The following is a 57671-nucleotide window of genomic DNA, read 5'->3' as shown; positions in this document are numbered from 1 at the left end:
CAGCGCCGAGGAGGTATGCCTTGCAAGCCACCCGCTCGGGGCAGGGTTACGCCAGATCGACCTCAGCGTACCCGACGTCCACTGTGGCGGCTGCATATTGACCCTCGAAAAAGCGCTGTCGGCGCTTGCGTTCGTCAGGAAAGCCCGGGTCAATCTCACCGCCCGGCGTGTCACCTGCGTCTATCAGGAAGAGATCGAGGCGAAGGCGACCGATCCCTCCGAAATCCTCGCCGCGATCACCTTGGCCGGATACCGCGCCCATCTCATCACGTCGACAGCACCCGAAACCGACAGGATCCGGAACCAGCTACTGCTGGCGATTGGAGTTTCCGGCTTTGCGGCCGCCAACATCATGATGCTCTCGGTGTCGGTATGGTCGGGCGCCGATGCGGCCACGCGCGACATGTTTCACTGGATCTCGGCGATGATCGCGGCGCCGGCGCTGGTTTATGGTGGACGCTTCTTCTTCAAATCGGCCTGGAGCGGGCTCAAGCGTAGGCGCACCAACATGGATGTTCCGATCTCGCTTGCAGTGACGCTGTCCTATGCGGTCTCCCTATGGGAAACCATGCACCATGGCGAACATGCCTGGTTCGACGCGTCGGTGTCTCTGCTGTTCTTCCTGCTGATCGGCAGAACCCTCGATCATGTGATGCGGGAAAAAGCCCGCGCCGCGATCAACGGGCTTGCCAGACTGGCGCCGCGCGGGGCGCAGCTGATGATGCCGGACGGGTCGCGGCACTACATCCCGGTCGAAGAGATCGCCGTCGGGGATAACATCGCGATTGCCGCCGGCCAACGCATTCCCGTCGATGGCATGATCGTCAGCGGCGAGAGCGATGTTGACCTCTCCATCGTCACCGGTGAAAGCAGCACGGTCGCCGTCGCCGCAGGCAGCGCGCTGAATTCGGGTGCGATGAACCTGACCGGTTCGCTCGTCCTGCGGGCGACCAAAGTGGCAAGGGATTCGCTTCTTTCCGAGATCATCGGCCTGATGGAAGCGGCCGAGGGCGGCAGGGCTCGTTATCGCCGGGTCGCCGATCGCGCCGCAGCACTTTATTCTCCCGCCGTGCACCTGTTGGCGCTGGCCTCCTTTCTCGCCTGGGGCTTGCTTGGGGGCGATTGGAAACAGGCCATGCTGGTCGCGGTCGCGGTGCTGATCATCACATGCCCCTGCGCATTGGGCCTTGCTGTACCGGTGGTCCAGGTGGTCGCCGCCGGCGAACTTTTCCGCAGGGGCATCGTGGTGAAGGACGGTTCGGCGCTCGAAAGACTGGCCGACGCGGACATCGTGGCCTTCGACAAGACCGGCACCCTGACGATGGGCCGGCCCCGCCTCGTCCGAATCGACTCGATCGCGGGCAATAGAGCCATCGTTTGCGCAATGGCGGCGCATTCACGGCATCCGCTTTCCCAGGGTCTGGTGCGGGACATAGACATCTCTTACCCCTTCGCCTTCGACAGGGTCACGGAAATCGCCGGCGGGGGGCTGGAAGCCTGGCAAGGAGCGGACTTCTATCGGCTCGGCAACCGGGCCTTTGCCTGCGGAACCGGGCTCACGCCCGCGGGCGATACTCCGTTTTCGGAGGTGGTCCTGTCGAAAAACGGCGTCGATCTCGCCCGTTTCCTGTTTGACGACACGCTTCGTCCGGGCGCCGCGGAGACTTTCCGCCAGCTCGCTGCAGCCGGTATCGAAACGTTGATAGTATCCGGCGACAGGCAGGCCGTCGTCGACAACACAGCGCGGGCTCTCGGTATCGGCAAAGCTCTGGGCGACCTGGGGCCGAAACAGAAGGTCGAGGAACTCCAGAGGCTGGGCGCCGAGGGCTATCGCGTGCTCATGGTCGGCGACGGGATCAACGACGCACCGGCGCTGGCCGCCGCGCAGGTCTCGATGGCGCCTGCAACCGCATCCGACGTCGGCAGGCAAGCCGCCGACCTTATCTTCTTCAACGATCGTCTCGATGCCGTTCCTGAGGCAATCGCCGTTGCACGAAGATCCGCCAGCCTCATTCGCCAGAACTTTGCTCTCGCCATCGGTTACAACGTGCTTGCGGTACCGATCGCAATCGCCGGCCTGGCAACGCCGCTGATAGCGGCGGTGGCCATGTCGACTTCGTCGATCATCGTCGTGACGAATGCGCTGCGATTAAATGCCTTCGGCCTACGGAGCGAGCCGCTTGCCGGCGGACGTGCGGAAGTTGAAACCGCATGAACATGCTGATCTATCTGATGCCGATCGCACTGCTGATGGGGGGAATGGGTCTCCTGGCGTTCCTCTGGTCGCTGACGAGCCGCCAGTACGAGGACCTTGAAGGAGCAGCTTGGCGAATCCTCGTCGAGGACGAAACCGATTGCAAAAGACCTTGAACCGCTCACGGCCGAAACGAAAGGAAGATCGATGCTATCGAGACATCCCATACTTTTGCGATCTGACCTGTTTCACGGCCTGGACAAAGCAAGGATAGAAGAACTGGCCGACACGGCTCAGTTCCAGATCTTCGCACCGGACGAGCGGATCATCGCCGAGGGCCAGCAGGCGTCGTTCGTCTATTGCGTGATGCGCGGCTTCGTGCGACTTTCGAAGTCGGAATCCGCGGGGCGCCAGGCAGATATCTGCATCTGCGAACCGGGTGAGACGTTCGGTGAATATCTCCTGTCGGCAGGCGGCTCCTACACCTACAGCGCATGGTCCGCCGACGGCGCAGAGGTCGCGTTGTTCGACCTTGTGGAGTTGCGGGCGCTTGCCGACCGGGACCCCGTCATGCGTCGCAACGTCATGCGCATCATGGCCCGGCATCTGCTCGGTGCCATGGATTGCATAGCGGGAGACCGGCTGCACACGGCTGCACAGCGTGTTGCGAATTACCTCGTCAGCCGCTGCCCGGCCTCAGCATCGCAGGCCACCTTTCGCCTGCCTTACCGGAAAAGAATTCTGGCCGGCAAACTCGGGGTTGCGCCCGAAGCCCTTTCGCGGGCTTTCGCTGCCCTCGGTCCTGCAGGGGTCGAAGTCAGAGGCAGGGTCGTCGTGGTTGACAGCGTCGATCTGCTGCGGAAGGCGTGCTGACCTCGGGGCAGGGCGATAACCGCGCCGGAATTCGACAACCGTCAATATGGCGATCGCTTGCTCCGTTATGGCCAGGCGCAAAAAAGCACCAGGACGGATTGTTTTTGTGATCTCGACTGTCTTCATCGCTTGCTTCAGGCCTTGTCCGCATCAACGGTGGCGCTGACGACACATGCGGATACCGTCGGACTGGCGGGCTTAATAGGGAAGTGCAGACGAACGGGCGCAACGAGCACCAACATGCGACGGAGAGCGTCCGGCGCTATTCTTCGAGGGGCCGTCGCGAGATAACCCATGCTGATGGTGCTTGCGAAGAGGTAGATGAACAGGCCCTTCGCGAGATAATTCTCAAGCGTGCCTGCCGCGGCAAATCCATTTTGCCAAACGAAGAAGCCCACGGCGGATCCAATTGCGAACCCCGTCGCCAAACGCGTGAGTATGAACCTGATCATGCGAGGCATGGCACCACCTCAGACTTAATCATTACAAATGGCCGGGCAACGGAAATGCTGGCTGGCCAATTGAGTTTTGTCAACGACTGGCGCAAGCCGTCATGCAAGCAGCGGCGGGAGCCGGAGACTACAACAGTGCATCTTCTGTCTTTCGCAGCCGGCGTTATCACGCCTGCGAATGCGTCGAGGCTGAGTGAGTTGCGAGTTGCAAGGACGATGGGCGCTAAGGACCTAGCGCGGCGGCGGCTTCTGTGGTCGCGCGGTTTGCCAGACGTGTCGGGATGCGGGAATAAAGAACGGCACCGGCCACGCCCACGACCGCATAGAGCACGAAATCAGCTTGATGGCGATCTGTCGACCAAGCCCGACGAACGCCCTCGCATCAGGCAGGGCGTCGGCTAAGGCGCCGACGAGGCTGTGGCGCGCGAACGTCCTCATCCCATCGGAATCGCCGACGTGCGAGCTTGCTATGCCAATGGTGCGGGTCGAGCGCACGGTGCCGTTTCCATTCACCGAAGGCGCCCAATAGCTACCCTTCACAACAATGATCCGGCAAGCCTTTGGACGCGCGAGACGCTAGGAGAAGATGCGCCCCGGCCTTGTCTCGTCGGGTGCTGCGCCCACATCGCGATCCAGTGAACACCTCTCCTCAATCCTGCGAGGGCGCCGAGAATTTGTTCAGCGGAGTGCCGGTTCATCAAGCCGGCTCATGCTCGGACGATTCATCAGTCAAGATCAAGCGAGTCGGATTTTTCAAGTCGAACTCAATAACACGTGGCACGAAGAGACGGGCATAGCGCGTAAAGGCGCTGGTCGGCGGAAAGCGAATTACCGTATCGCATCGGGCGAGAAGGTACATCTCTGTAAGAGCAGAGATACCACCGTCCACTCCCAGCGATGCACTGTGTAATGGCCCGGCCTGGGCCGCCTGGAAGCATTTCGGGATAGTGATTAGATCGGGGAACACACCGAGTAAATGGTCCCGTACCTGCGCGCTGTCCGTACACAAGAAAACCATCACAGGGCGTCGATGCGGTAGCGCTTTGGCCTTCTCGATGGCAGTGCACACCTGGCGTAAGGCCAACTCCGGATCGGCCCAGTAGGGCGTATGGTCCATTATATCTTCGCCATTGCCATGCCGTACGTGCACACCGATGATACTGCGCCCCTTGAAGTGCTCCTGATAGATGGCGTGAATACGAGCCTGAATTTCAGGTCTAAGGTTGAGGCTCTGAAATATCTGGCGTTCGGCAGCTTGGTCGCACCGCCACATTAAACAGGCATCACAGACTACCGTGTTGGCATCAGTATCGTCCTGGGCTTGAAGAAGCTCGGTCAGTTCGTCACGTTCCCGGAAAATTTGCTCATCGGGGCGGTAAACGCTCTCGATTGAGGGCTTGTTCCACCATGATGGGAAGAACGGTCCCGGAAATGAGAACTGGTTGATCTGGTCATCGCAAATAACCCGTACGCCAGCAATATCTTGAATCGGCTCGAAGAACACCGTAAAAGCGTTCGTGAAGGGTTGATTGAGATAGCAGGAGCCACGCCAATCGATGGCCAGCGTCCGCCCCGTTCGCTGTGCATAGCGCCAAGCTGCCGCCAGCGACCAGAGACAATCACCGAAACCAGTCCGCCGTCGAGAAACAACATACCGATCCCTCTTCAGGTCGCCAGCGAGCATGTTCGTTGCCTTGTTCTGGAAAAGCGCATCGGCTTAAATCCTGCTGAAATTTTGCATATCAATTCCCGGACCTGCATCAACGCTCGTGATTCCCGCCAATTTTATGCATGACCCTTCGTCGCACAGATTTACCATTTTACGCCAGACTGGAAGTTGCGGCGCCATACGCCTTTTCAGTCCGGGCATTGAAGCCGCCGCATAGCCCTCCGTCATCGTTCAGTCGTTTATCTCGCACCCGATCCAACCCATCGGCATCGCACTTGGCTCGGAGCGAGAGGCCGGAGCTTACGTTGCGGTACGGCTCATGTTGGCGCGCTTCGCCGATTCATCGAGGGTGGCGCCGATCTAGCCAATTCCCGTCCTTTCCCGCTACCTGATCTCTATTTCATGCGTCTTCTGGAGCATCCTGGGGAATCCGTAAAATCGATTGTTTGGATAATCTCCATCCGCTTGATGGATAAGTGTGGCCACCATTGCGTCACGGCTGCCACCGTGGCGGCGATGCTGGCGAGTCTCACAACTGCGGCTCGCTGGACAAGCAGTCGATGATCGTGCCGCGGCCCAGGTTGTTGATTCAGACGAGCTCGGTTACCTCCACTTGGAGGCCCATCGCGCCCGTTTGTTTTCCAAATGTGTTCCGCGCTACGACAACAGCTCGATCCATAGTCGCGTGGTCGTCACAGCATTATTGGACCGCCTGCTTTCACCTCTCGACGGTGGTCACCATCCGGGCGACAGTTATCGGCTTAGCCAAAAGCGACGCTCCGACCGTCTGCGGAAGATTGGGGCCAGTGCTCGGATCTAACGAAACGCAAACCGATGGGGTCCGTTCTTCAATTCGGCAAGTGGGACTAGTTCCTCGAGTCGTTTGACAGCCATAGCCGATCAATTCTATCCGGCGCTTTCAGGCTTCCGGAAGGTTTCAATCTGCTCCGGAGCTTTACCCAGAGTAGGTTAGAAAGCCGCCAATGCCGAGCCATGATAAGTTCGTCAAGGGAGCGACGACGGAAATCCGGCGTCAGCCACGACAACAGGCTCGGTCCGTTAGCAGGAACTGTGGCTCGAATTTTATCTATGGCGTGGATGGGTATCATCCAAACAATCGATTTTACGAATTGAATGGCATGATCCATTAGACGAGCATCTTGACGGAAATCAAGTCGTCGATGGCGCGCCAGTGGTGTAGAGGGGTCAAATGTGTGGCTTTGGAATGTAATGCTAGCATAAGCGTTCGATCAGCCCATTGCATCATCTTGCAATCGTCGATAGGTCGGGGTTCGCGACCAATCGTCACTTTGATCGCAAGATCGATCGTTTTGGCAAATCGGCAAAGATTATGAGGCCTTTGCATGCGATTTACGTGCGTTGGGAACCGTTGCGGAAAAGGAATCGCAACTCCGACCATGTCGAGGGAATTTACATTCGCACTCGGTACAGTCCGCAACGAGCCGCGTATTGACAGATTCAAACGAGGCGGTCTGGTGACCGCTATTTTGGGAAACGGCGTACGCTACACGCTGCCACACGCGCGTTTCGACCTGCGTCCACGCGCGGCGTCATCATCCTACCTTTGGGCGGCCGGTCTCCGAATGGCCACCAGGATAATTTACCGGAAAGGACGAGAGCAATGACGCACCTCGATTGCTCGTGCGAAGTGCACGGTGAGCGCGATGACGGCACTGGTCGTCACAGCGTTTATTTGACGTTCGACGACGGTCCGCATCCATTTTGTACACCGGAGATTCTCGATATTCTGGCTGAACACCGGGTGCCGGCAACATTCTTCGTCATCGGCGAGTTCCTGGCCGATCAATCGAAATTGATCCAGCGAATGATTGCAGAGGGGCATGAAGTCGCCAACCACACAATGACGCATCCAGACCTGTCTGACTGCGAACCCGACGAGGTGCAACGTCAGATACTCGAGACAAACAGAGCCATAAAAATGGCGTCGCCTCAGGCGGTGGTGCGGCACATCCGAGCTCCTTACGGCATCTGGACCGAAGAAGTGCTCAAGGCTTCGGCGAATGCGGAACTCACTGCCGTGCACTGGTCGGTAGATCCGCGAGACTGGTCTCTTCCGGGGCCGACGCCATTGTTAATGATGTGCTGCAGTCTGTCCGGCCGGGGTCAATCGTGCTCTTGCACGACGGTTGTCCCTCCAGTGAAATGCAGCAAGGAGCTGACCACAGTCTGCGCCACCAGACTATCATGGCGTTATCTAGCATAATTCCAGCTTTGCATGATCGCGGCTTTGTATTTCGCTCGCTTCCTCGGGAGTTCTGAAGATCCGATGGATATGCTTGACACAACCAGCACTGTCGCCGTCTCGCTTTATGCACTTCTCTCGACTGCATATAAAAGCATGCAGGCCGTTTATTCTCTGCCGACCGATGTTTCATTGGCGTCCCACGGCTTGGGCGGCTTTGACGAGCTGCCCAGCGTAGATGTCATCGTGCCAAGCTTCAACGAGGATCCCCGCACGCTTTCGGAGTGCCTGGCTTCTATTGCGGGTCAGGAATACGGGGGAAGGCTGCAGGTTTACCTAGTTGATGACGGTTCCGAAAATCGCGAGGCTTTGCGACTTGTGCACGAGGCCTTCGCGCGAGACCCCAGATTCAATATTCTCCTGCTTCCCCAGAATGTCGGCAAACGGAAGGCACAGATCGCTGCGATACGCCGCTCTGCTGGAGATATGGTGTTAAACGTCGACTCCGACACGATCCTCGCATCTGATGTCATCAGGAAGCTCGTGCCTAAAATGCAAGATGCGGCTGTCGGCGCGGCCATGGGACAGTTGACGGCCCGCAACCGAAACGACAGTTGGCTGACCCGTTTGATCGACATGGAGTACTGGCTGGCTTGCAACGAGGAGCGTGCGGCACAAGCTCGCTTCGGTGCCGTTATGTGCTGCTGCGGTCCATGTGTTATGTACCGTCGCTCTGCGCTCGCTTCGCTGCTTGACCAGTACGAGTCACAGTATTTTCGGGGAAAGCCAAGCGATTTCGGTGAGGATCGGCATCTCACCATTCTCATGCTGAAGGCAGGCTTTCGAACAGAGTACGTGCCGAGCGCCATCGCAGCGACAGTCGTTCCGAACAAGCTAGGACCGTATCTGCGCCAACAACTACGCTGGGCGCGGAGCACGTTCCGGGACACGTTGCTTGGGCTGCGCCTGCTGCCCACCCTCAATCGCTTCCTTACGCTCGACGTCGTCGGACAGAACCTCGGACCGCTGCTTCTGGCACTATCAGTGCTGACGGGACTCGCACAGCTTGCATTGACGGGCACCGCGCCTTGGTTGGCAGCCCTGATGATTGTGGCCATGACGATGATCCGCTGCAGCGTTGTAGCGCTTCGGGCCCGCCAACTACGGTTCCTCGGATTCTCTCTGCATACATTCATCAATATTTTTCTGCTACTGCCCTTGAAAGCCTACGCGCTGTGCACGCTGAGCAATAGCGACTGGCTGTCGCGCAGCTCTGCTGGCAACTCGAATCAACATCCGACGGCTGATGCACGCACTACAGAATGTTCTGGACATGCGACAGCGCCTCGAAGGCTCAAGCCCGCCCGCCATCCTGCCAGGCGAACGACGTCTGACTGCATGTGCAGCGACGAGTAAGATCTATTTACCGAGGTGAACGAGTTGACACAGAGCGACAATTATCAATTGCTGAATCGGGAACTGGCTGCACCCGATCCATGGGAACTCGACGCCAATCCATTCGAGCGTGAGCGTCACACGCAAATGCTCCGCTTGGCGCTTGCCCAGGGATCCATCTCAAGTGCGCTCGAAGTGGGATGCGCTGCCGGCGCATTTACGGTGCAGCTAGCCCCCCACTGCAAACGGCTCACCGTGATCGATGTTGTGCCTCAGGCTATAGAAAGATCGCGTCGACGCATAAGGGGTTCTCCGCACATCAGCTGGATAGTCTCTGATGTTCAACAGTTTTCACCTGACGAGAGGTTTGATCTGATCGTTGTGGCGGAAGTGCTCTACTACATCGGAGGAATAGCCGAGATGAGAGGGGCTGTTCGGAATTTAGTGCGGATGCTTGCGCCAGATGGATATCTGGTTTTCGGATCGGCGCGCGACGCCAACTGTCGTCGCTGGGGCCACGTTGCTGGTGCTGAGACGATCCTCGGCATGCTGAACGAAACTTTGCTCGAGGTAGAGCGGCTTGAGTGTCGGGGTGAGTCGGTCAACGAAGATTGCTTGCTCGCCTGTTTCCGAAATCCGTTTTCTGCCTCCTAACGGCTCAACCCTCGACGTTCAGACATGGAGACACTATGCGCATCTGTGGTATCAAATTGACCCATGACGGAGCGGACGCGCTTGTCGAGAATGGGTGGCTCGCCTTCTGCGTCGAGCAGGAGAAGCGGGGCAGCAACCCGCGATATGAAACTGTCGACAATCTCGACGCGATTGGCGCCGCTTTGGCGCAACACGGTCCGGATCCACGCGTTCTTGATCAAATCATCATCGACGGCTGGGGTGCAATGCTGAAAGTTCTCTCGAATCCGTCGAGGGCTCCGGTCTCGTTCCAATGACAGGGCATTTCCCTGCAAGAACTATCCTCGTGATAGGTGCCGCGCGGCCACCGCAGCCCGTGGCTCCGCCTCGTGGCGCCGATCTGCCTGGAGGACCCGTGCGCCTTATATAGTCAGCCCTCGAACTCCGGATTGCGAAATGTTGTTTAACCATCAGACCCGGATGAGATGCCAGGACAGAATTCCGGCTGTTGTCCATCTCGATGAATCTGCACGATTTCAGACCATCCCAGGCACTCTCTCCGTGAAGGCGCCGAGCTACTCTTCGAATGTAACAAGCTCAGGGACATTCGGCTGCTCTGCAACACGAGTGCCAATTACCACGGACGAGGCGTTTTCCCGGATTCTGCTGCAGCCCTTTAATGGAGACGCAATGAACACATACGGTGCGATGGACCAGGAAGAACCCAACCAACCGAAGAAATGCCGGTCAACGGCGCCCGACGGTCAGATGAGCGCATGTTCATGACCGCAATAGATTTTTCCGACGTAAGTAAGACATATGGCGACAAGGCCGTGGTCAGCGCGCTATCGTTCCGCGTTTCCCCGGGGAATGCTTCGGGCTGCTTGGACCGAACGGCGCGGGCAAGAGCACGATCGCACGCATGATCCTTGGCATGACAGCCCCTGATGCGGGGAAGATTACCGTGCTCGGCGTGCCGGTGCCTGCCCAGGCTCGCTTGGCGCGAAAGGGTATCGGCGTGGTGCCGCAATTCGACAACCTTGAGCCTGAATTCACTGTGCGCGAGAATCTGCTGGTCTACAGCCGCTACTTCGGCATGAATACACGCAAAGTCGAGGCGGTCATGTCGTCGCTCCTTGAGTTTGCACGCCTAGAGAGCAAGGTGAATGCGCGTGTGTCTGAACTTTCAGGCGGCATGAAGCGGCGCCTGACGCTAGCGCGTGCGTTGATCAATGACCCGCAGCTACTTGTCATGGACGAGCCGACCACCGGTCTCGACCCGCACGCGCGCCACCTGATCTGGGAGCGCCTGCGTTCCCTGCTTACGCGCGGCAAAACGATCATCTTGACCACCCATTTCATGGAAGAAGCCGAACGGTTATGCGATCGACTCTGCGTACTCGAAGGAGGTCGCAGCATTGCCGAAGGGCGTCCGCATGACCTGATCGATGAACTGATCGGGTGCGAAGTCATTGAGATCTACGGCGGCGATCCGCATGAGTTGGAATCGCTGGTCGGGCCATATGCCGATCGCATCGAAATTAGCGGCGAGACCCTTTTTTGCTATGTGTCCGACCCGGAGCAGGTGCGTGTGCGGTTACGGCAGCGCGCGGGCTTGCGCATTCTGCAGCGTCCGCCGAATCTTGAGGATGTATTTTTGCGGTTGACCGGGCGCGAGATGGAGAAGTGAACGATGGATGAAGGTTGTGCTGCGGCTCTGCCCGCCAACGCTTTTAACTGGATTGCGATATGGCGACGCAACTATCTGGCATGGAAGAAAGTAGCACTTGCGTCAATTGTTGGAAGTCTGGCCGATCCTATGATCTACCTGTTTGGCCTCGGCCTTGGCCTCGGAATTATTGTGGGTCGCGTTGACGGCACAACCTACGTTGCATTCTTGGCGGGCGGCATGGTGGCGACAAGCGCGATGACGTCTGCGACGTTCGAGACGATTTACGCGGCCTTTACGCGAATGCACGCCCAACGCACCTGGGAAGCCATGCTCTACACACAAATGACACTTGGGGACATCATCCTGGGTGAGTTGGCATGGGCAGCGAGCAAGGCATTTCTTGCCGGTACGGGAATCATAATCGTCGCCACCGTGCTAGGCTATGCGACGTGGCCATCAGTCGTCTATGTGCTGCCAATTATCATGCTCACTGGATTTGCATTCGCGAGCCTTGCGATGGTAGTCACGGCGCTTGCGCCCAGTTACGAGTATTTCATTTTTTACCAGACGCTCGTCCTCACACCAATGCTGTTCTTGTGCGGCGCGGTGTTTCCAATCACGCAACTGCCCCAGACTTTTCAGCAGGTAGCGCAGTTCTTGCCTCTAGCGCATGCGATCGACCTCATACGCCCGGCAATGCTTGGGCGCCCCGCGAGCAGCATGGGCCTGCATATAGGCGCGCTTTGCATCTACGCGCTTTTGCCGTTCTTCCTGTCGGCAGCGCTGTTGCGTCGGCGCCTGATGTCTTGACGCCACTCGCCACCACGCCAGGAGGGGTATTGCGATGCAGTGTCTTGAAAAGACCCGCAGAGCTCTGAAGATAATCATCATAGTCCGGGAACAAACGAACCCATGTCGGCGCCGGCGAGACGATGCAGGTTTTTCGCTCTGCAACTGGCCGAACTCGGAAGCAAACACCCTTCAGGAAGATCCGGCGTGTATCAGGAGAAAAGCAAATGAAGGTCATCTCAATCGCTACGGCGCTCTTTGCTCTGGCGTGTCCCGCGAACGCGTTCGAAAACAAAGCGGTCGCGGCTACGCTTATCTTAAGGACCGATCGTACGATTGCCGGTCAGCCCATCATCGTTCCACGGAAGGATGTCGAGGTCATCGCTTCGATTTATGAGATTGCGCCCGGTGCGACGTTACCAATTCATCAGCATCGCTATCAGCGCTATGGCTATGTGCTTTCGGGGGAGATCACGGTCACCAATACAGAATCTGGGAAAGAAAGCATTTTCACGGCAGGGGATTTTATCGTCGAGTCCTGGGGCATATGGCATAAAGGGGCGAACAACGGCACCGAGCCGGTAAAGCTGCTCGTGATCGATCAGGTGGAAAAGGGCAGTGAGAATGTTCTGCCGCAAAAATAAAGACGTTGAGGTATTACCGGAGGGCAATCTGGCGCCACGGCTCGGATGTGGTGAACCCGTCCCATATTAGGGGTTGGTTTGCCGCTCCTTGCTAATGTCGATTGGAGCTGCGTGAACCTTCGACTTGCGTCGTCGACAAACTGTCGAGGAGGTTGTTTCATTGGTCGGCTGAACGGCGGGCGTAGGAGAGCATCTGTCCAGTTCCTCCATACTTGGTCGTCAGTCAGCGCGGCTGTTGGGCCAGCGGCGACAGGATCATCGATCATCCGTGAGACTGTAGCGGCGGCGTTTCAAAGAGGCTCCTCATTCCGACGCCATGAATCACGCCGAACGACAAAACCACGAAAGAATGCTAGGAAATCCTGAGACGTCTCATTACCTCATGGGGCGAAGGCATGCGGGATGCTTCCTGGCATAGCACGTCCCGCATCCAGAGGCTTGCCTGATCACTATTGTGAAGCGCGGGCCATTGGAGGGCCTGTGTGAACGCGGGCAAAGGTAGCGGAAGGTCAGCGATCCGCAGGGGTATTGTCTTTTCGAGCTGCTTGACCAGGCGTAAGGGCATTGTCGCTATGCGCTCGGTCCCTGAAAGCATGAACGGAACCATGCTGAAGCCCTGCACGACTACTTCGACATGTCTCTTAAGCCCGTGCCCAAGCAAACACCATTCCTCGATGGAAGCAGCGTTCCCAAACTTCACCACAACGTGCCCCATCGACATATACCTCTCGAGTGTAAGTTGCTCCGAGAGTAGCTTGTTCGAGCGGCAGCCCACGCACACGAGGGTCTCCTCGAATAACGCCACCTTAGGATGTGCGCGCGACATGAGCAATTCCGGAAAGATGAGAAAATCGGCGTCACCGCGCCGCAAGTAATCATCGTAGTTATCGGCGATCGGCAGCAACTCGAAGCTGACGGCGGGCGCTTCTCGGGCGACACGCGTCACGACCTTTTCAAAAAAAACGAGTGCGGCGTAATCGGAAAGAATGACTCTGAAGCAGCGATCCGATTGAGCAGGGCAAAACGGATCCCAGGATATGATCGAAACCTGGATGTGAAGCAGAGCCTCGCGGACCGAAGGCGCGAGCCGCTCCGCACGCGGGGTTGGAACGAGTTCGCGACCGACCATGGTAAAAAGGTCGTCATTGAAATAGGTGCGTAACCTGCCGACGGCCGCGCTCATGGCCGGTTGGCTCAAGTTGATGCTGCGCGCTGCCGCCGTGAGATTACGCTCGGTCATCAAGGCGTCGAGTGCGACGAGGAGATTCAGATCAAGGCCCTTGAACCGCATGTCTTCATCCATAGCGAGGTGGCGAGATAAAAGGTGAAAAGGCTTGGTCTCGCAGTGTGCGCCGCCACGAGAGATCAGCAAGCAAAGGGTCGCCTAAAATTGAGAAAGTATCGATGTTCCAGCCGCCGTGGCTTTGATGGTCTTACTGCTACCTTCAACCGACACAATTCAGTGGTGCCTGATCATTCTGGCGAGTAGCAGTGTTTTCCGCGGATAAAGGTTTCGGTCTGCGACGTCGATCACTTCGGCGCCTTCAATATGTACTTCGGGGGGTAAGACGCACTCGTAGCACTCACCTTCTTCGGCAGGAGTATCTTGGCAATTGAAGTCTTGAGTGTGCTCCGCTGAATGGGCTTTGTCAGCACCATTCAGGTTTGCGCGGGGGTCACTTGCCGCCGGGCCACAATCTTGGTTACGATCATCTGCTGCAAGTGACGGCCCGGCCCGCAATGTCAATGCGAGCAACGCTGCAACGATGACGTAGTAACCAATAACCTTCATGAGACGTTTCCTTTCTTCGACTAAGGCCAGGCGATACCAGGTAGGATTGATGCCATTCCCGCCGCCAGTGCTTCGGGGCTACAGGCGTTGTTGGATTGGTTGAGAGCCTTTCAACGGATCATACCCGGTGGAGTGGAGACGGCCGTCTATGGAGCATCCGCGAAAATTGGTGAAATCTATTGTTTAAATGCGAGTCATCCATTTGATGCATGTAGACGACGTCTTGCCTGCCCGAGCCAACAAGTGTCGCCAAACCCACTGTTTTCAGGGGCGCCTTTTCACCCAGTCCTTCTATCCTCAGTGGGCTTGCGCATGTCGTTGCCGCCATCCCCTTCATCCGGGATAGCAAAGGGCGCCGCGTGCGGGAGGGACACCCCTGCGTCTCCCGTCAGGCTACGACATTTTGTTCGATCGGCTGCCTTGTATGGAGAAGACCGGATTCCTGACGTTTCAGTGTCATCGTTTGCAATGAGATAGAGGTAATGGCCGCAAGCCGGCTGGGTCGACCACGTTTAGCTTCCATCGCGGAACGTCGCCATTAGCTTTCGACGTTCATTTCGAATGATCGTAGCGTGATGAACAAGTCGGTCTACCGCGGCAAGCGTCATGGCCGGGTCCGGAAAGACGAGGTTCCATTCTCCAAAGGGCTGATTGGCGGTGATGATGATGGACCGCCGCTCATATCTTGGGAGATGAGTTCGAAGAGCACGCGGGTTTCGGCCTGGTCCTGGTGACGTAGGCCAGGTCGTCGAGGATAAGCAGATCGAACTTGTCGAGCTTTGCGACGGCGGATTCGATCTGGAGTTCACGCCGTGCGACCTGCAGTTTCTGGACGAGGTCGGTCGTGCGAGTGAACAGCACCCGCCAACCGTTCTCGATCAGCGCGAGGTCGAGGGCCGCGGCGAGATGGCTCTTTCCGCCGCCCGGCGGACCGAACATGAGGATATTGGCACCTTTCGCGACCCAGCTGTCGCAGCGGCAATGGCCATGACCTGGGCCTTGGAGACCATAGGGACTGCATCAAAATCAAAGCTGTCGAGCGTCTTTTCCGGTGGCAGGTTTCGCCTGGGCAAAATACGCCGACGCTTTGCGCAGAATCTCGTTGGCCTGACGAAGCTCGCGGCTCTCCCGCTCAAGAGCATTCATATTCTCGGCGACATCGTTCGGCCGGCCTGCTCGCTTACCGCTATCGACCTCGGTCTTCTTCACCCATTCGTGCAGCGTGCGTGGCCGGCGAGCAGCCGATCTTGGCCGCGATAGATGAAACGGCAGCCCACCGCGCGGGTGCTCGGCTTCGTGATCCAGCACCATGCGGATGGCACGCTCACGGACTTCAGGCGAGAATTTGTTCGTTGTCTTGCTCATATCGGCTCCAATCTCTCATGAGTTGAAGCCTCCGGCAAACTCGGCGCGGTTCTTGAATCCCAAAAAGGGAACCGGCTATAGGCTTGTGTTTTTAAGCAAAACGTCACCCTCCACTCCTAGGTCCTGTTGACAAAGTCAGCAGTGATAATGCGATAAGATGGCTCCTAACGGAGGATTTGATGTCTGGAGCTGATCGGGAAATACGACTTCGACTTAGTGTGCAACGCGCCTTGCTCGGGGCCGTATCATCGACGCTCGCCGCCGTTACGTGTGGCTGGAGTGGCAACGAGATTGTCCTCGAATTCTTGGTCGATCCCGATTTCAGCGATGATGACCGCGAACGCATGGAGGTAGTCGCATCCGAGGTCATCTCGGATTTCGGTTATGAAACAATAATGACTGTCTTCACATCCCCACCATCGGATGGACCGAAGGTTCCGGTTGATAGGCGATGGTGGGCTTACAGGCGATTTGAGCCATTGCTGGGCTAAAGGCGTTCCATGAAGTGCGGCAGCCAGATTTTTGCGGCGGCCAGCAAAAGGAACGCTTCGAAGGAAGTTCGGGTCTTGTCGTAACGGGTGGCAATCCGTCGGAGCTGTTTGAGCCGGTTGAACATTCGTTCGATGCGGTTGCGGTCTTTATAAACTTTGAAGTCGCAGGAAGGCGGGTCTTTCCGGTTCGCTTTTGGCGGAATCACGGGCCGAATGCCGTGGATCAGCAACTCTTCGCGGGCGGAGTCGCCGTCGTAGCCCTTGTCAGCAAGGAATGATTTAGGTTTGCCAACGGGTATGGTAAGAAGCGCTGGAACGGCGCTAGCTATAATTAGAAGCCTCGCCACCTGTCAGGACAAAGCCGAGAGGACGTCCCTGACCGTCTGCGCGGGCATGGACTTTTGTCGTAAAGCCGCCGCGTGATCGACCAAAACCCTCCTTATAAGTCCCCCTTTAGCGCCCGCAGCCTGCGAATGGCCGCGAACCGTGGTGCTGTCAATTATATGTTGCCAGTCATCGGTCAATCCAAGTTCGACAAGCGTTTCCAGAAGTGCGTCCCAAACACCTTGTTCGGCCCAGCGGCGGAAACGAACATAGACCGAATTCCACTTTCCATATCGCTCGTGCATATCGCGCCACGGACAGCCGACGCGCAGAACATGGAGCATCCCGTTAAAAAAGCGGCGGTTGTCGTGGGATGGCCGAGACTTGCGACCACGCTCGGTCGGCAATAGCGGTTCGACAATCCGCCATTCCTCATCACTCAAATCGCCTCGTGCCATAGCTGCTTCCTAAAAAGCAGTCTTGAATCACGCCTAGGCTGATTTGGGAATCCACTTTGTCAACAGGACCTAGTCTCAACCGAAATCGGAGGGTCAAACCGAACCCACTCGTACTCAGAAAGATGGTTCTTGGGACGGCGTATCGAGCCCGAGAGATCCCATTCCTTAGCGCTGTCATTGCCATTGCTGGGATGAAACTCGATCATCCCGTTTCGGTCGCTGATCGCAACCTCGGATAGCCTCATCCGATCCCGATCAGAACCCATTTTCTCCTTGAAGCGTGCAGCGGCTCTGGGGTCTGGCTCAAAGCAATAGAGCTGGGCGCTCGGAAGAAGGCGCAGAAAGCGTTGAGCATCGCTTCCGTCATTGCACCCAATGTCAAAGATTACAGGGTTAGGCTTATCGAGAAGCGAAACGATCTGTCGATGTACGTTTAACTCACACACCGGATCCATCACAGTCTCCTTAACTTTTCGAAGTGCCCCTGCTGAACGAGCTCGGACAGGATATCACTGAAATACCGAGCCATTTGGCCCTTCTTTCGACATGGTTGTTGACGCGTCGCCGTGCGATTAGGTGGGCACGGCGCATTGTCGGTCGCGGGCTTTGCTATTCGCGAGTTTGTTTGGCGTAACGACGCGACCCCAAGCTATGCTGAAAGCCCACTAGTCACCGAGGCCTCAGCGGGGACGGATACCTGTGATTTGCGGCCACGTACCGGGCTTAAGCATATGCAACGCTGCTCCCAAATCTGCCGAAGTTCATTTAGGAAAGTCTCACGACTACCTGAAACAGGCGCGATTCCATCCAAAATGTCGCCAACCAGGGCTTCTCCCTCAATCCTAATTAGCTGTTCAAACAACTCCGGTGAAATACGCACGGCCTGCAGGCTGGAGGCGCCTGTGCGGATCTCACATACAGTCTCTTGCCGATCCAGGGTGGAATATGCACGCGCCTGATGGAGACTTGCGTAAGGTGGCAAGGAAACTGCTAGTTTATTCCACTCCTCCATCGTTGAGATTCGCTTCTTGACGAGAAATGGACCGATCACAAGTGCATCCAGGTCGGTCGTCAAAAAAGTCGTTACGGCATCCCTAACCGAATCCACTACCGGCTCGGCGTTGTTGTTAAACGACGTGTTGAGCAAGATCGGAACGCCGGTTCGCTTCCCGAAAGCATTGATTAGCTCCCAATATGCGGGATTTGTCTCGCGTGACACTGTCTGCAAACGAGCCGTACCATCTACGTGCGTGATGGCGCCTAGCGAACTACGCTTGGGTTCGCGCACAGACACTACGAAATTCATAAAAGGAAATTTGCGCAAGGTACCTGGCAGATCAAAAAATTCCACGGCGTCCTCCTCCAATACCGAGGGAGCAAATGGGCGGTAGCCTTCCCGCTTCTTGACCATCATATTAATTCGATCCTTGTTTGACGCCGGCCTCGGATCAGCAAGAATACTCCGGTTGCCTAGCGCCCGTGGACCGAACTCCGAACGCCCCTGCACCCAGGCGATCACGGCGCCATCCGCAATCCATTCGGCTGCTTTGCCTGTCACGTCATCACTCCGTTCAATTTCGAGATGCTGGCCCCAAGCAAAAAGTTCCTCCTCCACGCTTCCTTCGCTCTCCAGGTCGGGTCCCCAATAGACGTTTTGCAAACGCTCACGAGGTGCCGGATGCCCCAGATCATGAGACGCCATCAATGCGGCGCCTAGTGCGCAGCCAGCGTCATGGGCAGCCGGTTGCACGAAGATGTCGTCAAACATCCCCGAGTACAGCAGCTTGCCATTCAAAGTGCAGTTGTGAGCCACTCCTCCGGCCAAACACAGTCGTTCGATGCCCGTAACCTTGGTGTAATGCCGTAGGACGTGGAACACGATCCGTTCCAGTGCTTCCTGCAGTGAAGCACTCACATCTTTATGCTGCTGCGTGAACGGCATGCCTTTCTGGCGTATTTGAATGTTACTGAGCAACGTAGGACCAACTCGGTCGAGATGGACCCGATAACCACCGTCGTCTAGGAGTTCGTAAAATTGTTCGAAGATCTCGCGGTACGAAGCGGGATTGCCGTAAGGTGCCAGACCCATGATCTTATATTCATCGAACGCGCCATAACCTAGGTAGCGGATCGTTTCCAAGTATAGCAGCCCTAGAGAATCATTCTCCGGAAATGTCACGAGTGGCTCAATCTCCGTGCTGGAACCAATCGCCAAAAGCCCCGAAAGAAAGTCTCCACCGCCGTCAATTGAGAGGACCAAACTTCGCTCGAAGCCCGACATGAAAAACGAGCTCACCGCGTGCGACATATGGTGGCTCACGAACGACACACGTGAGGGATCAATTTCGGCACCAAATTCTTGCCCGAGTAATCCGCACAACAACAGTCTCGCGTCCGGTATTGGGGTACTTGGGTGAGAGAGGCGCACGCGCTCGAGCACAGCGTTGCAATAGGCCTCGGTCGCATAATACGCGATGCGGTCGATGTCGCTCAGGTGAACACCTGCAGATGCGAGGCAATATTGAATCGAACGCGTTGGTAACTTGTTGGAGTGCTTGATCCGGTTAAGGCGCTCCTCCTCGACCGCCGCTATCACTCGCCCGTCGCGAACGAGAACCGCAGCCCCATCGTGCATAAAGGTGTTCGGTAGATCGAACGAATTTTCGTAGACTCTGCTTAGACCGCCACTGAGCCCTAGACACAGCATGTTGCTCTCCAGTTCGTTTCGAAAGGTAGGTCGCTCTGGTCTGGCCACCGGCTTTCGCAGTTTCATAGGGTGGCGCTTGACAGTGCAGCTAGAGCTCACGGGTCGAAGCCGAAATCAGATCGTGACCGGATCGGTGAGATTGCCGACAATCGGCGCTAACAGAGCCCCAGACCGAAGCATTTGCGGCAGTAACGCCGCGTAACGTATCCACATTACCCAGTCCTTCATCTTTCCGCCCGACAGCCACAACGACGTTTGGTGGTCGCTGCAAAGGTCGCAGACCGTATCCTTGCAGCGGCGAGTGCGCCTGCGTTGGCTCCGAGGCATAGCACACAGAATTCCGCCGCCGGCCTCCGTCATTCGCATATGCGCCAGTACCGAACTCAGCTCCCACGCGGTGGGGCCGCCATTGATAATCACGTCGAACGGCGCCCACGGCGTGAGAACCGATCTGCAACAAACGCTAGAAGGGGAAGCAGTAGAAAGATGACCAGCGCGCGGTGAAGACGAATAGGAGGCGGCATCGACCGGGGCAAAAGTGCGTCCCGTGAGAGCCCACTGAAACGTCGAGAAGCAACGACCAAGATTCTACCCGATCACGTCGAGCGCAAGATAACGATCGAGACCAGGCAGCAGACCGACTGCCTCATCTCGTTTTCCCAGCACAGTCTCCACGGCACCCGAGGACCCATTTTAAGAACTCCGAATTACGGCTTTTACAAAACGCTTCTTCAGCGTCTTCTAATGGCAACCGTTTCGATCAGTAAAATCGATTGTTTGGATGGAATGCATTCACGAAAACGATGGCGTGACTCAGCAGTGAAGCGAGCGGCGACCCCATCCTTCTCTCTATGGCGGCCGTGTGCAAGGCAGATCCGCCTGTGACATTCGACCGACAAACTCCTCGTGTCTTGTCATAAAAGCAACACTCCTTCGCTACTCTTGTTTCAGCCGACAAAGCCAAGCCGCATGTTCGTCTCGGCACATCAATGAGCCTAATGGCGGCGCTAGCTGCAAGGAAACTGCGTTCGGTCTTGGTCAGCACCGCCGCTGCGAGTGCCGCGAAACGTGGGCCAAGCGCTTCAACATTTTCCCCGGCGTAAGTGCGCAGCATCTGGTCTTTGAAGCGCCAGCCGACGAAGGAGAAGCCTGGGTTGGTGCGCGGCTCCTTCACCACTTTAGGGACCGGGACGATAAATCGGCAGAGGCCGCGGTAACTCCAAAAAATAATGCGGCGCTAAAAAATTGGCCTCAGGCTAGACCGTGGGTATAGACTGGTAGTCCGGTAGGCGCTATTCGTGCTGTTCCAGCATAACATCAGCCACCCCGTGGATTCTCCAAGGCCTCTTATATTGAAAAAAGTGCAACGCAGTTTTGCCGTCGAGTACAAGAACGGCAGGCGAAAACTTGATGCCAGATCGAACTCGATCTGGGGCAATGTGGATCTAAAGTCAGTCGCGCGCGATCTAGAGGAAGAGGCATTGCCTTTTCTGTCAGGTAGCTCTCAGAGTGGCAAACCCGACAGCGAAATGTCTTTGCCGGAACAAGATCAGGCCGAGCAGTTGTTGACAGCGCCTCTCGGGCCGTCGACAACTGCATCAGATACACAGGAGATGAGCATGGCCGACGAGACTAATACGACAACCAAGGTCGATGGACAGACCGTTGTCGAAACGCCTAATGCGCCGAAGAAACAGCGCAAACCGCGCGCCAAAAAAGTCGCGGCACTCGAGACCGCGTTAGCTGACGCTACGGCAGAGCCGGCAGCTGCGCTGGCCGGGGACGGTGGTGTGAAGAGGAGAGGGCGCAAGACAAAGGCTATCGAAGCCACGGCGAGCGCCAAACGCGCACCTGTGCGCCGTGCTCCAAAGGCTGTGCAGGCAGCGCCGGCTGCCCCGATGACGGCGAGCGATGAAATGGCAGACCTTTTGCAGTTGGAAGAGGAAAATCAGCGGCTGCGCAAGCTTCTTGCTGGAAAACTTCGCGCTGAAAATGAAGATCTGCGCAAACGGCTCAAGCTCGATTGATATAAGCAGCCGGTCAATAAGCGACCGGATCTACATTCTTATCGAGACAAACAATTCGGCAACGGTAATGCTGTTGCCGGACCCCAAACTCACTGCCTGCTTGCGGGATAAAACGCGAGGTCGGATAGATGGCGTCTCCCTGGAAACTTCTTGCCCGACTGATCTCACCGGGTCGCGAACAAAAGCGAGAAAACGGCTCGGACCAGAAGGTTACGCCGGACACATTGGCCATTGCCGGTCCGACCGAAACGCCTGCCGAGAAGAGCCTGATAAGCGCCGTTCGACCGGCAAGCGAGGGGCCTCCCCGTCACGGCCATTCTCCTGCAATTTCCACCGAGTTTGTTGTTTCTAAGGAAGTCGGAATCGGTGGCCACGATCAGGTCGAAGGCCAAGATGCCAAAAACGTTGAGGCGGCCGATCCACCTCCATTCGGCGGGCTTAGTACCGACATCGCCGCTGGGCACGATGCTACGAGGCTCGAGCGAACTCTCGAGGTCGCCCCGCGTAAGAAGGCATCAGCCGCGATTGCAAACGCTGCCCCGGCAGTTCACACTGCGGACCAGATGAGCCTCGACGAAGACATCAGGGTGCTCAGGAGGCAGCTAGCCAGAAAGCTAAGGCTGCAAAACGCGCAGTTGAGAACAATGCTGGAGCGGTTTGAACGGTGACCTGTCGCAGTGCAACAACCTGTCGCCCTGGGCATGTAGTGGAGCCAACGGCAGCATCACCTGTGTACGGCAAGGACAAATAATTGGGGTCCGAACACGGTCCCATTTCGTCGAGATCAACGACAAGAGTGTTTAGGCCATGTTCTAGGCATTTAACCGCGCTCGATCGCCACCGTGAACATCGAGCCTGCCGCAGGTTTCCTGGATGCGCGTCTCCGCCGCCTGCGCAATCGAAGCCGCATTGGTGGCGTCAAGCTGAACTGTCCGGGCGTCTGGTCCGTTTTGAACGAAGGTGTCGCCTGCTTCAAGTTGGCGCGCGCAACCGAGCCGGTGAAGCCGTGCTGCGCCAGACCTTTCACGATATTTGACGGCGGATTTCTTTGCCAGTGGCGAGAGCTGAACTGTGACGCGATCGAGACCGACACATGCCATGGACTGCGAATTCAGCGATCGATTTAAAATCGAGCAATTGGGGGCTTGCCTCCTGCCTAACATCTCGACGAACTCGAGCTCGATTAAGTGATCACTCCAAGGTCCTCCGTTTGCCAGTCTAGATCGGCTGGCGGCCAAGATAAGCATCGAACGCGGCAGCGACATGGCGAAGGGCAGAGCGACGTTCGTGCCGCACACTGACTAAACCGTTGTCAAACTCAACGATCCCATCCTCAGCCAGAATCTCTAGCTGCTTAGCTGAACTCACTAGATGGGTCTGATCAAATCCCTGAGCCGTACAGATTGCTGATATGTCCGCCTCCACGTAGCACATGAGCTGTTCGATGATTGCAGCTCTTACGCGATCCTCGGTAGCTAAACGGTAGCCCCTTGAGATCGCCAAGCGGCCGGATGCTATGTGCCGGTTATAACAGCTTTGCGTGAGATCGTTTTGAACGTAACCGTCGCCGCAACGACCAATGGCGGACGCGCCCAAACCGATGACAGTTGAGCAGGTTTCGGCAGAGTAACCAAGCGAATTTCGGCGCAGACGACCAGCTCTCTGTGCTATTGCAAGCTCGTCATCCGGCAAAGCAAAATGGTCGAGACCAATTTGCAGATAGCCTGCTGCAACTAACGTATCGGCCATGGCTGAGGCCTGCTCAGCTCGCGCGGCTATATCGGGCAGTGCTGCTGTGTCAATCAAGCGCTGATTTTTTCGAAAAGATGGAACGTGGGAATAACCGAAAACCGCGAGGCGGTCGGGACGCATCGCAATAGCTAACATAGCGCTCTCGAGACAGGACTGGACGGTTTGGTTCGGCAAACCGAACATCAAGTCGAAATTGATACGCCTGACCCCATACAGGCGGAGGTTTTCGACGGCGGTCATCACTTGCGCCTCGCTCTGAATCCGGTTGATCGCTTTTTGTACGACGGGATCGAAGCTCTGCACACCGACGCTTGCGCGATTCACACCGGTTCTTTCTAGGGCTTCGGCCATATCGGTGGTGAACGTGCGCGGGTCGACCTCAACGGCAATGGTTGCACCTCGCTCAAGCGCAAAACGGCCGCGCAGGAGTTCCATTAGCGACAGGAAGTCTGCCGATGGCATAATGGTCGGGGATCCGCCGCCAAAGTGCACGTCACCCACGGAGAGTGCCTGCGGCACTTGCTCGGCGACCAGGCGGATTTCCTCGCGCAGCATTGCTAGATAATCGGTTATCAAAGTGTCCCGACGAGTGATGCTAGTCGGAAAACCACAATACCAGCACATCGAGCGGCAGAATGGAATGTGGAGATAGAGCGAGACAGCGTCATCAGTTCCCTGGCTTCTCAGCCATTGCTCATAAGTGTGGGCGCCGATTTCTGGAGAAAACTCCTGTATTGTTGGGTAGATAGTATACCAAGGCAACTGCGCCCCGCTATTTGTGTTCGGAACGAAAATCGACGACGGTGCGCGCAAAGACTTTCGCCTGCAGTCCGTGTCACGTTCACATACAATATTTGACACGTTTTTTTCCTTCGAAAGCGTGGTCCTATTGGGCACATGCCACGCCCGGAATGGACTTGATGTTCGATTTGACGTCGCATTCGGAAAGGGCCTTCGGCTCATCGCCAGGCTCGTCGCCGCTCGTTGCGACGCTGAGGTGCTTCTTGCGGCGCTTCGCCGCCTTGTCTGGATATTGCGCTAACACTTCCGCAATGAGCTGTTCATGCAAAACGCTGTCATTCTCGTAATCAAGGCTCATGGGCCCCTGCCCCCTTTCAAGGTTCGGGTTAGGTCGTCGTCGCCGAAGCGGCTTTCTTGGAAGGACGCGCTGGCGCAAGGGCCAGCGCGTCCTGTCGACAGCGGCAGTTATTGAGCCGCAACCACCGCTGACTCCTTGGCCTGTAGTTCGGCCAGCATCTGCTCGTCGCTCTTCATGATGCCGAAGTCGAGCAGCATGTCTTCGAGCTCTTCCATGGTAATCGGGGTCGGAATGGTCCCTTGGCCCGAATTGGCATGGATCTTCTCGGCTAGCGCCCGATATTCCCCGGCCTGCTTGGAGTCCGGCGCGTACTGGATCACCGTCATCTTCCTGAGCTCGGCGTGCTGGACGATGTTGTCACGCGGCACAAAGTGGATGAGCTTGGAATTGAGCCTGGCAGCCAGCGCCTCGGAGAGGTCGAGCTCGCGGTCCGTCTGGCGCTCGTTACAGATCAGGCCGCCGAGCCGCACGCCGCCGGAATGGGCATATTTCAGGATGCCCTTGGCGATGTTGTTGGCGGCATAGAGCGCCATCATCTCGCCGGACATCACGATGTAGATCTCCTGGGCCTTGTTCTCACGGATCGGCATCGCAAAGCCACCGCACACCACATCGCCGAGCACGTCATAGGAGACGTAGTCGACATCGTCATATGCACCGTTCTCTTCAAGGAAATTGATCGAGGTGATGACGCCGCGCCCGGCGCAGCCGACGCCCGGTTCCGGACCGCCGGACTCCACGCACTTGATGCCTTTGTAGCCGGCCTTGAGCACGTCCTCGAGCTCAAGGTCTTCCACCGAACCTTCCTGCGCTGCCAGATGCAGAACCGTGTCCTGTGCTTTGGCGTTCAGGATCAGCCGGGTGGAGTCGGCTTTCGGGTCGCATCCGACGATCAGGATCTTCTGCCCGAGGTCGACAAGCGCTGCGAGCGTATTTTGGGAGGTGGTGGACTTGCCGATCCCCCCTTTGCCGTAAAATGCGATTTGACGCAAATCTGACATATCGCCTTCCTTCTTTCGTTCCATCCATCGCTGAGTAAAAGGCAGGCAGCTCGCGCCGCCTCGCATGGCAATCTTCAAAACCCGTGCCATGTGGGCAGCAGCATATAAAACAGCTGTTTTGCTGATCTTCAGCTATTTAGTTCCGAACTTTCGAAGGCGGGATCGACAAACTCTTGTCTCGAAACCGCCAAACTGGACGAAGCGGCTGCGAGGTCTTGTCGGTTGGAAATCGCTTGCGTCAAAGATCAACAAATCTCGTCCGTATCCTTACATCTCAGGCGAGGGACAGAAGTAGTGTGGCAAGTCGTAGAGCCAAGCAGATCGGTACCGTCTTGACGGCCGATCGGCTTCGCACCACGCGTCGAATCAAGGCCGGATGATCAGCAGAACGCATATGAAGGCACAGTAGAGATTGTCGCTTACAACAAACTCGCTGTTATGCTGTCTCCATGAACAAATAGGGGGAATGCCGACAGCTTGGCAGCTGCAGTCTTGCAGGCCCGGATTGTTTCGCCATTGGCTGAGATTGACAACGGAGCCGGTTTCGATCGTCAGCGGGCCAGATTCTGAGGAAATGCTCGAAGGCTACAGCAAAGATCGTGAGCAAGCTATCAAGTTAAAGCGCTAGTCGCGGACGCTTTTTTCCGGCCATACGCTCAGCTCCGACAAATTGTGGATCGCGTAGTCGAATACGGCGAAGAGCTTAAGGCAATTTTAGTAGGTGCTATCAGAATTGACCGATGATCATTATCCGACGACGACATCACCGCTCATCTTTAGGAAAGTGGCATTTGCGCGTGCCCGCACAGTCGTAATATCGGGAGCAATAATCCCCCGTATCGGTTCAACGTCGCCGGACAAGCCCGCCAAGTTGCATCTGTGGCCTTCACGTTTTCAAGATCTCGCGCCCGACGAACTCTGCCGCTCCAGAAAGACTTCCGCTTTCCTCAGGGAGAAAGCATTCATTAAAATCGCCGCATTCCTTGCAGCTGGGAGCGCTACAAAGGGAAAAGCCTTCAGCTTCGCAAATCTTGCGGTAAAAATACTTCTTCCACCTCATGTTGTTGGTGTTGCCTGCCACCAGCGCCGGAAAATGCGCGAACAGCAATCTCCTAAGTTCGGCTTTGTCAAGCAAGCCGAGATCCCGCCAGAGGTGGTCTTCGCGCATGGAACGTCGCGCAATGATCTTAGCAAAACGCACGCCCTCAGGGTCGCCTGGCCGCACATGCCCTAGGAGCATATCGCGCAACAGTTGCTCCTCCGCATCAGGCACGCAATCACTCGCCTCTTGCAGGGCAAAAGCGCGGATAAGCCTTGCCGGGAAACTGCGGGCTGGTATATCCCGCAGCTCCCTAAGCGAAAGGCCGGTTGCCTCGGTCGCGGTGGCAATCCCCATCTCAATTTCTTCAAGTGCGCGCGAAAAAACGCGGAAGAGCACATAGTCATCAAAATATAACTTGAGACCCATCTGGCATGGTCGGCTGAAATAGCGTGTTTGGCAATCGTCGCAGTGGTCGACGGCTATGCCGGTTTGACGTGCGGCGTCCGCAGCTGGCACCGCCACCGTCGAGACCCCGATGTGATGCACATTTGGCATGCGCTTCGTCGCTTTCTCCAATAATCGAATTCAGTTGGCTGCTTTGATCCCCGCAAGGCGAGCATTCAAAGGTTGTGCCAGCTTGAGCAAGTGACAGTTGAAGCCGGCTTTTCAATCACTCGATCGCCCGTGCAGCGGGGAGGCGATCCCGCCTCCCAGTTATCGCCAAACGGACAAACGCAGGCTTTCAATCTGCGGCGCCGATCGAGCAGTCTGAGTGTAGCAATCTGAGGGAAGATCAAAGATCAATTGCTGCGCAACGACGTGTTAGCCGCCGATAGAGTTATCATATGTCTCTTCGATAGTCCTCAGAGTAGTTGGAGACCGGCACTGAACGTCTTCCGACCTTCAGTGTTGACCTTTGTCCAGTTGAACGGGAGGCCTTCGGCAACGTAGTAAACGCCGCTTTGAGGCGTCAGCTTTCCGTTTCTCGAGCCCATGTCGCCACGCTCGCGGACTCTCAGCGAATCGGCGCGATAGAGTTCATTCTCCTGGATCCTATCATTCGTCATTGCGCTCATAGGAGCACCGGGGAGCGGCGATCAATACGCACTTGCAGGCCTTCCAGTGCGCCCGCAACGATGAGGCCCTTGTTCGCCACTCGGTCCATCGGAACAAACACAGGATCAAGCACCGGCCGGCAACATTCAAAACGTCGCGCGGCTTCCGTCATCGTTATTGACGGCGAACGATAAGGTTTACTACCATCGCCTCCCAAAAGCGCTATCTGCCCGGCAAGAGGGATCGGGTACCCGTCAAAGATCGTAAAGGCGGTTAACCCAACTCGCAAAGCTTCTTCGCCAACAAATAGCGAGTGCATGTCGTCGAAGCGGATCATCTGAATAAGATCACTGCCAATTAAACCGGCGATCGATGCAATGCTGTTGCGATCAGGGAGCTCAGCGGCGCGAAAGATCGCACTTTCTGGCTCCAACAGATACACAAAATTTTCCATATCCTTGCCTTCTAAATTCTTGAAAAGAGCTCGTGCCCAGCTGCTTTTGACGGGAGCGAAAGCGACTCGTGCATCAACTTGGGATAGCGACAACGCGCGGCAATATGCAGATTTCAGCGTGCTGTGTAAATGGTCCTGCGCCAATTCGGTTCGGTTCAATTCAAGCCAGGCTCCGGACGCGTCGCTCCGATGTCGCCCAGCCAGTTGATTCTATTGAGATATTTTAATGGGCGTGTTTTTATTCCGGCCAGCCCCCATACCAACTCCGGGCCAAACATGAACGCGACGATGTTAGACCATACCGGCAGCCGCGAGTCGACTAAGCGGGTTCAGCAATCGAACGCGGCGGCCATCGGCGTCGCCGCACGTATGGCTCGAATTTGTCCCAAATTTGCGGAACGGATCCCGACCTTGGGCAAACTATGCAAACGGGTGCGTGTTCCAAGTTTGACGAGATCTGTACGTTGTACGAATACCCGGCAGAATTAGAAATCATTTCCCATGCTGCAGACGCGAGAGCCTGAACTCGAAGCTAACGAGTGGAGCTTCTATCAAGGCACCCCTTACGACGTATAAAGCAGAAAGAAAATTTGCAATCGGCGAGTTCCATCCGAGCATCACGACATTTGGCTAGCGCAACCGGGGCAACAGCCGCGCTCACTGTTGGCTGACTTAAAGTGTGCTGAAAGCCGCGGTCGCGAGTTCGCGCTCGGTCCCCAGGCGTTTTCGGTGCCGCGTTTTTAGCGTTATTCAAAACGCGGATGATGGCATCCAATCAATCTATTTTGCCTGATTAGCGACCTTGGTGCATGACCAAGGTGTCTCACCAAACAAGCCGATCGCGACCTCAGCGGAGAACGTACAAAAATGCAATAGATAGGAAGCGGCAGATTTTATTGCGTATCCCGGAGAGATACTGGCGCCGCCTTGTTGCTCGCTATGGCGGCGGCCTTCGGAGTCTGGCGAACAGGATTTGCCGAGTCGGAAGCCGCGAAAGAAGAAGTCGTCACTTTGGCGTATTCGCGCTGACCCAACTTTTGGCAACCTATGGCACTCACGGCGAAGTCATGCACGTTCATAGCGTGGACGAATCGGGCGAAACGTCAGCGTCGACGCAGTTCAAGTATTGGACGAACGAACGGGAGCAAGGCTTTGTCCTTTAGAACTTTTTTTTGCATCCTGCTACTGGTCACGTGCACCAGCGCTGTTTCGGCCTACGCCGCGTCGCTTTCCATCTTCAAAGCGTTCGCCGTAACACTAGCGGCTTCGGTTTTCCTTCAGGTCGTTTATTTCTTGAGCCTGCTATTTATGTCCTTCCGGCCCACGCGCGAGAGCGACAGGTCGATACATTCAGGAACTCGGCAGGCAAACCAGCCACAAAAACATGATCGCGATGAAACTGAGCTGACCTGCCACTGAATTTTCATCCGGCGGCGATTAGAGCCTCGGCGGTTTTGAATACGCCAAGTGGCGCGGTGTGAGCAACCGGCGGAAACGCGAAGCCTTCATCTTGCGCAGCGTTGGAGCCGGTTGCGGCGATGGTCCCGGCATAATCTGCCGGGGTCTGATATCCGAGCGATTAGTGCGGCCGGAAATTATTGTGATCGTCCGCCCATTCGGCAATGGCGCTTCGGGCATGATTGAGGCCAAAGAACAGGCTTTCGTTGAGCAGTTCGTCGCGCATCCGACCATTGAAGCTCTCGGCATAGCCGTTCTGCATCGGCTTTCCCGGCGCGATGTAGTGCCAGTCGACTTTGTGATCCTTCGACCACGCGAGGATCGCATTCGAGGTGAGTTCAGTGCCGTTGTCGGAGACGATCATCCCCGGCTTGCCGCGTCGTTCGATCAGCGTCGTCAGTTCTCTGGCGACACGGCGGCCGGAGATCGACGTGTCCGGGATCGCCGCCAGGCATTCGCGCGTTACGTCATCGACGATGTTGAGCACGCGAAACCTCCTTCCGCAAGCGAACTGGTCGTGCACGAAGTCTAGCGACCATCGGGCATTGGCCTTAGCTTCGACCAGAAATCGGAGCACGCGTGCGGACAGCACGGCGTCTGGCTTTGCGCTTGCGGACAGAGAGACCCTCCTCCCGATAAAGGCGATAGATGCGATTGACCCCGGACGGTTCTCCCTCCCGCCGAAGCAGGACGAACAGTCGCCGGTAGCCGAAACGCCGCCGCTCATTGGCGAGGTCGCGCAGCTTCGCTCGCAACTCGGTTTCCGGCGGTCGGTTCGACTGATAGCGGATCGTCTTGCGGTCGGCGGATATGATCTGGCAGGCCCGCCGTTCCGAAAGACCCATGACGGTCTTCAGATGCGTGACGGCGTCACGCTTCGCGACAGGCCCTACCATTTTTTTGAAAGAAGCTCGCGGAGTGCTGCTGCGTCCAACATCTGCTCGGCGAGCAGCTTCTTCAGCCTGGCATTCTCATCTTCAAGCGCCTTCAGCCGCTTGGCCTCGGAGACTTCCAGGCCGCCGTATTTGGCTTTCCAGTTGTAAAACGTCGCTTCTGAAATCCGTGCTTGCGGCAAAGGTCGGCCGCCTTCGCACCAGCCTCCTGCTCCTTCAGCACCGCAATTATCTGCTCTTCGGTAAATCTCTGCTTCTTCATTCGTCCGTCCTTTGATGGGCCGGACTCTAATCAATTCTGGAGGAAATTCGCAGGGGCAGGTCAGAGCAGTCCAACGTCCCCCAGCTTGACCTAAGGCGTAAACGGCGCACCCCTTAGTTAGCGGTGTAGGTATTGACCCAATTCATCAGGCTAAAGCTCAATTCGATGTCATGGAACTACTCAACAACCTCCAGCAACCGAGGACCGCTTTCTTCACCACGGTGCGGCGGTCCATGAGATGCTGCATTGGTCTCCCGATTGCTTCATCTTCGGCAGGAGGCTTCTGGATTGGGCATCGTCTGGTTTAGAAAGCACCTCCGACTCAGGCGACTGTTGCCGACCGCCGCTCCTGATTAGATGACATGTTTCCGGAAGAGAACATGCTTCGAAATTTGAGCGTTTCCCGTTGCCTTTTCTACCTACGCCGATCGAGAAGCTCGACCGTCTCGGTAAGCGCGGGGGTGGAAACATTAAGAACAACGTCAACGAGATGACTACAAGCTCAGAACTTGCATTTGGCGGAAATAAGCTCCGCAAACTTTACTACCGGAGGGTCGAGGCGGGTCCAGTCTGATTTGCCCAGAGCCGGCGCTTTTAACGCGGCGGCCTCGGCGCAGTCGACGACGTTCCCGCCCATCGGACGAAAACTGGCGGGGCAACTTCGACGTCGAAGATGGCGCGGATTGTTGCACGAAAGCCCGCCGCGAGGGCATCCCATGCAGGTCGCCGACTATCGGACGCAGACCGGCTTAGAGCAGTCTTTTGTCAGACATGTACTCCGCGGTTGTCGGCATTGAGACTGAATGGCGGGAGCTTGACACTACGCGCTGCTACGAAATGCCTGCTGAACCCACGAATTCACTTCGGCACGCGATTTGCTCTGGTCACGGTATGTCGCCAATCGCAGCGCGATGGTCTTCGGGCGGCGCATCGCTGTTCGCGTCTCGTGAGTTCCGATGGTTTGCTGGGCAATGATAGTGGCTCGGTTGTGTGTGCCGGGAAAATGTGAGGAGTGTTAGATGCGATCTAGAGTTCTTCGTTTGCGACCCACAACAATCGCCCACGTCGCGAGCGGTACAGCCAAAGCGGCAGACCTTGAGCCAGGCGGGAAGCCGGGGGTGTGGGACTGGACTGGAAGTTCTGTTTGCGGACGGGTCGGTGGGCGGGTGCGGTCGAACCTGCTGCGCCAATTCCTACGGTCGGCCGACCTATGGCGATACCGACATGTTCGATTTCAACCGGCTGCAAAACCCGCACCTGCCGCTCGGCCAGGGGCCGCATCTGTGCCTGGGCGCTGCGCTGGCGCGCCTGGAATTGGGAAGTGTCTTCCCGCCGTTCGTGCGGCCGGAGGATCTGGCGCTGGCAATCGCCGCAGAGGGCGTGGTCTACACGTTGCCTTAACTCATTTGCTGCCCGCAGTCTGCCCATCATCTTCCGCCCCTTCCGGGCTTAAAGAGTGAAGCGTCACCATGTCCGAACAATCCTTGCCGACGCTGCCGATGTGGCGGGTCGATCACATCGAGCCCTCGCCCGAGATGTTAGCGCTACGCGCCAAAGGTCCGATCCACCGCGTGCGCCTTCCGTCCGGGCACGAATGCTGGTGGGTGACAGGCTATGACGAGGCCAAGGCGGTGCTGTCTGACGCGGCATTCCTGCCCGCGGGAATGCCTCCGGCGGATTTCACCCCCGATTCGGTCATTCTCGGTTCGCCGGGATGGCTGGTCTCGCACGAAGGGGACGAGCATGCTCGGTTACGCACGATCGTGGCGCCGGCCTTCAGCAACAGCAGGGTGAAGCTGCTTACGCAGCAGGTCGAGGCGATCACCGTGCAGTTGTTCGATACGCTGGCGGTTCAGCCCCAGCCCGCAGACTTGCGACGCCATCTCTCCTTTCCGCTTCCGGCCAAGGTAATCAGCGCGCTGATGGGCGTGCCCTTCGAGGAACACGCCTTTTTCGCAGGGCTCTCCGACGAGGTGATGACGCACCAGCATGAAAGCGGCCCGCGCAGCGCGTCCGGCCTGGCCTGGGAAGAGCTCCGCGCCTACATCCACGGCAAAATACGGGGCAAGCGACAGGATCCGGGCGATAACCTGCTGACGGATCTGCTAGCCGCGGTCGACCAGGGCAAAGCGACCGAGGAAGAGGCGATCGGCCTCGCGGCGGGCGTGCTGGTGGCGGGGCACGAGAGCACCGTCGCGCAGATCGAATTCGGCCTGCTGGCCATGTTTCGCCATCCGCAACAGCGCGAACGCCTGGTCCGCGATCCTTCCCTGGTTGACAAGGCGGTGGAAGAAATACTGCGCATGTATTCGCCTGGCGCGGGGTGGGACGGCATCATGCGCTATCCCCGGACCGACGTTACCATCGCGGGCGTGCATATACCCGCGGAGAGCAAAGTACTGGTCGGCCTGCCGGCGACCTCGTTTGATCCGTGCCATTTCAAAGACCCGGAAGTCTTCGACATCGGACGCGACGCAAATCCCCACCTGGCGTTCTCCTACGGGCAGCACAATTGCATCGGGGCGGCGCTGGCGAGGCTGGAACTGAAGGCCATATTCGGTTCGATCTTCCAGCGCTTTCCCGCGTTGCGCCTGGCCGTGGCGCCCGAAGAACTGAAGTTGCGCAAGGAGATCATCACCGGCGGGTTCGAGGAGATGCCGGTGCTCTGGTGCGGACGCCCCCGGCATCGCAATCTTCTCATTTGGCGGCGCCTGGCGCGCACCGGTCAGATCAGCCACTCGACAGGTAATCAAGATGGACGTGCAAGACACCACGGCAGCATGCCACGACGCCTTCGCCGAGCTGGCGTCGCCAGCATGCATCCAAGACCCGTACCCGTTCATGCGGTGGTTGCGAGAGCACGATCCGGTGCACCGCGCGGCGTCGGGCCTCTTTCTGTTGAGCCGCCACGCCGACATCTACTGGGCGTTCAAGGCTACGGGCGATGCGTTTCGGGGGCCGGCGCCATCCGAACTGGCGCGCTATTTCCCGCGTGCGGCGAGCAGCCTGTCGCTCAATCTGCTGGCGTCTACGCTAGCCATGAAGGAACCACCGACGCATACGCGTCTGCGCCGGCTGATTTCGCGCGATTTCACCGTGGGCCAGATCGACAACCTGCGGCCGAGCATCGCGCGCATCGTCGCAGCTCGCCTGGATGGCATGGCGCCCGCACTGGAGCGAGGAGAGGCGGTGGACCTGCATCGGGAATTCGCACTGGCCTTGCCCATGCTTGTCTTCGCTGAATTGTTCGGCATGCCCCAAGACGACGTTTTCGAGCTCTCAGCGATCGTCAGCGCCATTCTAGAAGGCCTGAGCCCGCACGCCAGCGATCCACAGCTCGCCGCGGCGGACGTGGCCAGCGCCAGGGTGAAGGCCTATTTCGGCGACCTCATACTGCGCAAGCGCGCCGATCCCCGCCGCGACATCGTGTCGACACTGGTCGGCGCACACACCGACGACGCCGATACGCTCTCGGACGCGGAGTTGATCAGCATGCTGTGGGGCATGTTGCTGGGCGGCTTCGCCACCACTGCTGCGACTATCGACCATGCGGTGCTGGCGATGCTGGCCTACCCCGAGGAGCGGCACTGGCTGCAGGGAGACGCCGCAGGGGTGGAGGCATTTGTAGAAGAAGTACTGCGCTGCGAGGCGCCCGCCATGTTCAGCTCCATTCCGCGTATCGCCCAGCGCGACATCGAACTGCATGGCGTGGTGATCCCGAAGGACGCGGACGTGCGCGTGCTGATCGCGGCCGGCAATCGCGACCCGGACGCTTTCGCTGATCCCGACCGCTTCGATCCGGTGCGGTTCTACGGCACCAGGCCTGGCATGTCGAGCGACGGAAAGATTATGCTGAGCTTCGGCCACGGCATCCACTTCTGCCTAGGTGCTCAACTCGCCAGGGTGCAACTGGCCGAGAGCCTGCCGCAGATCCAGGCTCGCTTCCCCACGTCGGCCTTGGCCGAGCAGCCGACCCGGGAGCCCTCAGCGTTCCTTAGGACGTTCCGCGCGCTGCCGGTGCGGCTGCACGCGCAGGCGGCGGCTGAGGTTCGCGTCGTGGTCGACCAGGACCTGTGCGGAACCACTGGTCAGTGCGTGTTGACGCTGCCGGGCACCTTTCGTCAGCGCGAGCCGGACGGCGTGGCGGAAGTGTGCATGGCGACGGTCCCGCAGGCGCTGCACGCCGCCGTGCGCCTAGCAGCCAGCCAGTGCCCGGTCGCGGCCATTCGGGTGATCGAAAGCGAAGCCGGCGATGACCATTGCACCAACCCCGGCCCTACGCCCTCTCCGGCAGACGCTGAGCGACATGCAGCGAAAGACCTACGCAATCCAGGAGAACATGATGGAACGATTTAAAGGCAAGGTGGCCGTGGTGACCGGCGCCGGCGCCGGGATCGGCAAGGCATGCGCCCTCGCCATCGCGCGCGAGGGCGGCAGAGTGGTGGTGGCCGACATTGATGGCCCCGCTGCCATCGCCTGCACCGCACAGATCGCAGCCGAAGCGGGCCAAGCGCTGGCCGTGGCCATGGACATCGCAGATGCGCAGGCGGTGGCAGAGCTGTTCAAAACGGCGAAGCGGCGCTTCGGTGGGGTCGACGTGCTTGTGAACAATGCGAGCGCCATGCATTTGACTCCGCACGACCGCGCGATCCTCGACCTGGACGTGGCGGTCTGGGACCAGACCATGGCGACCAATTTGCGCGGCACGCTCCTTTGCTGCCGGCAGGCCATCCCACAAATGATCGGCCGTGGTGGTGGCGCGATCGTGAACATGTCATCGTGCCAAGGGCTCAGCGGCGACACCGCACTGACGTCATACGCCGCGTCGAAGGCCGCAATGAACATGCTGTCGGCCTCGCTTGCCACCCAATACGGACACGCGAAGATCCGCTGCAACGCGGTTGCGCCAGGTCTTGTCATGACCGAACGTCTCTTCGCCAAGCTGGACGAGTGCATGCAACGGCATCTACACCGGCACCAGCTCCTGCCGCACGTCGGCCGCCCCGAGGACGTAGCCGCGCTGGTCGCGTTCCTGCTCTCGGAGGAGGCTGCGTTCATCACCGGCCAGGTGGTGTGCATCGACGGCGGCATGTTGGCGCATGTTCCAACCTACGCCGACGGTGGCAACAGCGCGGCTCGGCCGGCCGGTGACGCCGCCGAAGCAGCCGCAGCGTCGCATTGGTGATGGACATGCTGCTCAACCCGCTGAACCGCTGGCGCCGGCTACGGGACGACATCCCGGTCATGCCTGGCGCTTTCCCCTGGTCGGGCATCTTCCCGCCATCGTCTGCGATCTGCCGCGCCTGCTGCGGCGCGCGGAAAGGACCCTAGGCAGCCACTTCTGGCTGGACTTCGGCCCGGCCGGACACCTGATGACATGCCTGGATCCAGATGCGCTCGCATTGCTCCGGCACAAGGAAGTGTCCTCGGCACTGATCGAAGAGATCGCGCCCGACATCCTTGGCGGAACGTTGGTCACTTTGGACGGTAGCGCGCACCGGCAGGCGCGCGATGGGATAAAAGCGGCGTTTCTGCCGAGGGGTCTGACCGAGGCCGGCATTGGCGAGCTGTTCGAACCAATTATTAGGGCTCAGGTCAAGGCGTGGCGCGACCGCGGTGAAGTCGCTATCCTGCCAGACACCCGCAACCTGATGCTCAAACTCACCTTCAGTCTCATGGGCATCCCCGCCCAAGACCTGTCGGAGTGGCATCGCAAGTATCGGCAACTGCTACAATTGATGGTCGCGCCCCCGATCGACCTGCCGGGGATGCCCTTGCGACGCGGCCGCGCCGCCCGCGATTGGATCGACGCGCAGTCGCGCCAGTTCATCCGGGACGCGCGCGCGCGCGCCGCGCGCACCGGGTTGATCAACGACATGGTGAGCGCCTTCGATTGCAGCGATGGCGCGCTCTCCGATGACGTCCTGGTCGCCAATATCCGCTTGCTGCTGCTTGCCGGCCACGAGACCTCCGCCTCGACGATAGCCTGGATGGTGATCGAGCTGGCGCAGCATCCAGAGCTGTGGGACGCCCTGGTCGAAGAGGCGCAACGCGTGGGCGCGGTGCCGACCGGGCACGAGGACCTGGCGCAATGTCCGGTCGCAGAGGCGCTGTTTCGGGAGACGCTACGAATGCATCCGGCTTCCTCGCTCGTACCGCGTCGCGCGATGCAGGAATTACAACTCGGCCAGCGGCGCATTCCTTCGGGCACTCATTTGTGCATCCCACTACTGCATTTCTCGACCTCGCCGCTGCTGCACGAAGCGCCCGATCAGTTCCGTCTGGGGCGGTGGCTGCAACGCACGGAGCCGATCCGGCCGGTGGACATGCTGCAGTTCGGTGCCGGCCCACACGTCTGCATGGGCTATCACCTTGTATGGCTGGAGCTGGTGCAGTTCAGCATCGCCTTGGCATTGACCATGCAGGAGGCCGGGGTGCGGCCGCGATTGATGAGCGGCGTCGAAAAAGGCCGGCGCTATTACCCGACCGCACATCCGTCCATGACAGTCCGCATCGGATTCTCATGAGCTGGGATCCTCTGCCCCGTGTCAAGAGGCAGCGGCGACGACGATGGGCGGCATTGCTGCACTCGGCGCGCGCGCGCGGTGCGACGCCGGCAGCACCGCGGCGGCTCGCCGCTCGCCGCGGCATTCTCTGTCAGGTAGAAGGAGATGAACAACATGCAGAAGGGTTCCACGCTAAACGACGACCGAACTGGCGTTTCCCCGTTCGGCGGATCGGGCGCGCAGGCGTGCGGCGGATTGCCGGTGCGCGCGTCCATAGGCATTGGCGCGCTATGCGCCGTCGCGGAGGATGCCGCGCTTTACTCTGTACCGCGCACTGGATCGCTATCGCGCCTGTTTCGGCCTTGTATTGTAGGTGGTCGAGGATGACACGCCAGCGGATGACGCGACGCTGGGCAAGCCCCCGGCAAGCATGCGGCGGAGAAGAAAGCAACCGGCGTGCCGATCACGAAGCTGCATGCAGCGCCCCAGTCAGTGCCGGGCCTATGGCCAGAGGCCGAGGAAGCCATCACCTCGCTGCGCCCGCGTGCGGAGCGGTTGGCGCAGGCCGTGCAGCGGGCCAAAAGGGTATCTGTTCAAGCACGCGCCGTGCGCATTGGCGCCGGTCCGCACGGAGGCGCCGCCGTACCGCTGCGATCGGCCGGCGGCACCGCTAGATGCTACATTGTGTTCGATTCCACGGCGCAGATCGGAGCGGTTGCCCACCGCGGACCGCCGCCAGCATAGGTGCGCTTCGCCGCGCTTCTCGTCAACTGCCTGCAGAGGGAACATCCCGCATGAGTGCGCTGTCCGAACAGATCCTTTCTGAATTGCGCCACTTGCTGAACGAGACGCGCGATGGCGGCAGCGTGAGTCCGTCCGTTTACGACACGGCGCGCGTTTTGCAGTTCAGCGGCAACGTCACCGGTCGGCAGAACGGATACGCGTGGCTCATGGCGCAGCAACAGGCCGATGGCGGGTGGGGAAGTGCTGACTTCCCACTGTTCCGCCATGTACCCACGTGGGCGGCGTTGCTTGCATTGCGGCGTGCCGATCCTCTTCCCGGCGCTGCGGACGCAGTTCAGGCTGCAACGCGGTTCCTCGAGCGCCAGCCGGATCCCTACGCGGATGCGGTGCCGGAAGACGCGCCGGTAGGCGCGGAGCTGATCCTGCCGCAGATCTCCGGCGAGGCCACATCCTTGGTGGGCGACGTGGTGTTTCCGCGCTACCCGGCGCTGTTGCCGTTGCGGCAAGCGTGCCTGGTTAAGTTGGGGACGGTGGGACCGCTGCCGAGCGGCCATCCGTTGTTGCACTCCTGGGAAGCCTGGGGGACGTCGCCGACCACGGCATGCCTGGACGACGACGGCAGCATCGGCATCAGCCCGGCGGCAACCGCCGCGTGGCGTGCGCACGCCCTCACACAGGCGAGCGCGCCACAGGTCGAGCGTGCCGACAGGTATCTTCAGGCCGCATCGCGCGCGGCGCGCAGCGGCATCGAAGGTGTCGTTCCCAGCGTCTGGCCGATCAACGTGTTCGAGCCATGCTGGTCGCTGTACACTCTGCATCTGGCCGGGTTGTTTTCGCATCCCGCGCTCGCCGAGGCGGTGCGCGTGATCGTCGCGCAGCTCGATGCCTGTCTGGGCGTGCGCGGTCTGGGTCCGGCCTTGCACTTCGCGGCCGATGCGGACGACACTGCTGTTGCGTTGTGCATCCTGCACCTAGCAGGACGCAACCCGGCTGCCAACGCGTTGCGCCACTTCGAAATCGGCGGGCTGTTCGTTACCTTCCCCGGCGAGCGCAATGCCTCGGTGTCGACCAACATCCACGCCCTGCATGCGTTCAGACTGTTGGGAAAGCCCACCGCCGGTACCAGCGCTTACCTTGAGGCCAATCGCAACGCGGACGGTCTATGGGACAATGACAAATGGCATGTTTCGTGGCTGTATCCCACCGCGCATGCAATCGCTGCGCTCGCGCAAGGCGCGCCCCAGTGGCGCGACGAGCGCGCGCTGGCGGCGCTGTTGCAGGCGCAGCGCGACGACGGCGGCTGGGGCGCGGGTCGCGCGTCAACATTTGAGGAAACCGCCTATGCGCTGTTCGCGTTGCACGTGATGGATGGGCGCGAAGAGCCGACAGGGCGCGCCCGCATCGCGCTGGCGGTCGCGCACGCGCTGGAGTGGATGCTCGCTCGCCATGAGGCGCATGAATTGCCGCAGACGCCGCTGTGGATCGGCAAGGAATTGTATTGCCCGACCCGGGTCGTGCGCGTGATCGAACTCGCCGGCTTGTGGCTGGCTCTTCGTTGGGGGCGGCGCATCCCGACCGAGGGAGCAGGAGGAATGGCGCAATGATCCCGACGGAAAGCGCGCTGCAGCAAGTACTGGAGTGGGGGCGTTCCCTGACCGGATTCGCCGACGAGCATGCCGTAGAAGCAGTTAGGGGCGGACAGTACATCCTGCAGTGTATCCAACCGAGCTTGCACGATATCAGCGCCCGCACCGGCCGAGATCCGCAGGACGAAAAGCTGATCGTGGCGTTTTATCGCGAGTTGGCGCTACTGTTTTGGCTCGACGATTGCAACGACCTTGGCCTGATCGCGCCGGAGCAGCTGGCCGCGGTGGAGCAGGCGCTGGGGCAGGGCGTGCCATGCGCGGTCCCCGGTTTCGAGGGCTGCGCTGTGCTGCGCGCTTCCCTGGCCGCGCTCGCCTACGATAGGCGCGACTATACTGAGCTTCTAAACGATACCCGGTGCTACTGCGCGGCGCTGCGCGCCGGACCCGCGCAGGCGGCGGGGGCTGAACGCTGGTCGTACGCCGAATACTTGCACAATTCCATCGATTCGATCGCCTACGCGAACGTGTTCTGTTGCCTGTCGTTGCTATGGGGGCTGGACATGGCGACCCTGCGCGCGCGTCCGGCGTTTCGCCAGGTGCTGCGGCTCATCTCCACGATAGGGCGCCTGCAGAACGATCTGCATGGATGCGCCAAGGATAGGGCGGCGGGAGAAGCCGACAACGCTGCCATCCTGCTCCTGCAGCGTTATCCGGCTATGCCTGTGGAGGATTTCCTCAACGACGAGCTGGTCGGCCATGCGCGCATGCTGCACCGAGTGATGGTGAAAGAACGCTTTCCTGCACCATGGGGACCGTTAATCGAGGCCATGGCGGTCATTCGCGCGAAGTACTACCAGACCTCGATCAGCCGCTACGGCAACGATGCGGCGGGGGGAGGCCAGCGTGCGCCGGCGTGAACGCGCGGGAGGCGGCGGCGTGCGCGCGGCGCCCTCGGTCCGATCCGACGCAACGCCAACGCCCAATACGGCGGATCGAGCGAGCGGGTGCGACGACGCCCTGACCCGGCGCAAGGACGACCATCTGGACCTCGTGCTGGATCGGCGAACGGCGCCAGCCACGGTCGCTGCCGGCTGGGAGCAAATCCGGTTCGAACACTGCGCACTGCCCGAGCTGGACCTGACGCAGATCGAACTGCGCACATCGCTGTTAGGCAAGCCCATACGTGCGCCGCTGCTGATCAGTTCCATGACCGGCGGAATGCCACGCGCAAAGGCCATCAATCGGCACCTGAGCGAGGCGGCGCAAGCCTTGGGGATCGCCATGTGCGTCGGTTCGCAGCGCGTGAGCCTCCAATCGCGCAATTCCCAGGGGCTGACGCGCGCCCTACGCCGCCTGGCGCCTGACATTCCCTTGCTGGCCAATATCGGCGCTGCGCAACTGCGCGAGGCCGACGGCCTTGATCTGGCGCGCCGGGCTGTCGATGCGCTGGAGGCTGATGGGCTGATCGTCCATCTCAATCCGCTGCAGGAAGTGCTACAGCCGGATGGCGACCGCGACTGGCACGGCGTACTGGCGCAGGTGGCTCGCGCCGCGCGTAGCGTGGGCGTGCCTATCGTGGCCAAAGAAGTCGGGTGGGGCCTGTCCGCCTCGGTGGCCTGCGCGCTCGTCGAGGCGGGTGTTGAGGTGATTGATGTCGCCGGAGCCGGCGGCACCAGTTGGGCCGCGGTGGAGGGCGAGCGCGCCCGCGATGCCGCCGGCCGTGCAGTGGCGATGGCGTTTGCCGATTGGGGGATCCCGACACCGGCCAGCTTGCAGGCGGTCCGTCGGGCACTGCCAACGGTGAAGCTTATCGCGTCCGGCGGGATCCGCGACGGCGTCGACGTGGCCAAGGCCATTCGCCTGGGTGCGGACATTGCCGGGCAGGCAGCCGGCGTGCTGCCGGCGGCTACGGTATCGACCGAAGCGGTCGTTGCGCATTTCGAGGTCGTCATCCGCCAGTTGGCCGTCGCCTGCTTTTGCACCGGCTCACCTGATCTGGCGACGTTGCGCCAGGCGCGCTTGTTGCCCTCCGCGCACTTGTTGCCCTCCGCGCATCCGCCAGTCGGATGATGCCGGCGTCGCCCGCTCTGTCGGCCGGCCCTCCAAGCTGGTTGCAAAAACCGTTAACGCTAAAGCTAGACCTCTAATCCACCTTGGCCCAGCGGTTCGATGCAGGGAACGAAATGTTCATGAAGCAGCTGTTGACGATGAAGCGGTAATGATGCCGCCGGCTAGGTTATGCGTACCGTAACTCGGGCTTACAAAGGCGCGCAATCCAGCGCCGTTTGTTGAATCAGACCGGCTTTTCCCGGTCCAGCCACGCCTTTGCAAAGTGCATGATTAAGCCAGTCAACGAAGGACCGTTTTTGAGGGCTGGCAGGAATGGTGTCACCTATCTGTTCGAGATACGCATAAAATCTGGCGGCTGCGCTGTCCAATCCTTGGCCGCGAACGATACTGGGTCGATTCAGCTGCGTGTCCACGGCAGGCAATTTGCCAAGCACTTCTGCGCGGCCGACTGTATCTGCGATGTCGTCGGCGATCTGATACGCGTGCCCGAGCAATTCCCCCACCTTAGACCATGGGGCCGGATCTGCACCACTTGCCAGGGCACCGCAAGTGGCCGCCGCGACAAAGAGGGAGCCGGTCTTGTAATGGTGATAGCGGTCGATTGGGACGTGCGTCATTGCCTCCATCGACTGTCCGGCGATCAGTCCGTGACTGGGGCCGACCGCCTCCGCAACCACCTCGATCATGCGCGCGCCCAACTCAGGTGTTAGCGCAGCCTGCAAGCTGAGGTATTTGAAAGCCATCACAATCAAGGCATCGCCGGTCAAAACGGCGATAGGCTCTCCGAAAAGCCGGTGCACCGTTGGTCTGCCGCGGCGTAGCGCCGCGTTATCGAAGCAAGGCAAGTCGTCATGCACCAACGAGGCACAGTGCAGCAATTCAATTGCTGCCGCGGCTCTTGTCGCCAGCTCAGGATCTTTTTCGCCGCACACATAGGAGACTTTCAAGCAGAGCTTGGGGCGCATCCGGGAGCCCCCTGGAAACACTGCCGCGTCCAGCGCTCCACGCAGGTGAGCCGGCGCAGCCGGACTTAGAGCAGTATCCATGGCAGCTCGCAGCGCTTGCTCGATGAGCTTGTCGCTATCGCCAACCACGTCGGCTTGGTGATTCGAAATCATATCGCATCTCCACTTTTGAGACGAAAACGAAAACGGGCCTAGTCCAACCGGTGCCAAACAAAAGGCCGATTTCGCTGTGTCTCTTCAGGTTCTAAGGCACCGTTAAGTTTAGCGGATTGCGGCGGCCAACATGCGGCACCGGCGTGACCAATGAAACCGTGTGCCAGTGGGAGCCTTAACTCGGCAAGGCGATCTCCCACTGGAATCCCTTGAAGCAGTCTCATTCGTGGCGACCTGACATCTGAACGTCGGTTACTTCGATCGCGCGCGAAGAACATTGGCTCCGGCGGCGCTGTCGGCCAGAATGGCATCGCTCTCAACGTCTTGGTCCAAAGCTGAAGAGGCTCCCGCGCTGAGCAGTGGCTGGTGACAAAGCTCTTTGGATCGGCTGCACGCCGCCGCGCGTGATGATCGCTGACGAGCTCCGTTCGTACGGTACGACATGGGCGAAGATGGGCCTTACATCTAAAGGTGTTGGTCATCGTCGATAGTAGCCACTGGAGCTTGGACCGGAACCATTGCTGGCAGAGATCTGGGCTCCTACAAGCAATTGGTGTGCCACCAGATCATTGTTAGTGAATGTTTCAATGGCGACAGAAGGCGTCTTCCGGTGCTCACCGTGTGTCGGGAGTCGCGGATTGTGCCACTCCGCCTAGTATTTGAACAGCGTCAACCTTGCGAGCGATCCGTCCGAAGGCCAACCCAGCATTGGAGTGATTTGGGTTGAGGTCACAATGCACGTCGGCGCTTGCATCATGCCAGCCTGTCAATGTGCGCGATCGCACACGACTGTCAGCTTTGCGTCAATTACGATCGAACCGATGCTTTTGACGTTTCACGAGGTTACGCTGCCGATAGACCCAGCGTGAGAAGACGACTGAGCCTTCCAGTTGTTCTTCGGCGCGATGTTGCCGAAGCCTTACACTCGACCGGCTTGGCGAGGATTTCAGCGCTGCCGTAGCCCTTGTCGGCCGGCAGGAAACCGCTTCGAAAAGTCGGTCCCCTACCGCCTTTTGCTAGCGGACTAAAAGGGCGGAGCAGGTGGATCTATACAGCGCTTTCTTTCAAAGCCCTGGTTGCGCCTTGTGTTCGTCAGCGATCAGGAGCGCCTTCGGCTCCACATGCTTGGCGACGGCCGCCCATGCATCCTTGCCGTTCTCGTCCAGGATCACCCGCGTCACCGTTCTGTTCGGTGCATGGCGGTTGGCCTCCCTCAGCGCCAGAACTCACATACGCTTGCCGTTCTGATTTTCCTTCTTGCGCCCGTCCTTGCGCTCTTCCTTCTTGTCACCTTGCGGAGGACGCCGCCCACATACTTGCCGTCGATCTGCACCGTACCGTGCAGCTTGATCGCATCACGGCGAAGGTCGGCTGCCTCCCGGAGCTTCTGCAGCAGGAAGTAGGCGGTCTTGTACGTACCCATCCGGCGAAGGCCGTCTGTCCTGACTTGCTGATTGGCTTTAAGTCCATGCCTTATGTCATGCGCTACAATCATTTCCCCCATTGAGGTCTTGTCCGTCGACGATCTTGGTCGCCGACGGGATTGGTCGGACGAAGAGAAGGTTCGGATCGTCGAGGAAAGTCTACAAGGCTTTCGGAAAGGCTCGGTGACGGCGCGGCGATATGGATTGTCACGGTCATTGTTGACCCGTTGGCGTCGGGAATACCGTAGTGGTCTTCTGAGCAGTTCCGCTACAACGGGCTTCGTGCCACTTACGATTTCGCCACCGGCGGCGGCATCTTGCGAGGTAGCCTCACGGCCGCGATTTGAAGACGACATGACGATCGAGATCGGCCTGCCGAATGGCCGACGGCTGACGATCCCAGCCTCGCTTGATCCGACCATTCTTGCCCGCCTGTTGCCCGTCGTGGATGGGTCATGATCGCGTTTCCCGCGGGGGTAAAGGTGTGGATCGCGGGCGGGGTGACGGACATGCGTTGCGGCATGAACAGCCTGGCGCTGAAGGTTCAGCAAGGTCTTGGCCGCGATCCTCATGGCGGCGAAGTCTTCTGCTTCCGGGGTCGCAAGGGTGACCTGATCAAGGTCCTCTGGCATGACGGCGTCGGCATGTCGCTTTACCTGAAGCGGCTGGAAGCTGGAAAGTTCATCTGGCCGGTCAGCCAGAATGGCTCCGCCGTGCCTGTATCGTCGGCGCAGCTCGGCTATCTCCTGGAAGGGATCGACTGGCGCAACCCGCGCTGGACGCAGCGGCCTTCGAAGGCAGGCTGACCGCCTGCATTCCTCTGTTTTTGTTGGGCTTTCGGCATGCGGCATGGTAGCTTTCGGCCATGGATGATGCTGCTTCGGAGATAGCCAGTCTGCGCGCCGCGCTTGCGGCATCGGAAGCGCGTGCCGCCTCTGCCGAGGCCGACCTCGCACAGGTGCGCGCGGTCGTGACGACGTCTGAGGCGATGATCCGGCATCTCAAGCTCGAGATCGCCAAGATACGTCGCGAGCAGTACGGCCAGAGCTCGGAGCGCCGCGCCCGGCTGATCGAGCAAATGGAATTGCAGCTCGAAGAACTTGAAGCCGACGCCACCGAAGACGAGATCGCTGCGGAACGCGTGGCGACGAGAATCACAAATGTCTCCGCTTTCGAACGCCGCCGGCCGGCCCGCAAGCCGTTTCCCGAGCACCTGCCGCGCGAGCGCCTGGTCATCGATGCCCCGTCGACCTGCACCTGCTGCGGCTCGCACCGCATCGTGAAGATGGGCGAAGACATCACCGAGACGCTGGAGATCATTCCGCGCCAGTGGAAGGTGATCCAGACGGTGCGCGAGAAGTTCACCTGCCGGGACTGCGAGAAGATCAGCCAGCCACCGGCCCCTTTCCATGCGACACGCGGGGATGGGCAGGACCGCACCTGCTGGCGACGATCCTGTTCGAGAAGTTCGGCCAACATCAGCCATTGAACCGCCAGGCTGAGCGCTACGCCAGGGAAGGCGTCGCTCTCAGTCTCTCCACACTGGCCGATCAGGTCGGAGCCTGCACGACGGCCCTGCAGCCGATCCATGACCTGATCCGTGCCCATGTTCTGGCCGCCGAGCGGCTGCATGGTGACGACACCACCGTGCCGCTTCTGGCCAGGGGAGCAACAAAGCAGGCGAGACTCTGGACTTACGTCCGCGATGACCGCCCTTTCGCGGGCGGCGCGCCTCCCGCCGCACTCTTCCACTTCTCTCCCGATCGCGAGAAGACCCACCCCAACACGCATCTCGCCGGATGGCACGGCACCCTGCAAGCCGATGCCTATGGCGGCTACAACGACCTCTATCGTGCCGACCGCCGCCCCGCGCTGGTGATCAGCGCACTTTGCTGGAGCCACGCGCGGCGCAAATTCTTCGAACTCGCTGACATCGCCGGCAACGTGCGCAAGGGCAAACCTGCCCACGAGATATCGCCCGTCGCGCTTGAGGCCGTTGCCCGCATCGACGCGCTCTTCGACATCGAGCGCGGCATAAACGGAATGCCTGCCGAGGATAGGCTCGCAGCGAGGCTGCAACATGCTCGCCCGCTCGTCGAAGAACTGCACGATTGGCTCATGGCCCAGCGCGGGCAAATGTCGAAGCACAACCCCGTCGCCAAGGCGATCAACTACATGTTCGAGAAGGAGGGTCGCTGGGAAGCCTTCGCCCGGTTCCTCGACGACGGCAGACTGTGTCTGACGAACAATGCCGCCGAACGAGCCCTGCGCGGCGTTGCCGGACCTGAGTCATTGTGCACTCCCTCTTTAAGTATCTGTAAACATTGGAAGCGTCTCGGTGTCAGCAATGCGACACGGGCGGCCCTTTCGGGCTATCGCGGCTTGGACGGTTGCCGAAGTCAGATTGCTGGCCCGGATTTGATACGGCGCGCCGGGAACCACCTGCTCGGCAGACAACACGTTCGTCTTGATCAGGTGGCGTATTCGGTGGTTGGTCACGCCCAAAACCGCCGCCGCCTCTGTCATGGTCAGCCATTCGCCCTCTTTATCGGCTGATTTGTACGCGTGAATGGCCCGGACCCGCCTTACTGAAGCGACCCGGTGTGCAGTCCAGGTTTTTCCTTGCCCCGTGGGCATTCCCATTCGATTGAGCGACGCGGCGATATGTTCATCGGACCAGCGTCCTGCCATGCTCCGCATCACTGCCAAAGCATCTTCCGTTGTGGCGCACCCGTGTTCAACCGTCTGGGGCTTGCGAACCTTGAGCTCCGAATGCTGACCGCCTTTCCAATGGATGGTCAGCACCACGTCGCGCACCTCATCATCGACATCGACAACAATGTCGGCGATCAATGTACGTAGCAGTTGCTGGCGCACGCGCATGGTGACATCCGGCGACTCCCAGGCCGCCTGCAGATTGTCGGCGAGGTTTGCGAAAGTGGCCTGGGTCAACTTCGATGGTTGAAGGACTTTCGGTAGGCCTGCGCACTTCCAGATCACGGACGCGGCGTAGCGCCGTTTCCCAATTCTTCTCAAGCTGTGCAGCTATCAGGCGGTTGTCGGGATCGCATGCCGCATAGCGGCGCTCGGCGAGGCTAGCCTCGTAGCGGGCCTGTTGTAGCTCCAGATCGTGAATGTGGCGCTGGTCTTCCTGTCGCTCCCGGTGCATCCGCTCTGCTTTAAAAGTCGCCTCGATCGCTAATGGTTCTACCGCGCGCAACAACTCGCGCGCAACCGCCGCATCGACCTTCGAGCCGCCGAACGTCATGCAACGGGGCAAGCCCATCATCAGGTTCTGTTTATAGCAGCGATAGACAGGATTTTGTGGATTTCCCGTATAGGCAACACTCAGTCGCCGTCCAGACCGTCCGCAGGTCAGGAGACCTGATAATAATGCTTTGCCGCCGCGGCCCGATTTAGTCCCACCCGATCGGCCATAATTATTGAGGGCCAGTTGCTGTTGGTTACGCTCGTATTCGCCCCAACTAATTTAACCTTCGTGATGGTCCCGGATCATCACCTCCCAGGTACCGACGGGCTTGCCGTGCCCGTAACTGCGCCGAGCCCATCCATCGACGATGGCAGTCCGCTTCTCGCTCTTCCCATAGACGTAAACGCCGGCGTAGAAGGGGTTTTTGAGGATGCCGATCACATTGCGATAACGTACTGGCATCCATACGAAGTTGGTCATGCGCCCTTCATCCGACGGCCGAGGGAAGTGAATGTGATCTTTCGTCATCGACAGCAGCACCTGACGCGCGCTTCCAAGGTCGTGGAAGCGGGCGAAGATGGATCGAATTACCTCTTGCAGACGCAGATCAGGATCGAGCCCAAGCCCGGCCTCCCGATGCCAAATGTAGCCGAACGGAACAGAAAGTCGCAGTTCGCCACGGCGCGCCTTCGACCTGGCGGCATCGAGCATCCGGGCTCTCAGCACGCCCAGTTCGAACTCGCTGATACTGCCCTTCATTCCCAGCAGCAGCCGATCGTTGGGTCGACATGGATTGTAGACGCCGTCATGGTCAATGACGCGGGCTTCGACCAGGCCGCACAGTTCGAGCAGGTGATGCCAGTCCCGACCGTTGCGCGCAAGCCGTGAAGCATCGAAGCAGAAAACGGCACCAACTTTGCCGGCGCACAGTAGGGCGACGAGACGATCGAAGCCCGGACGGGCGACGGTTCCGCTGGCAGAGCGCCCGAGGTCGTCGTCGATCACCTCGACGTGGCTGAAGCCGTGGTGTCGCGCAATGTCAACAAGATCATACTGCCGTCGCTGGCTTTCCAGATTGGTTATAACCTGCGACTGAGTGGATTGCCGCACATAAACGACGGCCTTGCGCGCGAGCAGCGCTGTCGGAATCAAATCAGTGATGGTCATCGTTGAGCTCCTCGAATATCAGGTCGAGCTGCCGGCCCGACGCCGGCACCAGCGTATTGCGGGATCTCATCATGGTCCTCCTGAGTGATTCTACGTTCACTTCGGAAGGGTGCCGCTTTGCTGCCGCCAGAGACCAGCCTGTTCAATTCGATTAGCGTCGCAAGATCGACGCGTGGCGTTCCCATGGTCATGCCGCGGCAGACCACGGGATCGATCATCCACCCTGAGATCGCGATGACGACACCTGTCGGCCCCAGAACCTTCAAAAACCGGCCTGTCGCTCGTTCTTCGACGCGACGAATGGAAACCTTCTGGCCAAAATATGGATGCCAGCGATAGTGAACCTCGACTTCATCGCCGACATGGGCAGAATGAACGGGGCATTGCTCTCGGAAGAAAGGCATGGCTATTCGCCGGTTCCCAGCGCGGAGGCGAGCGTGCTGCCTTCATGTATTCCCTAATCGTCACGGCAAAGACGAACGATATCGATCCGCAGGCCTGGTTGGCGGACGTGCTCGCCCGCATGCCTGGCATTCCCGTATCACGGCTGCCGGAACTGCTGCCGTGGAACTGGCCCGCCGGAAGCGCCCGGCAGATGGCGGCCTGATGGCGCGCCCGACGCATGTCTACACGATCAACTACGTCGCCACGCTGATTGGCGAGAACCTCGAACTCATCCAGGAGGTCGCCAGCAACTCCGACAACATCGACTGTGGTGAGATGATCCATGCCCATGACGGCAGCGAAGAGGGCATCACGACCTTCACCGACCGGGGCATCGAAAGCTTGAAGGAGTTCCTCGCCGATATCCGCACCTGGGAAGGAGGTGTTCGGCAGTTCCTTGTCGACGAGCAATGCGATCGCGACAAGATTCGAACGCATCATGGCAGACGAGCCGAAATCATAAGTGCCGCGGCCTTCGCCGGATGGATACTCTTGTACTGGACGTTGACCTTGCGGCTCAGATGGAGCGCCGCCATGCCCTTGGCGGCCGTGATTCCTCCCAGATTGCCATGATGATCTTCTTGAATGAAAGCTTGCGGTCGGCGAAAACCGAAAATTCGGCGCGGCATTCCGGCTCCGAGCATCAGAACGACGACGCCGTACGGCGCCAGGCAGCCACAGCGAGGGCAATATGGCTTCCCGACGTTCTTGGGCCAACGGAAGTCGACGAACAGGCCGTAGGTGTCGTCCTCGGCTGCCCGAAGCCTCTCTCGGGTCAGGCCAGGCGCACTGGTCGTATTTCGAACCTCCGGTCTCCTGCGGAGAAAGCGTCGTAGGAATTCGGTCTCAGGATGGAATTCGCTCCTGCAGCATGTTCAGGCTTCCGGTCCATACGCGAGACATAAGCAGACAACTCCGTCGTAAGGACGGAAGCGAAAGGTCAGTGCTCTATTCGTATCGATTTGAACATGAAAGGACCCTTACCAGGAGAACGAAACCACGTTCAGGGGTTAGCACTTTCGTAAGGTTGTCAAACCCGTGCCCTTATATCGGGAGAAAATTCAATGTCTCAGAGCCAGACTACCCAGCGCAATCTATAATCCAGTTCAGTGAATGGGTCCAGATCGTGAGAGCTGTCTTCGGGTGACCGCGCCTCATGACGACTATTAACGACTCGTTCCCAACAATCGAACATCCGCAAGGTAGATTCACGTTCGAGCATCTTGTGCCTACCTCTGTATGCCTTACTGGGCAGGTAACATTGCCGTTTCAGGCCCTGTCCTGACCTCTGGCCTTAATGATCTTGTTGTTTATTACCTTTTCCCGAGCAGATCAGACGAACACAACGTAGAACTGGTGGTAAAAAGCGCTGATCAGAAAGAAATTAATTTCAGCCGCATCAAGCGAAGGTGTAACGTCTGCCAACTCGTAAAAAAGGCTCATTTCCAGCAAATAAGGGTGCCCTAGAAACAAAAAAGGCCCCCTAAAGGAGCCTTCCCATGGCGTTTCCGCCGAACGCGTGTGCCCTACCGTGGTGTACCGACCTCTAAGGGTGCACCTGCAACAGCGACCTTTCGGAAGCCTCGTTGTCTGCTGCTCACAAAGATATAACCCTCACGGTCGACTATTTCAAGCCCTTTGTGTGGATGCGATAAGGTGGCGGCTTCGTTTAGCAAAGTTCACGTTTGTGGCACTTGCTCCATGATGCCGGAATTTTCAGAGAGCATCGAACCTACACGCTAGCGGGAGCGGTAACCGATATGGGTTCTTGGCTGAGTGATTTCCAGCACGGCGGAGCTTTCCCAGCTAGCCAAATGGGATATCGTGGGACGGGGAAATGGATCGGTTTTCGAGGATTATGTCTTATCGTCCTCAACGAAGACCGCTTAGAAGATGTTGAGCATTGAATGTGAATTTTCGCTCAAATTCGACGCAACCTAGATGTTTCAGTGGCGGGTGCGGCCATAGCCGACTCATCTTTCATGGAACTGGGCCACCGGTCTAGCGAGACTGTTTTGAATGCATTCATGAAGCAATTTGGCTAAACTCTCAAATATTTGCTATAACGCAAAAAATGCCCAAAATGGGTATTTAAAACGGTTGTAGTGTGGCGATGACAAGTGGTTCAAATCGGTTCAGGTTGGCTCAAGCCTACAACGAGTGGCAGGAAAACAGGGACGTGCGGTGACGGAAGATCTAGCAAGCTACAGAAGTTCGAGAGGCCTCGTCAGCACCGCCGATCCGGAGGTTGACAAGGCGATCTATCGAAAGCCAGGTTTCGGCGGCGAAATTACATCGTTGGGTCACATGGAGGAATTGATCAGCGCGTTCCTGAAAAAGACACGCGAAGCGCAGGGCCTGTCTCGCGCAGACGTTGCTCCAATGCTTGGTCTGTCCATCCCTGTATACGGACGCTACGAGCGGGCATTTTCCAAAATGACTGTTACTCGGATGATCCATCTGTGTGAGATTCTTGGCTTCATGCCTATCGATATGATCTTTGAAGCTGCGCCACATCTTTGGGGCCGCACATCGGAGGAGGCCGAGGATTGTCTCACACTGGCGAGGATTCTTCAGGAGACTTCCGAACGGCACGACGCGCGATCTTATTCGGCTCCTGCAGCGAATGATCCCCGATGACGACGAGAGCGACAGAGGTATCAGTGATGTAGCGGAGCCCGTGAAGTGAGCTGGGTTTGTCTATGACGCCCCGACCAGTAGTTAGCAGTATTGGTGATAGCTGTCGCAGCCGACGCGCTGTCGTCGGTGTGCAGACACCCGCAATCTCACAACTTAGTTTTTCACTCGAATTTCCGTCTGATCAACAATACGCGCCGATTGCGCAATTTTTCGATCTTTGGTTGGCGTTGATCTCGCTCGATGCTCGAGCGATTCGTCGGCGAGCGACGCCAAGTCTATTTGCATGCGCTTTGCTTCGACAGTAGGGTCTGTGTTAAACTCCCTCGTTGGGTTTTCCCGCTCAATGCCATGTGGGTATTCGAGCTGCCGGCGCGCATGCTTTGATTTCGATTGCTGAATTCTAAGCCCGTCCTCTCCGCGCCTCCGTTCCATCGCGCCGATCCTTTTTGCCATTCGGCTCGGAAACAGCCTTTTGACATCACGATCAGGTTCCGCGAAAACGGGGTCGAGTCGCTGAGACTGGAAACGCTGTTCATGGCTGTCGCCGTTCAGAGGTAAGGGCATCGCCTAGGTGTTTAGTCCCGGCATTTGATGGATGGGGTCGATGATGAATCGATCCGGCTCCAAAGTCCATCGTCTACAGATGAACTCGTAAGGCGTAAGGCCCTTTAACGTCTTGAGCCGGCGCCCGAAATTGTAGGCGTCGATAAAGTCGGCCAGATGTTTTTTCAACTGCGCATGATCGTCGTAGTGGAAGCGCTTGACGGTCGCCTCCTTGATCGTTCGGTTCATCCGTTCGACCTGTCCGTTGGTCCAGGGATGCTTCACCTTGGTCAGGCGATGCTCGATGCTGTGATCGTCGCAGACCCAATCGAAGATGTGCTGGAAGGCATTTCGATCACAAGCTCGGTTGGTGAACTGAATGCCATTGTCGGTCAAAACGGTGTGAATGGTGTAGGGCACTGCCGCGATCAGATTGCGCAAGAACTGAGCGGCATTCATCTTGCCGGCTTTGGTGTAGAGTTCCGCGAACGCGAACTTGGATGTTCGGTCAATTGCGACAAAGAGATAGAGCTTGCCCTCAGCCGTCTGCACCTCGTCAATATCGATGTGGAAGTAAGCGATCGGATAGCTTTTGAACTTCTTCTTCGGCTCCTTGTCGCCTCTGACCTCCGGCAGACGTGAAATGCCGTGGCGCTGCAAACACCTGTGCAACGACGAACGCGTCAGATGTGAAATGGTCGGCTGAAGAGCGTAGAGGCAATCATCGAGCGGCAGCAACGTGTGCCGGCGGAAGGCGACGATAGCGGCCTCTTCTTCGAGGGAAAGGGTCGTCGAGTGCGGGTCCTTTGGGCCTGTAGGAAGGTCGACCAACGATGTCCGCTTCTTCCATTTCGCCACGGTTTTCTGGTTGATCCCGTATCGCTTCGAAAGCGTTTTCAGGCTCTCTTCACTATTGCTCGACGGATTGCCTCTGTCGTCGTGGCGCTCCCGTGTAGAACCTGGCCCATAGTGCTTCCCTCCATGCCAAGGAAAATATTGCACCATCAAATGCCGGAACCAAACACCAGAGCAGCCAGCGCGCGGAGCCGTGATTGGTCTGCCGTGAACCGAGAGCTCCACGTGCAGGACAAAAGGCCACCATGCCCGCACACGACGTCCCGGGAGCTAGACGAGGAAATGAAGCGACCGTTATCACCAAAATCACTGAGGGTCATAGCCAATTTGGCGCAAGTGGATAATCCTTGCGTGAAGCGATTTCGGTATGATCTATGTCTATGTACTTGCGATCACTTATATATTTTGGTGAACGATAGCTATCGGGTGAGGTCCGCGTGGCCCAAAATGCGCCAAATTAGATCGAAACGAAACATTGGTGGTTCCAAGCACATCACTTTCCGTATAAAGAGCTTTGGCGCATTTACCTCAGTCGGAGCAATGTCAGGACCACCATTGAAGCAATGGATTAATGAACTCGGTTTGCAACAAGTCGATGATCCAGGCATAGACAAGCCGGTCTATCGAAAACCTTTTGACGGACGGATTGCACTTAGCGCCGAACTCGAAAACTTGATCAGCATCAGCCTTCGCGAAGCCCGCGATAAGCGAAAACTCCCGCGCTCGAAACTGGCGCCCTTGCTTGGCATCACTAAGCAGGTCTACGGCCGGTACGAAAATGGAGTATCCCGCTTGACCGTGAGCCGACTGATTCATCTGTGTGAGGTTTTGGATGCCACTCCGGAAGAGATTATCGCCCCGGCGGCACCTTATCTTTGGGGCGAAACTGAAACCAAAGCGGTTCTGCTGCTGGCTACTATCGTGAAGTTGCGGACTTTCGATGAAGAGATCTTGCAAGATATTTTCAGCTTACTAAGCCGCATAGACGAGACCGGTAGCGATAGCGGCGATCGTGCCATGAAAGTCGCGTCTACCAGCGCCACTGCAGACGATCGCGAATAGGACGTAGATCGCTAGCTTCAATAAACAGAACGTGCGTCCCTGATGAAGTTCCATCAGAAACCGCGAAGGACTAGCTGGCGACCGTTCATCGCCACTCCGGGACATAGGTGGGTAAACCGGGGAGGGCGCAGTTGGGTCAACTGGTCCAACGCATCCCTGCTTTCGGCCGCTGGAGGGGACGCGCGGTCGTCTTTACGCCGCGAGTGCCAGGGAGGTCACGTCAAAGTCTAAGAAACCCGTATATTCGACATACAAAGCATCGATAATTCCATTCATACAATCCATTTTACCAATCTCCCGTGATGATGCATTAGGAATGATCTCAGACGCGAGTGACGGCGAAACATTTGACGATCCGGACTGGCTATAGCGCGAACCCGAGAGCAACGGCGCCGACATGCATCGGGGCGGCCACTGCTTCGATCGCACAGTGCGGGCTTCAAAAACAGCAGCAGGAAATACCAAAGGAGGTCTTTGCATGTTCTGAGGTGCGGTGGAAGCTGTGCTGGGAAAACGAGCTGGAACTCATCGACCACGTCGATCCTCCCGAGCTCTTTCGCAAAGCCCAAGGGCCGACCGGGGTCTTCAATTTCAGTGGCAGCCAAAGCTGGGCAAGGCGCGCCGACAACCTGCATTGGCAGGCGACCGACGCTGACAAGGGCGCGCGCGGCGATGAAGAGTCAGCAGCCAGCCGTCCTTTTGTTCACTGGACTTTCCGGCTCCGGCAAGTCGACAATCGCCAATGCGCTCGACCGGCTGCTGCATGCCCACGGGAAGCACACCTACATCCTCGACGGCGACAACGTGCGCCACGGGCTCAATCGCGACCTGGCTTCAATCAACCCGATCGCGTCGAGAACATCCGCCGCGTTGCCGAGGTCGCCGAGCTGATGGAGGAGGGGAGCTTATTGAAATCCTCGTCGACACGCCGCTTGAGGAATGCGCGCGACGCGATCCGAAGGGGCTTTATCGGAAGGCGCTCGCCGGCAAGATCGCCAATTTCACCGGCGTTTCCTCGCCGTACGAAATCCCTGAGGGCGCTGAATTACATCTCGAAACGGTTGGCCACGACCCTGCGGCGTTGGCGTTTGAGATCGAACAGTTCCTCGAAAGGCGAATGGAGCAAGTGACGCATGAGTGTGAGAGTGGGGAGGCTTGACCATTGGCGGCTTGAAGCGGCCGCGGCGGTCCTTGGCCTATTAACTACGCGGCGACCGTAGCAGCCCGCAGGCGGCCCGCGCCAACGTCCGATGTGGCTTCAACAGGAGACGGCCGATCACGCGCTCACGACTCGGCTTACTGAAACGGAGAAAAGATATGGCTGATGCAAAGCTGCAAGCCGTGCTTTCGGCTCTTTCGCCGATGGCGAGACAGCTAAATGCGCTACCCTCCAATCAACCGGGGCGAGATGCGAACTGCGTTAAACTAAACACGAATGAGAATCCGTTTCCGTTGCCGATGATGGTGTTGCAAAGTGCGCTGGCGGCCCTCGAACGGCATTATCTGTATCCCGAAGATGACAATCTGAGCTTGCGCGACGCAGCCGCCAGCGCGTATGGCCTCTCCCAGGATCAGGTGGTCGCCGGGAACGGCTCGTCGGAGCTGCTTGGGCTCATCTACAGAGCATTCCTCGACCCGGGAGATAGCGTTGCGATGATATCGCCAGGTTTTTCCTTTAACCGCAAACTGGCCAAGTTGCAGGGTGCCAGATTTCTCGAAATCGAATGGGGCGAGTCTTATTCTCTGCCAATCGAGCAGCTGCTTCTTGGTCCAGCAAAAGATGCAAAATTCATACTGCTGGCCAATCCGAACAATCCAACGGGAACATTCGTTCCGGTGGCTGAAATCGACCGCCTCGTCGCGCAATCGGACCAGTTGATAGTGGTGGATGAAGCGTATGTCGACTTTGCACCCGATGATGCCCTGCGCCTAGTCGATCGTCATCCAAACCTTCTAGTATTGAGAACACTTTCGAAAGGCTTTGCAGCCGCGGGAATTCGCGTCGGTTTCGGCTTTGGTCATCCCGAACTTATTGGGAGGCTACGCAACCTGCAAAATGTCTTTAACATGAACGTGATCGGCCATGCGGTGGGCATTAGTATCCTTTCGCACCGCGCCGACTACGACGAGAACCACAGATATATTAAACATGAAAGACACAGAACGACCACTGCCTTGTCTCAATTGGGCTTTTCTGTCATTCCCTCCCACACAAACTTTTTGCTAGCTCGGGTGCCACCCGGACGAGATGGCAAATGGTGGCAAGCGTCTTTGGATAGGCAGAACATACTTGTAGCCGTCTTTCCCGATGCCGGTTTGGAAAATTTTATCCGCGTCAGCATCGGCACCAGAACCCAAATGGACGCGTTCCTTTCAGCCGCCAGGGACATCATTTCTGGAAGTATGAAGACGCAGAGCTAGGCGGTTAGAATTATTGGCCACACTGCTTGTCACTTGGAAACACCAAGTATCGAAGTCCATATTGTGGGATTCAGATCACAAATAAGCGCAAGACCGTAAAGCGTGTGCCGTCTCGATCCCGTTGATTACGCGTGTTATTGGCGCACGAGTGGAGCACCCGGTGGCCGATGCGAGGCTTATTTCTGGCGATTCCGGCCGCGGCTCTGCCGCTGTATTGGGAATGGTTTAGGTTTCTTCATAATCGGTCCTTCGATTGACATTGAGTGAACAGTAATCTGCGGTCGTCGCCGATCTTCCGTCGATCACCTGCGACAGAACCTCGATCCGCTAAAGATCACGCTCGCTCATCGCCATTGATCCCACCCGCAATCCCCCACGCCAGCAAACGTGGGCAGTATGGCATTCGAACTTGGCAGAAACAGAACGTTTTCAATCTGCGGCACTCTAGCCGCTACAGAGATTCGAAGCGGAAGCCGTGCGGCCATGGTCACCATCCGCCTTGCTACCAAATGGTACAAGCAGAGCCGCGGCTTCGCCGATCGGCAGGTCGACCACCGTGATTCCGCTTGCTGCAAGGAAACGGCGCTCGTTTTTGGTAAGGCCTTCCGCATCAAGTACTGCAAAGTGGGGGCCGTGAGAGCGCTTGATGATCTGTCGAGCGTAGATCCGGAGCATCTGATCGTTGAAGCGGCAGCCAATGAAAAGAAAACCGCGATCTATACGCCGTTCTTTCACCATTCCAGGTATTGGCGTCTGGATATCGATTTCGGTTAGGACTTCCACGTAATCGGAATCGGACACCAGAAAGTTCGAAGCTGGTATAACACTGCCGTACGGCGCATAGAGGACCGTCTTTGGCGCTGAGACGCATTCGACGTCTCTCCCGGACAGATCGTAAGTTTTTGTCCAAATGTCGCCGCCGCCGTTTGCACGCGTGACGCCCTGAATCTCGACGACATCCGTTCGACCGGTCTTCGCGAAAGCCGCACGCATTGTCCCGTCGTACCAGCCGTCGACGATAAGGGAGAGCGGCAGCGTTGCGAGCCAGTCGTGGAGGGCGGTCGGCGCCACGGGTGCTCCAAATATTTCTGCCATCCAGGCCTGAAGCGTCCGGCGATGCCGTCGCTGTTCAATAAACTGCGCGACTGACCACA

At 58.4% G+C, this 57671-nt stretch carries 38 protein-coding genes and 20 pseudogenes (2 of these 58 cut by a window edge); 32 read left to right on the top strand and 26 right to left on the bottom strand.

The window, feature by feature from the left end:
• The 3 genes in view from MHI61_RS01645 to MHI61_RS01635 are tightly spaced (at most 31 nt apart) and all read left to right on the top strand, a layout consistent with a single transcriptional unit that may run on beyond the window.
• A protein-coding gene (locus MHI61_RS01645; RefSeq protein ID WP_029875590.1) for a cation-translocating P-type ATPase crosses the window boundary here: on the top strand, window positions 1-2215 show its 3' portion. 56 nt of this gene lie to the left of the window's left edge; only the last 2215 of its 2271 coding nucleotides appear in the window; its start codon lies off the left edge, out of view; it ends in the stop codon at window positions 2213-2215.
• Window positions 2212-2370: a cbb3-type cytochrome oxidase assembly protein CcoS gene (ccoS, locus tag MHI61_RS01640; RefSeq protein ID WP_011053470.1), complete on the top strand. Its 159-nt coding sequence runs from the start codon at window positions 2212-2214 to the stop codon at window positions 2368-2370. Before MHI61_RS01645 ends, ccoS begins: the two co-directional genes overlap by 4 nt.
• Before the next feature lie 31 nt (window positions 2371-2401).
• Complete coding sequence (locus MHI61_RS01635) at window positions 2402-3067, top strand: Crp/Fnr family transcriptional regulator (RefSeq protein WP_011053469.1); 666 nt, start codon at window positions 2402-2404, stop codon at window positions 3065-3067.
• Window positions 3068-3342: 275 nt separating this feature from the next.
• Here the strand turns inward: MHI61_RS01635 and MHI61_RS01630 are convergent.
• Together MHI61_RS01630 and MHI61_RS01625 are read right to left on the bottom strand one after the other, a co-directional pair.
• Window positions 3343-3528 (bottom strand): annotated as a pseudogene (locus MHI61_RS01630) (hypothetical protein); the annotation flags it as partial.
• A gap of 688 nt (window positions 3529-4216) precedes the next feature.
• On the bottom strand, window positions 4217-5203 hold the full coding sequence (locus tag MHI61_RS01625; RefSeq protein ID WP_010025697.1) for a nodulation protein NodZ: 987 nt from the start codon (window positions 5201-5203) through the stop codon (window positions 4217-4219).
• A 1627-nt stretch (window positions 5204-6830) separates the two neighbouring features.
• On the opposite strand from MHI61_RS01625, the pseudogene nodB reads away from it, so the two are divergent.
• From nodB to MHI61_RS01585, 8 genes and pseudogenes are all read left to right on the top strand, one after another.
• Window positions 6831-7489 (top strand): annotated as a pseudogene (gene nodB / locus MHI61_RS01620) (chitooligosaccharide deacetylase NodB).
• A 7-nt stretch (window positions 7490-7496) separates the two neighbouring features.
• A complete protein-coding gene (gene nodC / locus MHI61_RS01615) occupies window positions 7497-8828 on the top strand; it encodes a chitooligosaccharide synthase NodC (RefSeq protein ID WP_029875592.1) in 1332 nt (443 codons plus the stop codon).
• A 15-nt stretch (window positions 8829-8843) separates the two neighbouring features.
• Window positions 8844-9461 (top strand): nodulation methyltransferase NodS, encoded by a 618-nt coding sequence (gene nodS / locus MHI61_RS01610; protein WP_239789234.1) that lies wholly within the window; start codon window positions 8844-8846, stop codon window positions 9459-9461.
• A 35-nt stretch (window positions 9462-9496) separates the two neighbouring features.
• Window positions 9497-9700 (top strand): annotated as a pseudogene (locus tag MHI61_RS01605) (carbamoyltransferase N-terminal domain-containing protein); the annotation flags it as partial.
• Between the two features lie 129 nt (window positions 9701-9829).
• A pseudogene (locus tag MHI61_RS01600) lies at window positions 9830-10117 on the top strand (carbamoyltransferase C-terminal domain-containing protein); the annotation flags it as partial.
• A gap of 99 nt (window positions 10118-10216) precedes the next feature.
• Window positions 10217-11130: pseudogene (gene nodI, locus MHI61_RS01595) on the top strand (nodulation factor ABC transporter ATP-binding protein NodI).
• 3 nt (window positions 11131-11133) lie between these two features.
• Window positions 11134-11922 (top strand): ABC transporter permease, encoded by a 789-nt coding sequence (locus tag MHI61_RS01590; RefSeq protein WP_011053461.1) that lies wholly within the window; start codon window positions 11134-11136, stop codon window positions 11920-11922.
• A gap of 206 nt (window positions 11923-12128) precedes the next feature.
• On the top strand, window positions 12129-12545 hold the full coding sequence (locus MHI61_RS01585) for a cupin domain-containing protein (protein ID WP_010020624.1): 417 nt from the start codon (window positions 12129-12131) through the stop codon (window positions 12543-12545).
• A gap of 352 nt (window positions 12546-12897) precedes the next feature.
• Here MHI61_RS01585 and nodD1 read toward each other — a convergent pair whose 3' ends face one another.
• The 9 genes and pseudogenes from nodD1 to MHI61_RS01540 form a co-directional block, all read right to left on the bottom strand.
• On the bottom strand, window positions 12898-13836 hold the full coding sequence (gene nodD1, locus MHI61_RS01580; RefSeq protein WP_029532439.1) for a transcriptional regulator NodD1: 939 nt from the start codon (window positions 13834-13836) through the stop codon (window positions 12898-12900).
• A gap of 168 nt (window positions 13837-14004) precedes the next feature.
• Complete coding sequence (gene nolE / locus MHI61_RS01575) at window positions 14005-14337, bottom strand: nodulation protein NolE (RefSeq protein WP_010022281.1); 333 nt, start codon at window positions 14335-14337, stop codon at window positions 14005-14007.
• Between the two features lie 388 nt (window positions 14338-14725).
• Window positions 14726-15395 (bottom strand): annotated as a pseudogene (gene istB / locus MHI61_RS01570) (IS21-like element helper ATPase IstB); the annotation flags it as partial.
• Between the two features lie 13 nt (window positions 15396-15408).
• Window positions 15409-15702, bottom strand: a pseudogene (locus MHI61_RS01565) (transposase); the annotation flags it as partial.
• Between the two features lie 487 nt (window positions 15703-16189).
• Window positions 16190-16540 carry a transposase gene (locus MHI61_RS01560; protein ID WP_237359921.1) on the bottom strand — a complete coding sequence of 117 codons (351 nt, stop codon included), beginning with the start codon at window positions 16538-16540 and terminating at the stop codon, window positions 16190-16192.
• Window positions 16541-16543: 3 nt separating this feature from the next.
• Complete coding sequence (locus tag MHI61_RS01555; RefSeq protein ID WP_239789233.1) at window positions 16544-16975, bottom strand: IS5 family transposase; 432 nt, start codon at window positions 16973-16975, stop codon at window positions 16544-16546.
• Window positions 16976-17034: 59 nt separating this feature from the next.
• A complete protein-coding gene (locus tag MHI61_RS01550; RefSeq protein WP_011053455.1) occupies window positions 17035-17430 on the bottom strand; it encodes an FkbM family methyltransferase in 396 nt (131 codons plus the stop codon).
• A gap of 194 nt (window positions 17431-17624) precedes the next feature.
• Window positions 17625-19682, bottom strand: coding sequence for a carbamoyltransferase (locus MHI61_RS01545; protein ID WP_011053454.1), 2058 nt, complete (start codon window positions 19680-19682; stop codon window positions 17625-17627).
• A gap of 760 nt (window positions 19683-20442) precedes the next feature.
• Complete coding sequence (locus MHI61_RS01540) at window positions 20443-20859, bottom strand: hypothetical protein (RefSeq protein ID WP_011053452.1); 417 nt, start codon at window positions 20857-20859, stop codon at window positions 20443-20445.
• A 175-nt stretch (window positions 20860-21034) separates the two neighbouring features.
• Here MHI61_RS01540 and MHI61_RS01535 point away from each other — a divergent pair, with 175 nt between their 5' ends.
• The gene (locus MHI61_RS01535) at window positions 21035-21709 is read left to right on the top strand and encodes a transcriptional regulator (protein WP_029875595.1); all 675 of its coding nucleotides are present in this window, start codon (window positions 21035-21037) and stop codon (window positions 21707-21709) included.
• A gap of 128 nt (window positions 21710-21837) precedes the next feature.
• Window positions 21838-22377, top strand: a complete 540-nt coding sequence (locus MHI61_RS01530; protein ID WP_004679185.1) for a hypothetical protein — start codon at window positions 21838-21840, stop codon at window positions 22375-22377.
• A gap of 550 nt (window positions 22378-22927) precedes the next feature.
• Here MHI61_RS01530 and hemN read toward each other — a convergent pair.
• The 6 genes and pseudogenes from hemN to MHI61_RS01500 form a co-directional block, all read right to left on the bottom strand.
• A complete protein-coding gene (gene hemN, locus MHI61_RS01525) occupies window positions 22928-24274 on the bottom strand; it encodes an oxygen-independent coproporphyrinogen III oxidase (RefSeq protein WP_080658272.1) in 1347 nt (448 codons plus the stop codon).
• 88 nt (window positions 24275-24362) lie between these two features.
• Window positions 24363-24560 (bottom strand): annotated as a pseudogene (locus MHI61_RS01520) (hypothetical protein); the annotation flags it as partial.
• A gap of 107 nt (window positions 24561-24667) precedes the next feature.
• A complete protein-coding gene (gene nifH / locus MHI61_RS01515; RefSeq protein ID WP_004675840.1) occupies window positions 24668-25561 on the bottom strand; it encodes a nitrogenase iron protein in 894 nt (297 codons plus the stop codon).
• A gap of 886 nt (window positions 25562-26447) precedes the next feature.
• On the bottom strand, window positions 26448-27158 hold the full coding sequence (locus MHI61_RS01510) for a nitrogen fixation protein NifQ (protein ID WP_008536495.1): 711 nt from the start codon (window positions 27156-27158) through the stop codon (window positions 26448-26450).
• Window positions 27159-27675: 517 nt separating this feature from the next.
• Window positions 27676-28272, bottom strand: a complete 597-nt coding sequence (locus MHI61_RS01505) for a hypothetical protein (protein WP_011053448.1) — start codon at window positions 28270-28272, stop codon at window positions 27676-27678.
• A gap of 1264 nt (window positions 28273-29536) precedes the next feature.
• Window positions 29537-30726: pseudogene (locus tag MHI61_RS01500) on the bottom strand (IS3 family transposase).
• A 1227-nt stretch (window positions 30727-31953) separates the two neighbouring features.
• Between MHI61_RS01500 and MHI61_RS01495 the strand changes: the two are divergent.
• The 8 genes and pseudogenes from MHI61_RS01495 to fni form a co-directional block, all read left to right on the top strand.
• Window positions 31954-32127 (top strand): annotated as a pseudogene (locus MHI61_RS01495) (cytochrome); the annotation flags it as partial.
• 68 nt (window positions 32128-32195) lie between these two features.
• Window positions 32196-33395 (top strand): annotated as a pseudogene (locus tag MHI61_RS01490) (cytochrome P450); the annotation flags it as partial.
• Window positions 33396-33480: 85 nt separating this feature from the next.
• The gene (locus MHI61_RS01485) at window positions 33481-35082 is read left to right on the top strand and encodes a cytochrome P450 (RefSeq protein ID WP_029875528.1); all 1602 of its coding nucleotides are present in this window, start codon (window positions 33481-33483) and stop codon (window positions 35080-35082) included.
• A complete protein-coding gene (locus MHI61_RS01480; RefSeq protein ID WP_008536513.1) occupies window positions 35069-35911 on the top strand; it encodes an SDR family oxidoreductase in 843 nt (280 codons plus the stop codon). Before MHI61_RS01485 ends, MHI61_RS01480 begins: the two co-directional genes overlap by 14 nt.
• Window positions 35911-37253 (top strand): annotated as a pseudogene (locus MHI61_RS01475) (cytochrome P450). The gene MHI61_RS01480 and the pseudogene MHI61_RS01475 overlap by 1 nt, the downstream one beginning before the upstream one ends.
• Window positions 37254-38026: 773 nt before the next feature.
• Window positions 38027-39580, top strand: a complete 1554-nt coding sequence (locus MHI61_RS01470; protein WP_011053441.1) for a hypothetical protein — start codon at window positions 38027-38029, stop codon at window positions 39578-39580.
• A complete protein-coding gene (locus tag MHI61_RS01465) occupies window positions 39577-40479 on the top strand; it encodes a hypothetical protein (RefSeq protein WP_008536520.1) in 903 nt (300 codons plus the stop codon). The genes MHI61_RS01470 and MHI61_RS01465 overlap by 4 nt, the downstream gene beginning before the upstream one ends.
• Window positions 40466-41632 (top strand): type 2 isopentenyl-diphosphate Delta-isomerase, encoded by a 1167-nt coding sequence (gene fni / locus MHI61_RS01460; RefSeq protein ID WP_016737499.1) that lies wholly within the window; start codon window positions 40466-40468, stop codon window positions 41630-41632. Before MHI61_RS01465 ends, fni begins: the two co-directional genes overlap by 14 nt.
• Before the next feature lie 188 nt (window positions 41633-41820).
• Here the strand turns inward: fni and MHI61_RS01455 are convergent, their stop codons facing one another.
• Window positions 41821-42750 carry a polyprenyl synthetase family protein gene (locus MHI61_RS01455; RefSeq protein WP_008536525.1) on the bottom strand — a complete coding sequence of 310 codons (930 nt, stop codon included), beginning with the start codon at window positions 42748-42750 and terminating at the stop codon, window positions 41821-41823.
• A 251-nt stretch (window positions 42751-43001) separates the two neighbouring features.
• Between MHI61_RS01455 and MHI61_RS01450 the strand changes: the two are divergent.
• Window positions 43002-43211: pseudogene (locus MHI61_RS01450) on the top strand (IS6 family transposase); the annotation flags it as partial.
• A 603-nt stretch (window positions 43212-43814) separates the two neighbouring features.
• On the opposite strand, the gene MHI61_RS01445 reads toward MHI61_RS01450, so the two are convergent.
• The gene (locus tag MHI61_RS01445) at window positions 43815-43931 is read right to left on the bottom strand and encodes a transposase (protein WP_008536526.1); all 117 of its coding nucleotides are present in this window, start codon (window positions 43929-43931) and stop codon (window positions 43815-43817) included.
• Window positions 43932-43963: 32 nt separating this feature from the next.
• Window positions 43964-44254 carry a hypothetical protein gene (locus MHI61_RS01440; protein WP_008536527.1) on the bottom strand — a complete coding sequence of 97 codons (291 nt, stop codon included), beginning with the start codon at window positions 44252-44254 and terminating at the stop codon, window positions 43964-43966.
• Between MHI61_RS01440 and MHI61_RS01435 the strand changes: the two are divergent.
• The 3 genes and pseudogenes from MHI61_RS01435 to MHI61_RS01425 all read left to right on the top strand — a co-directional run.
• A pseudogene (locus tag MHI61_RS01435) lies at window positions 44205-44411 on the top strand (transposase); the annotation flags it as partial. The gene MHI61_RS01440 and the pseudogene MHI61_RS01435 sit on opposite strands and share 50 nt — an antisense overlap.
• A 218-nt stretch (window positions 44412-44629) precedes the next feature.
• Entirely contained in the window at window positions 44630-44980 is a 351-nt protein-coding gene (gene tnpB / locus MHI61_RS01430) for an IS66 family insertion sequence element accessory protein TnpB (RefSeq protein WP_016737501.1), read from the top strand.
• A 59-nt stretch (window positions 44981-45039) separates the two neighbouring features.
• A protein-coding gene (locus tag MHI61_RS01425) for an IS66 family transposase (RefSeq protein ID WP_239789231.1) occupies window positions 45040-46730 on the top strand; the annotation gives its coding sequence in 2 pieces (ribosomal slippage) (window positions 45040-45592 and window positions 45592-46730; 1692 coding nt in all).
• Between the two features lie 265 nt (window positions 46731-46995).
• Here MHI61_RS01425 and MHI61_RS01420 read toward each other — a convergent pair.
• From MHI61_RS01420 to MHI61_RS01410, 3 genes are all read right to left on the bottom strand, one after another.
• A complete protein-coding gene (locus tag MHI61_RS01420) occupies window positions 46996-47526 on the bottom strand; it encodes a hypothetical protein (RefSeq protein WP_239789262.1) in 531 nt (176 codons plus the stop codon).
• 138 nt (window positions 47527-47664) lie between these two features.
• Window positions 47665-48552, bottom strand: a complete 888-nt coding sequence (locus MHI61_RS01415; protein WP_239789230.1) for a recombinase family protein — start codon at window positions 48550-48552, stop codon at window positions 47665-47667.
• Window positions 48549-48956, bottom strand: a complete 408-nt coding sequence (locus MHI61_RS01410; RefSeq protein ID WP_239789229.1) for a hypothetical protein — start codon at window positions 48954-48956, stop codon at window positions 48549-48551. Before MHI61_RS01410 ends, MHI61_RS01415 begins: the two co-directional genes overlap by 4 nt.
• Here MHI61_RS01410 and MHI61_RS01405 point away from each other — a divergent pair.
• A pseudogene (locus MHI61_RS01405) lies at window positions 48929-49159 on the top strand (transposase domain-containing protein); the annotation flags it as partial. The gene MHI61_RS01410 and the pseudogene MHI61_RS01405 sit on opposite strands and share 28 nt — an antisense overlap.
• Window positions 49159-49459 (top strand): annotated as a pseudogene (locus MHI61_RS01400) (hypothetical protein). The pseudogenes MHI61_RS01405 and MHI61_RS01400, both read left to right, overlap by 1 nt.
• Here the strand turns inward: MHI61_RS01400 and MHI61_RS01395 are convergent.
• Window positions 49434-49625, bottom strand: a complete 192-nt coding sequence (locus tag MHI61_RS01395; RefSeq protein WP_170965075.1) for a hypothetical protein — start codon at window positions 49623-49625, stop codon at window positions 49434-49436. The pseudogene MHI61_RS01400 and the gene MHI61_RS01395 overlap by 26 nt on opposite strands.
• Window positions 49626-51180: 1555 nt before the next feature.
• On the opposite strand from MHI61_RS01395, the pseudogene MHI61_RS01390 reads away from it, so the two are divergent.
• A pseudogene (locus MHI61_RS01390) lies at window positions 51181-51685 on the top strand (helix-turn-helix transcriptional regulator).
• Between the two features lie 518 nt (window positions 51686-52203).
• Here the strand turns inward: MHI61_RS01390 and MHI61_RS01385 are convergent.
• A pseudogene (locus tag MHI61_RS01385) lies at window positions 52204-53147 on the bottom strand (IS481 family transposase).
• A 442-nt stretch (window positions 53148-53589) separates the two neighbouring features.
• On the opposite strand from MHI61_RS01385, the gene MHI61_RS01380 reads away from it, so the two are divergent.
• The 4 genes and pseudogenes from MHI61_RS01380 to hisC all read left to right on the top strand — a co-directional run bounded on the left by MHI61_RS01380 (window position 53590) and on the right by hisC (window position 56517).
• Window positions 53590-54096: a helix-turn-helix transcriptional regulator gene (locus MHI61_RS01380; RefSeq protein WP_004671987.1), complete on the top strand. Its 507-nt coding sequence runs from the start codon at window positions 53590-53592 to the stop codon at window positions 54094-54096.
• A 332-nt stretch (window positions 54097-54428) separates the two neighbouring features.
• Window positions 54429-54671, top strand: a pseudogene (locus MHI61_RS32735) (hypothetical protein); the annotation flags it as partial.
• Between the two features lie 39 nt (window positions 54672-54710).
• Window positions 54711-55255: pseudogene (locus MHI61_RS01370) on the top strand (adenylyl-sulfate kinase); the annotation flags it as partial.
• A gap of 158 nt (window positions 55256-55413) precedes the next feature.
• Window positions 55414-56517 (top strand): histidinol-phosphate transaminase, encoded by a 1104-nt coding sequence (hisC, locus tag MHI61_RS01365; protein ID WP_008536542.1) that lies wholly within the window; start codon window positions 55414-55416, stop codon window positions 56515-56517.
• Between the two features lie 444 nt (window positions 56518-56961).
• Here hisC and MHI61_RS01360 read toward each other — a convergent pair whose 3' ends face one another.
• Window positions 56962-57671 carry the 3' portion of an SIR2 family protein gene (locus MHI61_RS01360; RefSeq protein ID WP_008536543.1) on the bottom strand. It continues 229 nt past the right edge of the window, so 710 of the gene's 939 nt are visible here — the last part of the coding sequence; the start codon falls outside the window, past its right edge — the gene reads right to left on this strand; the stop codon is at window positions 56962-56964.

The sequence above is a fragment of the Rhizobium sp. K102 genome, assembly GCF_022385315.1.
In the GTDB taxonomy this organism is placed as follows: Bacteria; Pseudomonadota; Alphaproteobacteria; order Rhizobiales; family Rhizobiaceae; genus Rhizobium; species Rhizobium croatiense.
Note: the sequence above shows the minus strand (reverse complement) of the source record. Positions and strands in the feature narration are given on the sequence as shown.

What these genes read in the sequence shown, in the direction of transcription:
- MHI61_RS01585 (WP_010020624.1), top strand. Translation starts at nt 12,129, where the DNA reads ATGAAGGTCATCTCAATCGCTACGGCGCTCTTTGCTCTGGCGTGTCCC.
- nifH (WP_004675840.1), bottom strand. Translation starts at nt 25,561, where the DNA reads ATGTCAGATTTGCGTCAAATCGCATTTTACGGCAAAGGGGGGATCGGC.
- MHI61_RS01550 (WP_011053455.1), bottom strand. Translation starts at nt 17,430, where the DNA reads ATGGATCCGGTGTGTGAGTTAAACGTACATCGACAGATCGTTTCGCTT.
- MHI61_RS01415 (WP_239789230.1), bottom strand. Translation starts at nt 48,552, where the DNA reads ATGACCATCACTGATTTGATTCCGACAGCGCTGCTCGCGCGCAAGGCC.
- MHI61_RS01455 (WP_008536525.1), bottom strand. Translation starts at nt 42,750, where the DNA reads ATGATTTCGAATCACCAAGCCGACGTGGTTGGCGATAGCGACAAGCTC.
- nodD1 (WP_029532439.1), bottom strand. Translation starts at nt 13,836, where the DNA reads ATGCGGTTCAAGGGCCTTGATCTGAATCTCCTCGTCGCACTCGACGCC.
- MHI61_RS01395 (WP_170965075.1), bottom strand. Translation starts at nt 49,625, where the DNA reads ATGCCGCGCCGAATTTTCGGTTTTCGCCGACCGCAAGCTTTCATTCAA.
- MHI61_RS01590 (WP_011053461.1), top strand. Translation starts at nt 11,134, where the DNA reads ATGGATGAAGGTTGTGCTGCGGCTCTGCCCGCCAACGCTTTTAACTGG.
- nolE (WP_010022281.1), bottom strand. Translation starts at nt 14,337, where the DNA reads ATGAAGGTTATTGGTTACTACGTCATCGTTGCAGCGTTGCTCGCATTG.
- MHI61_RS01470 (WP_011053441.1), top strand. Translation starts at nt 38,027, where the DNA reads ATGAGTGCGCTGTCCGAACAGATCCTTTCTGAATTGCGCCACTTGCTG.
- MHI61_RS01545 (WP_011053454.1), bottom strand. Translation starts at nt 19,682, where the DNA reads ATGCTGTGTCTAGGGCTCAGTGGCGGTCTAAGCAGAGTCTACGAAAAT.
- MHI61_RS01410 (WP_239789229.1), bottom strand. Translation starts at nt 48,956, where the DNA reads ATGCCTTTCTTCCGAGAGCAATGCCCCGTTCATTCTGCCCATGTCGGC.
- tnpB (WP_016737501.1), top strand. Translation starts at nt 44,630, where the DNA reads ATGATCGCGTTTCCCGCGGGGGTAAAGGTGTGGATCGCGGGCGGGGTG.
- MHI61_RS01530 (WP_004679185.1), top strand. Translation starts at nt 21,838, where the DNA reads ATGGCGTCTCCCTGGAAACTTCTTGCCCGACTGATCTCACCGGGTCGC.
- MHI61_RS01625 (WP_010025697.1), bottom strand. Translation starts at nt 5,203, where the DNA reads ATGCTCGCTGGCGACCTGAAGAGGGATCGGTATGTTGTTTCTCGACGG.
- MHI61_RS01555 (WP_239789233.1), bottom strand. Translation starts at nt 16,975, where the DNA reads ATGGCACGAGGCGATTTGAGTGATGAGGAATGGCGGATTGTCGAACCG.
- hisC (WP_008536542.1), top strand. Translation starts at nt 55,414, where the DNA reads ATGGCTGATGCAAAGCTGCAAGCCGTGCTTTCGGCTCTTTCGCCGATG.
- ccoS (WP_011053470.1), top strand. Translation starts at nt 2,212, where the DNA reads ATGAACATGCTGATCTATCTGATGCCGATCGCACTGCTGATGGGGGGA.
- nodC (WP_029875592.1), top strand. Translation starts at nt 7,497, where the DNA reads ATGGATATGCTTGACACAACCAGCACTGTCGCCGTCTCGCTTTATGCA.
- MHI61_RS01510 (WP_008536495.1), bottom strand. Translation starts at nt 27,158, where the DNA reads ATGCCAAATGTGCATCACATCGGGGTCTCGACGGTGGCGGTGCCAGCT.
- MHI61_RS01485 (WP_029875528.1), top strand. Translation starts at nt 33,481, where the DNA reads ATGGACGTGCAAGACACCACGGCAGCATGCCACGACGCCTTCGCCGAG.
- MHI61_RS01465 (WP_008536520.1), top strand. Translation starts at nt 39,577, where the DNA reads ATGATCCCGACGGAAAGCGCGCTGCAGCAAGTACTGGAGTGGGGGCGT.
- MHI61_RS01480 (WP_008536513.1), top strand. Translation starts at nt 35,069, where the DNA reads ATGGAACGATTTAAAGGCAAGGTGGCCGTGGTGACCGGCGCCGGCGCC.
- MHI61_RS01440 (WP_008536527.1), bottom strand. Translation starts at nt 44,254, where the DNA reads ATGGGGGAAATGATTGTAGCGCATGACATAAGGCATGGACTTAAAGCC.
- MHI61_RS01635 (WP_011053469.1), top strand. Translation starts at nt 2,402, where the DNA reads ATGCTATCGAGACATCCCATACTTTTGCGATCTGACCTGTTTCACGGC.